The sequence below is a fragment of the Herbiconiux sp. VKM Ac-2851 genome (genome assembly GCF_013205105.1).
Classification (GTDB): Bacteria; Actinomycetota; Actinomycetes; order Actinomycetales; family Microbacteriaceae; genus Herbiconiux; species Herbiconiux flava.
Genome location: NZ_JABMLJ010000002.1, coordinates 337936 through 394126 on the forward strand (window position 1 = coordinate 337936; position 56191 = coordinate 394126).

Genomic DNA, 56191 nt, shown 5'->3' on the forward strand with positions numbered 1-56191 from the left:
CCTTGTCGGCTCCCGCCTTGATCTGCTCGTAGCGCTCGCGGCCGGCTTTGGTGCCGAGCACGTAGCCCGTGCCCAGCCCGACGACGAAGATGATCTTTCCGCGCATGTGTGAACTCCGATGGGTCGGGGACAGGGTGCTCCAAAGCGTAGTCCCCCCGTCCCGCACCCGCATGGGCACGGTCGGCGGCGGCTCCGGCGGCTCTAGCGGGGCAGGCGGGCGTGGCCGCGCAGCTCGGCGGCGATCCCGGATGCGGTGGTCTTCGCCTGCTCGACGGTCGCCGCGAGCCCCGTGCCCGACACCCAGGCGCCCACGACGTCCAGGCCCGGCACGGCCGCCACGGCCTCCGACAGCTGCGCGACCCGCGCCTTGTGGCCCACGGTGGCGAAGGCGAGCGAGTCGTCCCAGCGCACGAGGTCGGAGTCCACGACGTCGGCCACGGACAGCGGCACACCGAGCAGCGTCGACGCGTCGGCGACCACGGTGGCGAGCTCCGGCTCCACCAGGGTCTCGCCGCCGCGGCCGTAGCTCAGGCGCAGCACGTGGCGGTGCGGGGGAAGCTGGGCGGCGAGCCAGGCCCACTTCGCGGTGGCGTGCGTGAGGGCCTTGGCGGTGACGCCGGTGGTGCCGGGTGCCACGAGAACGCCCGTGCCGCGAGGATGGGCGTCGAGCCGGGCGTCGTCGACCACGAGGGTGGCGATGGCGACCGAGGCGGGCTCGGGCCAGGCCGTCGCGGCGGGGAGTGCGGCGACTCCGGCGTCGGCCAGCAGGGTGAGCGCGGGGCGGAAGCCCGCTGCCACGACGAGGGCCCGGGCAGTGACGCGGCGGGGTACGGGCGAGGCCGGTGCGGCGGAGGTCGGCGGCGGGGTTGCGGAGGGTGTTGAGGGTGCCGTCGCCCGGGCGAGCTCGACGCTCCAGAGCGGCCGCGCATCCGGCCGGTCGTCGAGCCCGGCCTCGCCCGACCGCTGCAGCGACACCACCCGCGTGCCCGTCTCGAGCGTGCCGCCGTAGAAGGCGAGCTGCTCCTCGAGCGCGGAGATCAGCCGGTGCATGCCGCCGACGATGCCCTGCACCTGGCTGCCGGCCGGGGCCTGCTCGCGCAGCGCCATCACGGCGCCCGAGAGCGAGCCCTGGGTCGTCATCGCCTGGGTGAGGCCTGGTGCGACCGTGCGCACGTCGACGTCGGAGGGGTCGGCCGAGTGCACGCCCGCGACCACCGGGGTGACGAGCCGGTCGAGCACGCGGCGGCCCATCCGGCGGCGCACGATGTCGCCGAGGTCGTGCTCGGGACGGACCCGCAGGAGCGGCATCAGACGGTCGAGGTAGGCGCGCAGGCTGCCGCCCCAGCCGATCACCCGGCGCACGTCGTCGGCCAGCGGAACGCCCGGGATGCCCAGGATGCCCGCTGCCGGCAGTGGCGCGGTGCCGCCGTTCCAGCGCACCCACGCGCCGGCGCGGTTCGGCGCGACGACGTCGTCGCCGAGCCCCACCTCGGCGGCCAGCGCCGCCACCGTGCCCTTGCGGGTGGCGAAGCTCTCGGCCCCCGAGTCGAGGCGGATGCCCGCCAGCTCGTGCTCGGAGACGAAGCCGCCCGGCCGCTCGCGCGCCTCGACGACGTGCACCGAGTGGCCGAGCTTCGCGAGCTGCAGCGCGGTCACCAGCCCGGCGGCCCCGCCCCCGATGACGAGCACGTCGACGTCCGGTCCGCCGGCCGCGGCGGGCGTGCCGCCTCCGACGTCGGTCATCGCGACTCCTCGGCCGCCGCCCCGCCCCGCTCGTGCACGAGCTCGACGATCCGCGTCAGCACGTCGGGGTCGGTCTCGGGAGGCACGCCGTGCCCGAGGTTCAGCACGTGGGCCGGAGCGCTCCGGCCGCGGCGCAGCACGTCGAGCACGTGCGCCTCGAGCACCGGCCAGGGTGCGGCGAGCAGCGCCGGGTCGACGTTGCCCTGCAGGGTGACGCCGCCGCCGAGCCTGCGCGAGGCCTCGTCGAGCGGCAGCCGCCAGTCGACGCCCACCACGTCGGCTCCGACCTCGTGCATCGGAGCGAGCACCTCGCCGCTGCCGACGCCGAAGTGCACGACGGGCACGTCGAGGTCGCGGATCGGCTCGAGGGCCAGCTTCGAGAACGGGGCGACCCGCTCGACGTAGTCGGCCTTCGAGAGCGAGCCGACCCAGGAGTCGAACAGCTGCGCCGCGCTCGCACCGGCGAGCAGCTGGGCCCGCAGGAAGCGGCCGGTCACCGCGGCGGCCCAGGCGAGCAGGCCCTCCCAGGCCTCGGGGTCGGCGTGCATCAGCGTGCGGGCGCGGATGTGGTCCTTCGACGGTCCGCCCTCGACCAGGTAGGCCGCCAGGGTGAAGGGAGCGCCGGCGAAGCCGATCAGCGGGGTGCTGCCGAGCGCGGCGACCGTGAGCGCGACGCCCTGCTCGATGGCCGTGAAGTCGGCGCCATCCGGATCGGGGAGGGCCGAGACGTCGGCGAGCGTGCGCACGGGCTTGCCCAGCACGGGGCCGCGACCGGGCTCGATCTCGACGTCGACGCCCGCGAGCTTCAGCGGGATGACGATGTCGCTGAAGAAGATGCCCGCGTCGACACCGTGCCGCCGCACCGGCTGCAGCGTGATCTCGCTGGCCATGGCCGGGTCGAGGCAGGCGTCGAGCATCCGTGTGCCCACCCGCAGCTCGCGGTACTCGGGCAGTGAGCGGCCGGCCTGGCGCATGAACCAGACGGGGGTGCGGTCGCCGCGCAGGCCTTGGTAGGTCGTCACGAGTGCGGATGCGGCGGTGCGGCCGTCGAGGAGGGGATGCGTCGCGGGCAGGGTCACCCCCCGATGATACGGACTCGCTCCGAGGGCCGGCGGGGAGAACTACCCATGGGCCGATCGCGGGCGCGATGGTAGACAGGTGTCGTGAGTCAGACCCCGCCTACGCCCCCGTCCGGACCGAGCGACAGCGGCCTGCCGCCGCTTCCTCCGCAGCAGTGGCAAGACCCCAGCTTCCAGGGCCAGCAGCCCCACCCGGGTTACCCGAACCAGCCGGGTCAGCCGGGCCAGCCGCCCAAGAAGGGGCTCGGCACGGGCGCCATCCTCGGCATCGTGGGCGGCGGCCTGCTGCTCGTCATCATCGTGATCGTCGTGATCGCCGTCGTGGTCTCGCGCCTGCTGGTCGGCGGCGGAGGCGGGGGCACCTCCTCCGGCGGCGGGGGCGGCAGCGAGGGCGGCACCGCCACCGAAGCCGTCGAGACCTTCTTCTCCGCTCTCTCCGACGGCGACGCCGAGACGGCCCTCGGCCTGATCAGCCAGGCCCCCGACGACGACACCCTGCTCACCGACGAGGTGCTCGCCGCCTCGAACGAGCTCGCCCCCATCACCGGCGTCGAGATCGTCGACGACACCACCGAGAACGGCTACGGCGACGTGACCGTCAGCTACCTGCTCGGCGACACCCCGGTGACCGCGGAGTACAGCGTCGACGACTACGACGAAGACGGCTGGAAGATCACCGGCGGCCTGAGCTACCTCAACGTCGACCGCTTCGACGGCCTCGGCCTCACCGTGAACGGCCAGGAGGTGACCGGGAGCGAGCTGCAGCTCTTCCCCGGCACCTACGAGCTCGCCACGAGCCTGCCGAACTTCACCCTCTCGGGCACCACGACCGTCACCGCCACCGAGCCCTTCGGCACGGTCGACGTCGGCGACATCGAGCCCGGGCTGAGCGAGGCCGCGCTCGGCCAGTTCCGCTCGCTCGTGCAGTCCGCGGTCGACGCCTGCATCGCCTCGACCACCCTGGCCGCCGGCTGCGGGCTCGACCTGCCGGCCACCCTCGACGACGGCACGCAGCTCACCGAGGGCACCATCACCCGGAGCATCTCGGCCGACGCCACCGTCACCATCCAGGGCATGGTGCCGACGCTGAGCTACGACAACCCGACCCTGGCGCAGGGCGAGTACATCGGCTCGGTCTCCACCTCCGGCCAGTGCACGCAGAACGGCGCGACCGGCACCTGCGACGTGCTCTTCGGTCCGTCGCTCGGCAGCCCGTCGATCGACATGGCGTCCGAGAACCCCACCGTGCTCTGGGACTGACGCCGGGGCGCCCCCGGCCGGGGGTGAGCGGATGCGCATCCGCTCGCTCCCGGCAAGGGGCGGTCGTTGCAGGAGTACAATCATCTGGTGCTCATCTGCCTGACCGCGAACCATCGCAACGCGAGCTTCGACCTCCTCGAGAAGCTCTCGCTCGGCACCTCTGACGTCGCCAAGGGCCTCGTCGAGCACAGTGACTTCGTTCAGGGCGCCGTCGTGCTCGCGACGTGCAACCGCTTCGAGGCCTACCTCGACATCGACGAGCCGCTCACCGCCGGCATCTCGCTCGCGGTCGAGGAGGCGGCCGAGACGTTCGGCAGCGCATCCGGAACCGACGTCGCCGAACTGCGGGACAGCCTCACCGTGCTCTCGGGCGACAGCGTCGCCGACCACCTCTTCGCCGTGTCGTCCGGTCTCGAGTCGGTCGTCGTGGGCGAGGACGAGATCGCCGGCCAGGTCAAGCGCGCGCTCACCACCGCGCGTCTGTCGGGCACCACCTCGAGCGACCTGGAGCGTCTGTTCCAGCGCGCCTCGCACACCTCGCGGGACGTCAAGACGAAGACGGGCCTCGGCGGTGCCGGGCGCTCGCTCGTGCGGCTCGCGCTCGACCTCACCGAGAGCCGGGTCACCGACTGGGCCCAGACCCGCGTGCTGCTCGTCGGCACCGGTCAGTACGCCCGGGTCACCCTGGCGAACCTGCGCGAGCGCGGGGTCACCGACATCCGCGTCTACTCGCCCTCGGGGCGGGCCGTCGCGTTCGCGGCCAAGCAGCAGATCGCCCCCGTCGCGGCCGGCGACTACCTCGGCGCCATCGCGACCGCCGACGTCGTGATCACCTGCTCGACCGCCGAGACCTACGTGCTCGACGCCACCCACCTCCAGGCCGCGTCCTCGGTTCCCGGGGCCTTCACCCGGCGCCTCGTGATCGACCTCGGCCTGCCCCGCAACGTCGACCCGCTCGTGTCGGGCGTCGGCGGGGCCGAGCTGCTCGACCTCGAGACCATCAGCCTGCACGCCCCCCTCGACGAGCTGAACGCCGAGTCGGATGCACGGGCCCTCGTCGACCGCGCCGCCGCCGAGTACCGGGCGGGCAAGGCCGAGGCCGAGGTCACCCCGGCGGTCGTCGCCCTGCGCTCGCACCTGTTCGACCTGCTCGACGACGAGCTGGGCCGCTCGCGCGAGCGCGGCGACTCGGAGGAGACGCAGAAGGCGCTGCGGCACCTCGTCGGCGTCATCCTGCACTCGCCGTCGGTGCGCGCCCGCGAGCTCGCTCGCGAGGGCCGCTCGGCCGAGGTCTTCGCGGCCGTCGAGACGCTCTTCGGCCTCGGAGCCGCCGCCGCGACCCGCGCGGCCGCCGCTGCTCCCGCGCTCGACGCGGCCCCCGTCTCGCTCGAGTCCTACCGCCGCGCCGACGGCTGACCCGGCCCCGATGGCGTCCGAGGGCGGGGCGCTGCCGACGATCCGGGTGGCGGCGCTCGTGCTGATCCGCGAGCGGCGGCTGCTCATGGTGACCGCGCGGGCGCGCGACGTGCTCTACCTGCCGGGCGGCAAGATCGACCCGGGCGAGAGCGCCGCCGAGGCCGCCGCGCGCGAGGCCCACGAGGAGGTCGACGTCACGGTCGACCCGGCCGCCCTCGAGCCGCTCTTCACCGTCACGGTGCAGGCCCACGGCGAGCCCGACGGACGCCTCGTCGAGATGCAGCTCTTCGCGGGATCGACGCCCGACGAGCCGAAGCCCTCGGCCGAGGTCGACGCGGTGCACTGGGTCACCACCGCCGACTCCCCGCGCTGTCCCCCGGCCGGTGCCGAGACCCTCGCGCGCCTCGCCGCCCTCGGCCTGATCGACTGACCCGGCCGGCACCGGCCGATCGGCGGGCACCCGCTCCGCCCGGCGAGCAGCGCTCAGGCGCCGAGCGCCGCCGCGACCCGCTCCACATCGCCGGCCGTGTTCCACACGTGGAACGCCACCCGGCAGCGACCCGAGCGCGCCGACGCCGCCACGTCGGCCGCCGTGAGCGCCGCGATCGCGGTGCCGTCGGCGTCGGGCCAGGTCACGATCGCCGAGCCGGCACTGCCGACCGCCTGCACCCCGGCCGCCCGCAGTCGCTCCCGCAGCGCATCCGCGAGGCCCACGCAGTGTTCGCGCACCGCGGAGAGGTCGGCCGACGCGAAGAGCTCGAGCGACGCGGCCGCGCCGACCCACACGGGCCAGGCGGGCGAGAGGTCGAGTCGCCGCGCATCCGGAGCCAGCTGCATCGCGGGGCCGTAGCACGAGCCCCAGACGTCGTCGCCCGAGTACCAGCCGGCGAGCAGCGGCTGAACCCGACCGAGGTACGAGGGCCGCACGGTGGTGAGCGACGCCCCGCGCGGTGCGCAGAGCCACTTGTAGCTGTGGCAGACGGTCACGTCGAAGCGCGAGGCGTCCACGGGCATCCACCCGCAGGCCTGCGTCGTGTCGCAGAACGTGGCGGCCCCGTGCCGCTCGGCCGCCACGACGATCGCCTCGGCGTCGGCCACCTCCCCCGTCGCCGACTGCACCAGCGAGAACGCCACCAGTGTCGTCGACGAGCGGATGCCCTCGGCCAGCCCCTCGACCGGAACGCACCTCACCGTGATGCGCCCGAGCTGCTGCTGCACGAGGAAGGGGAACACCATCGAGCTGAAGTCGCCCTCGACCAGCAGCACCTCGGAGCCCTCGGGAAGCGACGCGGCCAGCACCCCCGCCGTCGCGGAGACCTGGGAGCCGATGGCCACCCACTCGACGGGCACACCCACCAGCTGCGCGTAGGCGGCGCGCGCCCGCTCGACGGCCAGACCGTAGGCGCCGGGCGCGCGGTGCCCCTCGGCCCAGGCGTCGAGGTCGGCGCGGAGGGCGGCCACCGTCTCCCGCGGCGGCACGCCGACCATGCAGGCCGAGAGGTAGCCCGGGCGGGCGTCGAAGTGCTGCTGCAGCTCGGTGACCGAGAGGGCGGGGGCGGCGTCGAGGAGGGTCATGCCTCCAGCATCGCGGCCGCGCATCCATTGGTCTACGGTCGGTTGCTCATGGCAGTCATCACGCCAGGTTATGGATGCGCTACGCTCCCGAGCATGACCCTCGCGCCCCTGCCCGGCAGCTTCGACCTCGACTCGCAGACCCTGCGGGTGGTCGCCGCCGTGGCCGAGTACGGCTCGATCACGCGGGCCGCCGCCGTGCTCGGCTACAGTCAGCCGGCCGTGAGCCAGCAGCTGAAGCGGGTCGAGGCGCGCATCGGCATGCCGCTGGTGACGCGGTCGGGGCGGGGCATCCGGCTGACGGATGCGGGTGAGGTGCTCGCCCGTCATGCCGACGCCGTGCTGACCGCCCTCGACGCGGCCGCGGGCGAGCTGTCCGACCTGTCGGGACTGCGGTCGGGGCGCGTGCGCCTGGCGGCGTTCCCCTCGGCGTCGTCGACGATCGTGCCGCGGCTGATCGGTGCGATGGCGGCCGACCACGCCGGCGTGCAGGTCACCTACCTCGAGGCCGAGCCGCCCGAGGCGGTCGCTGGAGTGCGCGACGGGGTCAGCGACCTGGCGATCGCGTTCCGCCACCCGGCCGACCGGCACGACCCCTTCGACGCCAGCGCGGAGGGTCTCGTGGTGCACGAGCTCGCCCGCGACGACGTGCTGCTGCTCGCCCCGACGGGCCACCCCGGAACCCGTGGCGGCGGCGCCGTCGACCTCGCGGCGCTGCGGGGTGAGAACTGGATCGCGGGGTGCCCGCGGTGCCGGGGGCACCTGCTCGACTCCTGCGCGCGGGCGGGGTTCGCGCCGAGCATCTCGTTCGAGACCGACAACTTCGTCGCCGTGATGAGCATGGTCGCAGCCGGCCTCGGCGTCGCGCTTCTTCCCGAGCTCGCCATCTCGGCGTCGTCGCTGCCGCCCGGCGTCGAGGCCCATCGCACCCTGGCCGGCGACCACCGGATGCTCGTCGCCGTCACCCGCCCGGGCGCCGACCACATCCCGGCCGTCGCCGAGACCCTGCGCCTGCTGACGACGCTGACCCGGCCCTGACCCGGCGCTCGTCCTAGTACACGTACTCCAGGAAGTCGGTGCCCAGCACCCGCATCGCCTCGAGCACCGCGAGCCGCCCCGACAGCTCGGCATCGTTGAACCGCATCGTCACCGCGTACGAGACCCCGCCCCGCGGCCCGGTGATCACGCCGGCCTCCGAACGGATGCCCGCATCCGTCCCCGTTTTGTTGAACAGCCGCAGCCCGTGGTCGGCCCCGACGTGCGCCAGCGGATCGAGCCCGAACGCCCCGGCCACCATCGACAGGTCGGTGCCGAGACTGAGCCAGCCGCGGACGAGCTGCGAGGTCGTCTCGTCGACGACCGTGCCCGCGTGCAGCCGCCCGAACAGGATGGCGAGCTCCCGCGCCGACCCCACCGAGAGCTGCGGGGCATCGTCGGGCCCCCGCTCCTCGCGCACGATGTCGAGCAGCAGGGTGCGGCGGAGGCCGAGCGACTCGGCCCGCGCCCGCACGGTGTCGAGCCCGATCCGCCGCAGCAGCACGTTGGTGGCGAGATTGTCGCTCGTCGCCCCGATCAGCGCCGCGAGGTCGCTCACGGGCAGCGCCGGCACCTGCAGGTGCTGCCAGAGGCCCGAGTCGCCGATCTCGTCGTTCGCGGTGCGGTTCAGGATGCTCAGCGCCTCCGCCCCGGGCCCGGGCCGCACGGGTCGCGGTCGCGACGCCGGCCGCGAGGCGTCGAACGACGAGCCGGACGAGCCGGTGCCCGCCCCGTCCCGCGCCGAGATGCGCGCCGCCACCTCGATCAGCAGCAGCACCTTGCCGATCGACGCCGTCGGCACCGAGAGGTGGTCGTCGACCGAGAACAGCACCTTGCCCGACCCCAGGTCGACCGCGCACGCGGTCACCTGCACGCCCGAGAGCGCGAGCTCGGTGAGCGACGCGAAGCCCTTGCGGAAGATGCCGCCGTCGTTCTCGATCGCGTCGGAGCGGCGCCCGCGGGGCGCGGCCTCGTCGCGGTCCTCCCGCGCCCGACGGCGGATCGACTCCGGCATGCTCAGCTGCTCCTCACCGCTTCATTCACCAGATGGTGACACGGTCGGCTGGGTCCAACCAGAGTCCGTCGGAGGACGCCACGTCGAAGGCGGCGTAGAACTCGTCGATGTTGCGCACGATCTGGTTGCAGCGGAACTCGTTCGGCGAGTGCGGGTCGATCGACAGCAGCCGGATGACCTCCTCGTCCCGCGACTTCTGCTGCCAGGCCTGCGCCCAGGACAGGAAGAAGCGCTGCGCCCCGGTCAGCCCGTCGATCACCGGCGGTTCGGCGCCGTCGAGCGAGATGAGGTAGGCCTTCCAGGCGATGCCGAGCCCGCCGAGGTCGCCGATGTTCTCGCCGATCGTCAGCGCGCCGTTGACGTGGTGGTCGGGCACCTGGGCCGGGGCGAGGGCGTCGTACTGCGCGATCAGCGACGAGGTCAGCTTCTCGAACGCCTCCCGGTCAGCCTCGGTCCACCAGTCGGTGAGCCGCCCGTCGCCGTCGAAGCGCGAGCCCTGGTCGTCGAAGCCGTGCCCGATCTCGTGCCCGATCACCGCGCCGATGGCGCCGTAGTTGGCCGCCGCATCCCGGGCCTCGTCGAAGAACGGGTGCTGCAGGATGGCCGCCGGGAACACGATCTCGTTGAAGCCCGGGTTGTAGTAGGCGTTGATCGTCTGCGGCGTCATGAACCACTCGTCGCGGTCGAGCGGCTTGCCGATCTTCCCCAGCTCGCGCTGGAACTCGAACTCGCTGGTGGCGCGCACGTTCGCGATCAGGTCGGTGGGGTCGATCGAGAGCGCCGAGTAGTCGCGCCAGCGCGCCGGGAAGCCGATCTTGGGGGTGAACTTGGCCAGCTTCTCGAGGGCGCGCTCGCGCGTGGCCGGGCTCATCCACTCGAGGGTCGAGATCGACTGGCGGTAGGCCTCGATCAGGTTGGCGACCAGCACGTCCATCGCCGCCTTCGCCGTCGGCGGGAAGTGCTTCTCGACGTAGATGCGGCCAACGGCCTCGCCCATCGAGCCCTCGACCAGCGAGACCCCGCGCTTCCAGCGATCCCGGATGCTCGGGGTGCCGGTGAGCGTGCGGGCGTAGAAGTCGAAGTTCTCCTCCACGAAGTCGCCCGAGAGGTAGGGCGCCCAGCCGTGCACGACGTTCCAGGCGAGCCAGTCCTTCCAGCTCTCCAGCGGCGCCTCGACGAAAGCGGCCGCGAGGCCGGTGACGAAGCTCGGCTCGCGCACGACGAGCTCGTCGAACACGCCCTCCGGGGCCTCGAGCGCATCGCGCCAGAGACCGATCAGCTCCGCGCCCGAGGTCGCGGACGAGGACGCGGACGCGGACGACGAGGCAGCCGGCAGCGACAGCAGCTCGCTCCAGCTGAGCAGGTTGTAGGTTGCCTGGGCGTCGCGGGTGCGCACGTTGTCCCAGTGCGAGGCGGCGAGCAGCGTCTCGAGCTCGAACACGCGCTGGGCGCGGCGGGGGGCCTCGTCGAGACCGGCGAGCCCGAGCATCCGCTCGATGTGGCCGACGTACGCCTCGCGCACCGAGGCGAACTTCTCGTCGCGGAAGTAGCTCTCGTCGGGCAGCGAGATGCCGCCCTGCTCGGCGAACACGAGGTAGCGCTCGGGGTTCCCCGGGTCGTTGTCGACGAAGAGCCTCAGGATGCCCGGCACGCCCTGCCGCTCGAGACGCCCCAGCGTGCGCGCGAGCGAGGCGCGGTCGTCGATGGCGTCGACCAGCGCGAGCTGCGGCTCGAGCGGTGCGGCGCCGAGGGCCTCGATGCGCTCCACGTCCATGAAGCTCGTGTAGAGGTCGCCGAACTTCCGCGCCTCGGTGCCCTCCGGGGCGTCGGTGGACTCCTCGATGATCGTGCGCACGGCCTTCTCGGCCTCTTCGGCGAGCACGTAGAACGAGCCGTAGCGGGCCTTGTCGTCGGGGATCGCGGTGCGGGCGATCCACCTGCCGTTGACATGGCGGAACAGGTCGTCCTGCGCGCGCACGGTGGGGTCGAGTTCGGTGAGGTCGATTCCGGATGCAGTCACGAGGCAACTCTACGCACCCACCCCTGACACCCATCCAGGGTCGGTGCGCGACGCGGGCCCGAGCCCATCCGGGGTGGCCGGCCGACGCGGGCCCGAACCCGTCCGGCGTCGGTGGCCCGATCTAGGCTGAGGGGATGCCGAGCCTCGATCGCGACATCCTGCGCCTCGCGGTGCCCGCGCTCGGCGCGCTCGTGGCCGAACCCCTCTTCCTGCTCACCGACACCGCCCTCGTCGGGCACCTCGGCGAGACCGAGCTCGCGGGCCTCGGCGTGGCGAGCACCCTGCTGCAGACCGCGGTGGGGCTGCTGATCTTCCTCGCCTACGCCACGACCCCCGCGGTGGCCCGGCGGCTCGGGGCGGGCGATCGGCCGGGCGCCGTGAAGGCCGGCATCGACGGCATGTGGCTCGCGCTCGGCATCGGCGTGCTGCTGGCGCTGGTGGCCTGGCCGCTCGCCGGCCCGCTGGTGGAGCTGTTCGGCTCGACCGCCGCGGTCTCGGCCGAGGCGACCACCTATCTGACGGTCTCGCTGATCGGCCTCCCCGGAATGCTCGTCGTGATCGCCGCCACCGGACTGCTCCGCGGCCTGCAGGACACCCGCACCCCGCTCGTCGTCGCCGTCTCGGGCTTCGCCGCCAACGCCGCCCTGAACGCGCTGCTGATCTACGGCGCCGGCTGGGGCATCGCGGGGTCGGCCGCCGGCACCGTGCTGGCGCAGTGGGGGATGGCCGCCGTCTACGTCGTGATGGCGGTGCGGGCGGCCCGCGCATCCGGTCTGTCGCTGCGACCGGGCCTCGACGGGGTGTCGGGCGCCGCCCTCGCGGGTGGCTGGCTGCTGCTGCGCACGGCCAGCCTGCGCACGGCGCTCGTGGCCTCGGTGGTCGTGGCCACGTCGCTCGGGGTGACCGAGCTCGCGGCGTTCCAGATCGCGCTGACGGTGTTCTCGACGCTGGCGTTCATCCTCGATGCGCTGGCGATCGCCGGGCAGGCACTGGTGGGGCACTCGCTCGGAGCCGACGAGGTCGACCGGGTGCACGCGGTCACACGGCGCCTGATCCGGTGGGGCGTCGGCTCGGGCGTGGTGCTCGGCGTGCTCGTTGCGGCGGCGGCGCCGTTCGCCGGGCCGGTGTTCAGCTCGTCGCCCGAGGTGCAGCAGGCAGTCTCGGCGACGCTGCTGACGATGGCCGCCGGCATCCCGCTGGCCGGCTTCGTGTTCGTGCTCGACGGGGTGCTGATCGGGGCGGGGGATGCGCGCTACCTCGCCCTGGCCGGCTTGCTCACCCTGGTGGCCTACCTGCCGCTGCTGGTCGTGGTCGACGTCGTGCGGCCGCCAGGCGTCGCGGGGCTGGTCTGGCTGTGGGTCGCGTTCGGCTTCGGCTACATCGGGGCGCGGGCGCTGACGCTCGGGCTCCGGGCGCGCGGATCACGGTGGATCGTGACGGGAGCGCCGGCGTAGACGCGCCACAGCTGCGCCACGCACGGCGCCGGGCTCGTGCGGCCCCGGCGGCCTAGACCTGCAGCGCGAGCCCCGGCACCGCCACGTCGATGTCCCCGTCGAAGTGAGCGGATGCGCGGGCCCGCGCCTCGTCGCCCGTGAGCGTCTCGGCGCGATGCGTCAGCACGAGCCGCGCCGCGCCCGCCGTCGTGGCGGTGCGACCGGCGTCCTCGGGGGTGTGGTGCGCCGGCACGCCGTCGGGCACCCGGTCGTAGCCGGCCTCCACGAGGAAGAGGTCGGCCCGCTCGCCGATCTCCTCGAGCGAGAGGCAGGGTGCCGAGTCGCCCGAGTAGGCGAAGCGCCGGCCGCCCTCCTCCACCGTGAGCCCGAACGCCGGTACCCCGTGCTGCACCGGACCCCACGAGAGCGAGAGGCTGCCGATCGTCGCGTCGGCGAAGCCGCTCATCGGCCGGTGCTCGAACACCCGCGGCAGCTCGTCGACCGAGTTCGGGCCGAGGTAGGCGGCGAGGCGCTCGAGCATCCCCTCGGGGGCGATCAAAGGGATCGGGCCGCCCGGCCGGTGCTCGGAGAAGCGCAGGGCGTAGTACGCCACCAGCAGGTCGGCCGAGTGGTCGGCGTGCCGGTGCGAGATGACGACGGCATCGAGCTGATCGAGCGTGATGTGGCGCTGCAGTTCGGCGAAGGTGCCGGTGCCGGCGTCGATCCAGACTGTCGTGCGCCCGCCGTCCACCGCGGGCTCACCCTGCAGGAGGTAGCCCGAGCAGGGGTCGTCCGGTCGCGGGTAGGGGGTCGCGGTGCCGAGCACGGTGAGGAGCATGCCCCTATCCTCCCGTGCGCGGCTCCGGGTTCCCGCCGACGGGTGGCTCGGCGGGCGGCTCGGCGGCCGGCTCCGCGGCCCGTTCGGCCGCTGCACCGCCCGCGTACTCGCGGAACAGCTCGTGCTCGCGCTCGCGCCGCGGATAGTAGAGGAACACCAGCACCGCCCCGACCAGCATGGTGAGCATCCCGGTCGCGTAGGCCCAGTCGGCCCCGTCGAGGAACGACTGCCGCGCGGCCGCGACGATGCCGTCGGCGTACTCGGGGTACTGCTTCGCGATCGACACCGCCCCGTCGAACGACTTCTGCAGCTGGGCGGCGACGCTCGAGGTCACCTCGCCCTGCACGTCGGCGGGAGCATCCGCTATCGACTTCGCGATGGCCGCCGCGTACCCGGCCGTGAGGATCGCCCCCAGTACCGACTGCATGATCGAGCCGCCGAGGTCGCGCTGCAGGTCGGAGGTGCCCGAGGCCATGCCCGCGCGCTCGACGGGCACCGAGTCGGTGAGCGAGCGCGACGACGGCGGGCCCGCGAGCCCCACGCCTATGCCGATCAGGCCGTAGCCGACGCCGACGGGCAGGTAGCTGATCCCGACGTCCCAGAACAGCAGCATCGTGAGGAACCCGAGCAGGCAGAACGCGAAGCCCAGCAGGAACACCATCCGCGCCCCGAACCGCAGCACCAGCCGGCTCGACAGCGGCGCCGCGAGCACCATCAGCAGGGCCGCGGGCAGGATGCTCGCCCCCGCCTCGAGCGCCGAGTACTGCAGCACGTTCTGCAGGAACAGCTGCCCCACGTACATCGCGCCCATCAGCGAGCCGAACACGATGATGCCCCCGACGGCCGCCACCCAGAAGGTGCGGCGGGCGGCAATGCGCAGGTCGTAGAGCGGATGCGCGGCCCGCCGCTGCCGCAGCACGAAGCCGGTGCCCGCCACCACCGCGACGGCACCGAGCCCGAGGGCGAACAGCTGCGCCCCGGGCACCGCGGCGAAGTTGATCGCCAGCACCAGCGCGGCCACCAGCACGATCGACAGCACTCCCCCGAGGTTGTCGACCGGATCGGTGCCCTCGTTCACCTTCGCGGGCACCACCAGCAGCACGATCACGAGCGTCACCGCGGCGAGCGGGATGGTCATCAGGAAGACCGCGCTCCAGTCGAAGACGCCGATCAGGTAGCCGGAGGCGAGCGGACCGAGCGCCGAGATGGCGCCGCCGAGACCCGACCAGAGGGCGATCGCGGCGATGCGCTTGGGCCCCGTCCAGAGCGCGGCGATCAGGGCGAGGGTGGTCGGGTAGGCCATGCCGGCCGCGACCCCGCCGAACACCCGGGCCAGGAAGAGCACCTCGATGCCGGGCGCGTAGGCGGCGATCAGTGCCGCGGGGATGCTCAGCGCGAGGCCGAGCACGAGCATCCGCTTGCGCCCGTAGCGGTCGCCGAGGGCGCCGAGGTAGAGCACGGAGCCCGCGAGGCCGAGCGAGAAGCCCACCGCCACGAGGTTGAGCGCGGTCTGCGAGGCGTCGAAGGCCTGGCCGATCGAGGGCAGGGCGACGTTGGCGACCGAGAGGTTGAGGTTGGCGACGCCCGAGGCGAGGATGAGCGCGAGCAGCACGAGGCCGCCGCGCGCGGGCGCGGTGCCGGCCGTGACGTTCCCGGCTGCCGTGGCGCCGGCTCGGCTCGCCGTGTCCCGTGCCGCTTCAGCCCCCATGCGCCGCCCCTCCCCGCGGATGCCCGGCGGCACCTGGCACGACAGTAGCGCCCCACCGCCCCGCCGTGCCAGAGCCCCGGTCAGGCGGGGACGGGCCCGGTCGTGTCGCCGAGACGCAGCTCGCACGCGAACTGGAGGGAGTGGGCCTCCTCGCCGGCGATCAGCGCCGCGACCGCCTCGCCCGCCGCGCGGCCCTTGTCGGCGGCCGGCTGGCGCATCGTGGTGAGCTCGTGGCCGGTCAGGCCGTCGATCCGCACGCCGTCGAAGCCGGTGACCGAGAGGTCGTCGGGCACCCGGAGCCCGCGCTCCTCGGCGGCCCGCAGCACGCCGACCGCGAGCAGGTCGCTCTGCGCCAGGATCGCGGTGGGCCGCTCGCCGGCGGGCACGTCGAGCAGTGCACCGGCCGCCGCGGCGCCGTTCTCGACCAGGTTGTAGCCTGCCGTGTAGGCCGTCAGCCCGGGGAAGACCCGGGCCGCACCCCGCAGCCGGTCGGCCGTCACCGGCGCCGTGATCGCCGGCAGCTCGTCGAGCGCCACCGGCCGCGAGACGCGCTCGGGGTCGACGCCGAGCAGCACGCTGCCCACCCGTCGGTGCCCGAGCGCGTGCAGGTGCCGGGCGAGCTCCTCGGAGGCGTTCACGTTGTCGAGACCGATGTCGACCACGCCCTCCCGCTCCCCGCCCTCGATCGAGACGAGCGGGATGCCCCGCCGCCCCAGCGCGGCGATGACGTCGTCGAGCACGGTGCTGCAGCCCATCAGAACGGCGGCGTCGACCGCGGCCGAGCGGATGCCCTCCCCCACCGCCCCCGTCTCGGTGAGCAGCAGCAGGCCGTTGCTGTCCACGCCGAGACCGTCGGCGATGCCGTCGAGCGTCTGCACGTTGACCGGGTCGCGGAACGCGTGCAGCAGCTTCTCGTCGAACACGATGCCCACCACCCCCGACCTCCCCTGCCGGAGCGACCGGGCCCGCGGGTCGGGGCCGCCGTAGCCCAGCTCGGCCGCCGCGGCGAGCACCCGTTCCTTCGTCGCCGGTGAGACCGGACCGGCACCGCTGAAGGCGAGCGAGGCCGTGGAGCGGGACACGCCGGCCCGTTGCGCCACGTGCGACAGGGTCGCCCGGTGCGCGCCTTGCGATCCGCCGGTCATGCTGGATACTGTAGTCGAATCGATTCGATCGAAACGATTCGATTTCACGACGATTGCCCGGCCCCACCCCGAGTCACCGAGGATTCCCATGACGACCACGACGCTCACGCTCCGTCAGCTGCACGCCTGGCGCAATGCGATCTTCGTCATCTTCGCCCTGAGCGGGGTCTCCATCGCGAGCTGGGTCGCCCGGCTGCCGGCCGTGCGCGACCAGCTCGGCATCGACACCGCGCAGGTGGGCCTGCTCATCTTCGCGATGTCGGCGGGCTCGGTGATCGGGCTCATCGCGGCGCCGCCGATCATGGCGCGCATCGGCGCCCGAGCCGGCATGGTGATCGTGCTGGGTCTCGTCTCCGTGGGCCTCGTCGGCATCGGTCTCGGCACCGACACCCTCGTCAGCCCCGCCGTCGTGGCGATCGGCCTCGCGTTCTTCGGCTTCGGCAACGGAGCGGTCGACGTGATGATGAACGTCGAGGGCGCTGCCGCCGAGCGCGCGATCGGCAAGACGCTGATGCCCCTCATGCACGCCTTCTTCAGCTTCGGAACCGTGGCCGGCGCCGGCATCGGGGCCCTCGCCTCCGCTCTCTCGGTGCCCGTGATCGCCCACCTCGCGGTGATGGCCGTCGTGGTGCTCGTGGCGGTGGTCGTCGCCATCCGCTTCGTGCCGAAGGGGGTCGAGGCCGCCGAGCTCGACGACTCCCCGAAGAAGCCGCTGCGCGAGCGCGTCGTCGAGTCGCTCGGCGTGTGGCGCGACGTGCGGCTGCTCGCCATCGGCCTGATCATGCTCGGCATGGCCTTCGCCGAGGGCTCGGCGAACGACTGGCTCGCCATCGCCATGGTCGACGGCTACGACCAGTCCAACACCACGGGCGCGATCGCGTTCGGCGTCTTCACCGTCTCGATGACGGTCGGCCGCGTCGCGGGCGGTCCGGTGCTCGACCGCTTCGGGCGGGTGCCCGTGCTGCGGGTGAGCGCCGCGCTGGCCGTGCTCGGCCTGCTGCTGTTCATCTTCGCCCCCGCGCCCTGGCTCGCCTTCGTCGGCGCCGCGTTCTGGGCGCTCGGCTCGTCGCTCGGCTTCCCGGTCGGCATGTCGGCGGCTGCCGACACCCCCGACCCCCAGCGTTCGGCCGCCCGCGTCAGCGCGGTCGCGATCATCGGTTACACCGCGTTCCTCGTGGGCCCGCCGGTGATCGGCCTGCTCGGCCACGAGTTCGGCATCCTGAACGGCCTGCTGCTCGTGCTGGTGCTCGTCGTGCTCGCGGGCCTCGCCTCGCCCGCCGCGCGTGAGCGCGCACCTCTCGAGGCCGCTCCCCGCCCCTGACCGCGGGCGGCGGGTGCCGGGCGGGCGGTTACGCTCTACTGGTGCGTCTCGTCATTGCCACCTGTTCCGTCGACTACGCCGGCCGCCTCAGCGCCCACCTCCCGCTCGCGAAGCGGCTGCTGATGCTGAAGAGCGACGGCAGCATCCTGGTGCACTCCGACGGCGGCAGTTACAAGCCGCTGAACTGGATGAGCCCGCCCTGCAGCATCACCGTGCAGGAGCCCGACGCCGACCAGGCCGAGGCGGGCATCACCGAGCTCTGGAAGGTGACGCAGAAGAAGACCGACGATGTGCTCGTCGTCTCGCTCTACGACATCGAGCACGACTCGGCGCACGAGCTCGGTATCGACCCGGGTCTCGTCAAGGACGGCGTCGAGGCGCACCTGCAGAAGCTCCTCGCCGAGCAGATCGACCTCCTCGGCGACGGCCACACGCTGGTGCGACGCGAGTACATGACCGCGATCGGCCCCGTCGACATCCTGGCGCGCGACTCGGCCGGGGCATCCGTCGCCGTCGAGATCAAGCGCCGCGGCGACATCGACGGCGTCGAGCAGCTCACCCGCTACCTCGAGCTGATGAACCGCGACCCGCACCTCGCGCCCGTGCAGGGCGTCTTCGCCGCGCAGGAGATCAAGCCGCAGGCGCGCACGCTCGCGCTCGACCGCGGCATCCGCTGCGTCACGCTCGACTACGACGCCATGCGCGGCCTCGACGACGCCGACTCCCGCCTCTTCTGAGTCAGCGGCCTGGATAGGGTTGGGGGGTGGCTTCCCGCAGACCGGCCTTCCCCAAGTCGTACTCGAACCGGCCGCTGCGCAAGGCGCTCGAGACCTTCGCGGCGCTGCCGAACCGCACCACGCTCGACGCCCTCCTGAAAGCGATGCGCACGGGCGGCCTCGTGGTCGACATCACCGGCACGACGGATGCGGCCGACCCTCAGCTGCGCACGGTCCTGTCCACGACGGGTGAGCTGGTGCTGCCGCTGTTCACCTCCATCTCCGAGCTGCGACTCGCCGTCCCCGAGGAGCAGCGGGCCGCCGCCCAGGCGATGATCCTGCCGGCTCAGGATGCGCTGGCCCTCGTCTCGACCGCCGACTTCGTCGCCGTGCAGTTCGACGCCGGAACCCTGGGCCAGGTCGTCAAGCGCGAGTTCGTCGAGGCCTGAAGGTCGGGCTCGGGCATCCGCTCGCTGCACCCGACTGACGAGCGACTTCTCAGGCGGTGAAAGCGAGCGCCAGGGTGGCCAGCGGCACGATGATCACGACCGCGATCAGGCCGAGACCCATGAAGCGCGGCCACGAGATCGTGACGCCGAGGGCCGTGAGGCGCTGGTGCCAGAGCAGGGTCGCGAGCGATGCCCACGGCGTGACGAGCGGCCCGAGGTTGACGCCGATCAGCAGGGCGACCAGGCGCAGCTGGCTGCCGGCCTGCGGTTCGAGCACGAGGTAGGCCGGCAGGTTGTTGATGCCGTTGGCACTGACCGCCGCGACCGCGGCGAGGTGAAGCAGGCTCAGCGGGTCGTCGCCCGAGCCGCTGACGGAGGCGAGCAGGTCCTCGAGGCCGTGCGCGTGCGCGGCCTCGACCAGCACGAACAGCCCGAACGCGATGCCGAGCGCCTGCCAGGGCACGAGCGAGACCGAGATCGCCTCGCGCCGGCGCAGCAGGAACGCGCCGAGCAGCAGCACCGCCGCCACGCCCGCGACCCAGGCGACCTCGAGGCCCGAGACGAGCATCGGCAGCAGCAGCACGACGATGACCGCCGAGTAGACGAGTAGGCCGCGATCCCGGATGGGCGTGCGCTCAGGGGCGAGGTAGCGCCCGACGAGCCGCGAGCGGTAGACCACGGAGAGGATGACGACGCTCACGACCACGCCGACCAGCGCCGGCGCCCACACGATGCCGAGGAACTGCACCGGCCCGCCCTCGAAGGAGCGCGCCGCCAGCAGGTTGGTCAGGTTCGAGACCGGGAGGAAGAGGGAGGCGGTGTTCGCCAGCCACACGGTCGCCAGCGCGAACGGGATCGGCGAGACCCCCACGTGCAGCGCCAGCACCACGACCACGGGGGTCACCAGCACGGCGGTCGTGTCGAGCGAGAGGAAGGCCGTGCTGACCACGGCGAGCGCGATCACGAGCAGCCAGAGCGCCCAGATCCGGCCGCGGCCCCAGCCCGCGATGCGTTCGGCAAGCGCGGTGAACACGCCGGCGTCGCTGGCCAGCTCGGCGACGATCGTGATGGCGATGACGAAGGCGAGCACGGGGGCGACGCGCTCGACCAGCGCGGTGAAGTCGGGCCACGGCAGCACGCCGGTGGCGACCACGACGACCGCCCCGGCGAGCAGGAGCAGCGTGATGACCACGGGGGCGCGGCGGGCGAGGGAAGCGACCATTTCAGGGGGAGTCTAGGGCGGCGAAGCTGCGGGCCCGCTCCGATCGTCCGCGGGGCGACTCTAGGATTGGGCGGGTGACTCAGCAGAACCCGTCCAAGCCGTGGTCGTGCATCCTCTTCGACCTCGACGGAACCATCACCGACTCCGCCCCGGGGATCATCGGCCGGCTCTCGCGCACCCTTCAGGCGATGGGGCGCCCGGTGCCGCTGCCGGCGGAGCTCGTGGCGTTCGTGGGGCCGCCGATCCTCGACGGGTTCCGTGACGTGGCGTCGATGACCGAGGCCGAGGCGCGCGAGGCGCTCGTGGTGTACCGCGGCCTCGCCGCCTCGGAGGGCCCGCAGGACGACGCCCGCGTGTACCCGGGGATGATCGGCCTCGTCCGTTCGCTGCATGCCGCGGGCATCCCGCTCGCCATCGCCACCTCGAAGTCGGAGACGCAGGCGCTGCGCATCCTCGAGCACCTCGACGTGGCCGACTGCTTCGAGGTGATCTGCGGCTCGTCGGAGGACGAGACCCGCAGCGCCAAGGCCGACGTCGTGGAGGAGGCGCTCCGCCGCCTGCGCGAGCAGTCGATCGACCTGACGAACCTCGTGATGGTCGGCGACCGCGAGCACGACATCATCGGCGCCGCGGCCCACGGCGTGCCGGTCATCATGGTCGAGTGGGGCTACGGCTCCCCGGCCGAGTCGGTCGGCGCGATCGGCGTCGTGCACTCGGTCGACCAGCTCCGCACGGCCCTCCTCTAGCCCGTCCGCACGCCGGCGACCCGCCCCTCGTCGTGAGCCGGGGCGGGTCGCGGCGTGCGCGCAGCGTGTCGTCAGCCGTGCAGACGACGGCGACGGATGCCCAGCACCACCGCCGCGGCCCCACCGACGAGCATCACGAGGCCGAAGCCCGACGCGACCATCGGGTCCGCACCGGTGCTCGCGAGCGACACCCCCGGGCCCGTGTTGCCGCCCCGACCGCTGCCGGATCCGATGCCGGCCGACCCCGACCCACCGGCACCCGGCGCGCCCGATGCGGACGGCGTGGCGGTCGACGTGGAGGTCGGGGTCGGCGTCGCGGTCGAGGTCGGAGTCGCGGTGGCGGTCGGCGTGGGCGTCGGAGTCGGCGTCGGCACCGCGGTCGCCGCCGCCGTGAACGGAAGTGCCACGACGACGCTCGGCGCCTCCGGGTTGCCGTTCATCGTGCGCCCGGTGATGGTGACGGCGCCCGAGAACGTGCCCGCCGCCGTCGGGGTGAAGGTCAGGTCGACGGTCGCACTCTCCATCGGCCGGTACGTGGTGCCCGCACCGAACGACGACCCCGTCACCCGCACCGTGCCCACGGTCGCCCCGCTGCTGTCGGTGACCTTCACTTCGCCCTCGCCGAACGACAGCGGATCGATGCCACCGACCATCAGTGTCAGTCGCCGGGTCACGGCCATGCCGACCTTCACCGACCCGAACCCGAGCGTCGCCGACCCGTCCGGAGTCGCGATGTCGAAGTGCGCCCGGGCGGTCGTCAGCGACTCCGAGTGGAAGTTCAGGGTGAGCGGCATCGATCCGACCCGATCGTTCGACACGAGCATCAGCGTCACCGCCTGATTCGCGACCGTCGGGGCCGGCGGCGCCGTGAGGGTGACCGAGATCGTACGCCGCTGGCCGGGGGCGATCACGTTCCCGCCCACGATCGTGGTCGAGGTGAGGGCGAACGGCGAGGTGAGCGCCGAGAGCGGCGCCGGATCGATGGTGATCGAGTCGATGCCGTCGTTGAGGAGCTCGATCGTGCGCGGGATGACGCTCCCCTGCTTCACGTACCCGAAGTCGGGAGTCAGGACGGGCAGCGAGACCGAGATCTGATCCCCCGGCGCCGCCGAGGCGGGAGCGACCGCCCCGCCGAGCATCGCCGCGGCGAGAAGGGCACCCGCGAAGACGGCGGCGGTACGAGATCGGTGCAGGGAGAACATGGCCCCAAACTGCCGCAGAAAGCGCGAAGGGCGTTATGAGCAATCACTACTCACGGCGCAGCGGGCCCGCACCCATGAACCCTCCGTAGGCTGGACCCATGGACGGATTCGACCTGCTCCCGAGCGCGATCATCCTCGGCGCCGTCCTCGTCACGCTGGCCGCCGCCTCCACGGTGCTCCGCCGCCGCGGCACGCGGCAGCGCACGGCCGAGGCCCAGCGCCGCACCGTCGCCCCCACCCGCCTCCCGGTCGACGAACTGATCAAGCGCGCGAACATCCAGCTCGTGCAGATGGACGACGCCGTCCGCGACGCCGCCGACGAGCTCGAGTTCGCCCGCGCCGAGTTCGGCGACTCCGCCGTGCACGACTTCGCCGAGGCGCTCGACACCGCGAAGAAGCGCGCCTCCGAGGCCTTCGCCCTCAAGCAGCGCCTCGACGACTCCGTGCTCGACACCGAGCAGGAGCAGCGCGACTGGAGCAAGCGCATCCTCTCCCTCAGCGACGCGGCCCTCGCCCTCGTCACCACGCAGACCCGCGCGATCACCGACCGGCGCCGCACCGAGACCGCCGCCCCCGACACGCTGGCCCGCCTCGGCGACCGCACCGCCGAGGCCCGCGCGCGCGTGCCGCTGGCCACCGCCACCCTCGCCGAACTCCACGACGCCTACGACCCGGCAGCCCTCGAGTCGGTCGAAGGCGCCGATGACCGCGCGCGGCAGGCGCTCGACGCAGCCGACGCCGCCCGAGCGGAGGCCCACGACAGCCTCGAGACCGCCGCCGTCGCCCCCGTGGGTAAAGAGGTGCAGCGCGCCGAGGCGCTCCTCCGCGAGGCCGTCGCCCTCCTCGATTCCGTCGACCGCACGCGTGACGCCCTCCGCCAGGCCCGCCTCGACCGGGCCTCCGCCCTCGACGCCGCAGCGTCCCGGCTGCGCGACGCCGACGAGCTGCGACAGAAGGTCGCCGCCCCCGACGCCGCCCAGCGCATCCTCGACGCCGAGAAGCGGATGCGCGACACCGTCGCCCTGGCCGAGACCCGCCGCCCCGCGCATCCGGCCGCCGACATCGATGCCCTCGACGCCGCGGCCGCCGAGCTCGACCACGCCCTCGCGACCGCGCGCACCGCCCAGCAGCGCCTGGACTCGGCGCGCGAGGCCCTCGTCGGCGCCCTCGCCATCGCCGAGAGCCACATCCGCACGGCGAGCGAGCTCATCTCCTCCCGCCGGGGCGGCGTCGGCACGGATGCCCGCACCCGCCTCGCGGCCGCCGAGCGCGAGCTGCAGCTCGCCCGCCTCGAGGCCGACCCCGTCGCCGCCCTCGACGGAGCCCGGCGCGCCGCCACCCTCGCGACCGACGCCGACGCCCTCGCCCGCTACGACACGATGCACGCCCGCTGATGACACGCCCGCTGATGACACGCTCTGATGCACGCACGCTGACGGGAACCCGCTGATGGCGACCCGACCCAGACGCCCGATCGGCCGCATCCTGAAACCCGTCGCCCTCGCGATCGCGACCCTCCTCGTCGCCGTCGTCGTCGGCTTCCTCGTCGACGCCCACACCACCTACGCCGCCGAACTCGAACCCGTGCAGGCGGTCGCCGCCGACCCCGCCGTCGACATCGCCTGGACCCACGGCGACGTCGTGATGACCCCGACCGGCCCCGCGAACGGCACCGGCCTCGTCTTCCTCGCGGGCGCGAAGGTCGACCCGCTCGCCTACGCGGACAAGCTCAGCGGCATCGTCGACGCCGGCACGACCGTGGTGATCGTGCGCCCGATCCTCAACTTCGCGATCTTCGAGTTCCGCCCGTTCAGCACCTTCACCGACCTCGCGCCGGGCGTCGACGACTGGTACGTCGGCGGCCACTCCCTCGGCGGCGTCAAGGCCTGCCAGTACGCCACCGACGCCGACGTCCGGGGCCTCGTGCTCCTCGGCTCCTACTGCGCCGGCGACCTCAGCGACAGCGGCATCCCCGTCCTCTCCGTCTCGGGCAGCGAAGACGGACTCAGCACCCCCGCGAAGATCGACGCCTCCCGCGCCGACCTCCCCGCCGACGCCCGCTTCGTCGTGATCGAGGGCGCGAACCACGCCTCCTTCGGCGACTACGGCCCCCAGCCGGGCGACGGCACGGCCTCGATCGACGACGAGCGGATGCGCGCCCGGCTCACCACGGCCCTCGACGACTTCCTCGCCGCCCCCTGAGCGGCGCGGCGCCCCGCGACACCGCGAAGCCCACGAAGAACGCCGAAACCACCACCGGAAACGACGAATGCCGGCCCCCGGAGGTACTCCTCCAGCCGACCGGCATCCCATTCGTCCGTGCGCGAGGGGGGACTTGAACCCCCACGCCCTTGCGGGCACTGGCACCTGAAGCCAGCGCGTCTGCCAATTCCGCCACTCGCGCGAACTAGGAGAGATTAGCACGCGCGCGAGGCAGGTGCGAAACCGGGCGGGAAGGGCCCCGCCACGGGTCCGCGAAGCGCTGAGAGTGCATTAACACCCAAGACAAGTAACATCGACGTAGCATTCACGCCTTAAAGAGCCCGCGCCGCCTGCGCGGAGCATCGAACGACACCCCGACGCCTCCCTCCCGAGGCCGAGCGATGCCGGGAGAACAGGAAACGGAGAGACGTGGGAATACTGGACAACTTCGAGAAGGGTCTCGAGCGCGCCGTCAACGGCGCCTTCGCGAAGACCTTCCGCTCGGGGCTCCAGCCGGTCGAGATCTCCTCCGCGCTGAAGCGCGAGCTCGACACCAAGGCGGCCGTCGTCTCGCGCGACCGCATCCTCGCGCCCAACAGCTTCCGCGTGCTCCTCGCCACCAGCGACTACGAGCGCATGACGGGCATCGGACCGACCCTCCTCGACGACCTGAACCAGATCGTCCAGCAGCACGCCTCCCAGCAGGGCTTCCAGTTCGCGGGCGGCGTCTCGATCGAGCTGGTCGACGACCCCAAGCTAACGACGGGTGTCATCCAGATCGACTCGGCCAACGTGCAGAGCGAGGTCAGGTGGATGCCCGTGCTCGACGTCGCGGGCCGCCGCCACCCGATCACCAAGGCGCGCACCGTGGTGGGGCGCGGGAGCGACGCCGACATCACGATCGACGACACCGGCACCTCCCGCAAGCACGTCGAGATCCTGTGGGACGGGCAGCACGCCCAGGCACGCGACCTCGGCTCGACCAACGGCTCGCAGCTGAACGGCCGGCCGTTCCAGCGCGCCAACCTCGATCCCGACTCGGTCATCCAGATCGGCCGCACGACCATCGTCTTCCGCATCGTCCCGCAGACCGGGCCGGCGGGCGCAGCCGCCCCCCGGAGCACGCCGGGAAGCGCTCCGGGCGGCGCTCCGGGAAACGGCTCCCCCGACGCCGGCGGATTCTGGCGGTAGGCGGGCCATGAGCGAACTCACACTCCTCATCCTGCAGCTGGCCTTCCTGGCCCTGCTCTGGGTGTTCATCTTCATCGTCGTCTACGCGATGCGCTCCGACCTGTTCGGCCAGCGCGTGCGCAAGCTGCGCGGCGACGCGGCGCCCGCCTCGGCCGGAGCCGGTGCAGCCGGCGCCGCCGCCGGGGCCAGGTCCTCGAACGCCCAGCAGGCCCCCGCCCCGCAGACGCCCGCGACACCGGCTCCCCCCGCACCGAAGGTCCCCACCTTCGTCCCGGCCCCCGGCACCGAGCTCTCCGGCCCGCCCCGCGCCAGCACGGCCAACGCGCGCCGCCTCGTCATCACCTCCGGCCCGAAGAACGGCAGCGAGATCCCGCTCGGCACCGAGCCGCTCACCATCGGCCGCTCGAGCGACTCGAGCGTGGTCATCCGCGACGACTACACCTCCACCCATCACGCCCGCCTGATGGTCTGGGGCGAGGAGTGGGTCATCCAGGACCTCGACTCCACCAACGGCACCTTCCTCGACGGCCAGCGCGTCACCTCCCCCGTCCACGTTCCCCTGAACACGCCGATCCGCATCGGCGCCACGAGCTTCGAACTGCGGCGGTAGCCGGTGGCGATCGTGACCGTGAGCGCGGCCGTGTCCCACGTGGGCAAGATCCGCTCCAACAACCAGGACTCCGGGTTCGCGGGCGAGACGCTCTTCGCGGTGGCCGACGGCATGGGCGGGCACGCGGGGGGCGACGTCGCGAGCGCCCTGGCCCTCCAGCGTCTGGCCGAGATCGACGGCGAGTACGGCTCGGCGGTCGATGCCGAGTTCGCGCTGCAGGAGGCGATCGTCGCCGCGAACGCCGTGCTCACCGAGACGGTGTACGAGCATCCTGAGCTCACCGGCATGGGCACCACCCTCAGTGCCCTCGTGCGGGTGGGCCACAGCGTCGCACTCGCCCACATCGGCGACTCGCGGGTGTACCGCCTGCGCGACGACGTGCTGACCCAGATCACCGTCGACCACACCTTCGTGCAGCGCCTCGTCGACTCGGGCCGCATCACGCCCGAGGAGGCCAAGACCCACCCGCGCCGCTCGGTGCTGATGCGGGTGCTCGGTGACGTCGACGCCGCCCCCGAGGTCGACCTGCAGGTCATGGACACCCGGCCCGGCGACCGGTGGATGCTCTGCTCCGACGGCCTCTCGGGCGTGGTCGAGCACGACGACATCGAGAAGATCCTGAAGAACCAGATCTCGCCGAGCGACGCCGCGAACGCCCTGGTGAAGGAGAGCCTCGACCACGGCGCGCCCGACAACGTCACCGTCGTGGTGGTCGACGTGCACCAGTCGCTCGAGACCCCCGAGGTCGAGCCGGTCATCGTCGGCTCGGCGGCCTCGCCCATCGCCTTCGAGCAGCGCACCGGTCGCCGCACCACCCGCTCCACCAACCTGGCCGGCATCCCGGGCCTCCGGCTGCATCCGCGGGGCCCCGCGAGCACCGAGCCGAGCCACTTCGAGCCCGGCTCCGAAGACTACCTCGACGAGCTGATCGAGGAAGACCGGCGCCGCGGCCGCCGCCGCAAGATCACCTGGCTGGTGGGCGCCATCCTCGTGATCGCGCTGGTCGCGGCCGGTCTCTGGGCCGGCTACCGCTGGACGCAGACGCGCTACTACGTCGGCGAGTCCGACGGCTACGTCTCGATCTACCAGGGCATCCAGCAGGGCGTCGGGCCGATCTCGCTCTCGCACGTCTACCAGCAGACCGAGATCCAGTCCGACGCGCTCACGCCCTACGCGCAGAACCAGGTCGAGAAGACCATCACCGCCGACTCGGTGCAGGATGCCCGTGAGATCGTCGAGCGCCTGAACTCCTCGACCCCGACCGACGAGGGCGGCGCACCCTCCACGTCGACGCCCACGCCGACTCCCGCGCCGGGCGGCTCCCCCGCACCCACCCCGACCGGGACATCGACCCCCTGATGTCCGCCGCCCCCACCGCTCCCGTCTCCCCGACCCCGGCCGCCACGCCGGGCAAGGGCATCCGGCGCATCCGTGTGCCGCAGAAGCTGCGCAACCTCGAGCTGTTCCTGCTGCTGTTCGTCTGCGCGGTCAACGCCTTCGCGGTCGTGATCGTGCAGTTCGGTGCGCTGGGCTCGGCCGATCTCACCGTCGTGACCCTGGGCGCCGGGCTCGCCGTGCTGGTGTTCGCCATGCACATCGCGCTGCGCCTGGTGGCCACGAACGCCGACCCCTTCATCCTGCCGATCGCGTCGCTCCTGAACGGCATCGGCATCGCGATGATCTACCGCATCGACATCGCCGAGAAGCTCACCGGCTGGGAGTCGACCGCGCTCCGGCAGGTGGTCTGGACGGCCGTGGCGGTGGCCCTCGCGATCGCCGTGATCGTCGTCATCCGCAACCACCGGGTGCTGCAGCGCTACACCTACGTCGCCGGGCTCGTCGCCGGTGTGCTGCTGCTCCTGCCGATGCTGCCGGTGCTCGGCCAGGAGATCAACGGCGCCCGCGTCTGGATCCACGTCGGCTCGTTCTCGTTCCAGCCCGGCGAGGTGGCGAAGATCGCCCTGGCCGTCTTCTTCGCGGGCTACCTGGTCTCGCGTCGCGACAGCCTCTCGATGGTGGGGCGACGGATGCTCGGCCTCCGCTTCCCGCGCGGCCGCGACCTCGGCCCCATCCTGGTGCTCTGGGCCCTCTCGATGGCGATCATCATCTTCCAGCGCGACCTCGGAACGGCGCTGCTCTACTTCGGACTGTTCGTCGTGATGATCTACGTCGCCACGGGCCGCGCGAGCTGGGTCGTGCTGGGCGTCGGGCTCTTCCTCGCGGGCGGCGTCATCGCCAGCCAGGTGCTCGTCTACGTCAACGACCGCTTCACGAACTGGCTCGACGCCTTCAACCCCGCCAGCTACGACGCCCAGGGCGGCAGCTACCAGCTGGTGCAGGGCCTGTTCGGTCTCGCGAACGGCGGGTTGATCGGCACGGGTCTCGGCGAGGGCCGGCCCGACATCACCCCGCTGGCGCAGAGCGACTACATCATCGCCTCGCTCGGCGAGGAGCTGGGGCTCGCCGGCCTGTTCGCGATCTTCGGCCTCTACCTGCTGTTCATCTCGCGCGGCCTCCGCATCAGCTTCGCGGGGCAGGACGACTTCGGCCGGCTGCTCGGCGTCGGCCTCTCGTTCACGCTGGCGCTGCAGTGCTTCATCGTGATCGGCGGCGTCACCCGGGTGATCCCGCTGACCGGTCTGACGACCCCGTTCCTCGCGGCCGGCGGATCGTCGCTGGTGGCCAACTGGATCATCGTCGCGCTGCTGCTCCGCCTGTCGGACACAGTGCGCAATCAGCCGAGGCTGGTGATCTAGACCCGTGACCCGAGAACTCAAGCGCGTGAGCATCGTCGTGTTCGTGATGTTCCTGGCCCTGCTCGTCTCGACGACACTGATCCAGTTCTTCCAGGCCGACAACCTCGCGAGCGACGCCCGGAACGCCCGCACCATCTACGCCAGCTACGACGTCGAGCGCGGTCCGATCCTGGTCGACGGCCAGCCGATCGCGGTCTCGGTGCCGACGGGCGACGAGTTCAAGTACCAGCGGAGCTACCCGCAGGGCCCGCTCTACAGCGCGGTCACCGGCTACTACACGCTCGGCCAGGGCTCCAGCCAGATCGAGCAGTCGATGAACGACTACCTCAGCGGCACGAGCGACTCGCAGTTCCTGGAGTACCTCGACCGCCTGGTCACCGGCAAGAACCCGCAGGGTGCCTCGGTCGAGCTCACCATCGACCCGGTGGTGCAGCAGGCCGCGTACGACGCGCTCGGCAGCTACCAGGGCGCCGTCGTGGCGATCGAGCCGTCGACCGGGCGCATCCTGGCCATGGTCTCCAAGCCCGACTACGACCCGAACGCCCTCGCCGCGCACGACACCCAGCAGGTGCTCGACAGCTACGACCAGCTGCTGGCCGCTCCCGGCGACCCGCTGATCAACAAGACCATCAACGACCTGAACCCCCCGGGCTCGACGTTCAAGATCGTCACCACCTCGGCGGCGCTGCAGAACACCGGGCTGCCGGTCGACCACACCGAGCCGAACCTCGCGCGCCTGCCGCTGCCCGGCAGCGACGCGACCGTGGCGAATGCCGGCGGCGGCACCTGCGGGGGCGGCGACACGGTCACCATCGCGACCGCCTTCATCCTCTCCTGCAACATCCCGATGGCCGAGCTCGGCATGGAGATGGGCGAGTCCTCGCTCGGCGACATGGCCAGCGCGTTCGGCTTCGGCAGCGAGCTGTCCATCCCGATGGACGTCTCGACCAGCGAGTACCCGCGCGGCCTCGACGACGCCCAGCTCGCCCTCTCGGCCTTCGGCCAGGGCAGCGACGTGGCGACGCCGCTGCAGATCGCGATGCTCTCGGCGGCCGTCGCGAACGGCGGAACGATCATGACGCCCGATCTCATCGACGAGATCCGGGCCCCCGATCTGAGCGTGCTACAGAGCTTCGAGGCGAAGGAATTCTCGACCCCGCTGACCGATGTAACAGCTTCGGAACTTTCGACGCTGATGGTGCAGGCGGTCGATAACGGCGCGGCTACTAATGCAAGAATAGACGGCGTCAGTGTGGCTGGTAAGACCGGCACCGCAGAGAACGGGGAAGACGATCCCTACACCCTGTGGTTCACCGGTTTCGCCCCGGCTGACAACCCTCGGGTCGCCGTCGCTGTGGTCGTGGAAGACGGCGGTGGGCTGGGCCAATCGGGCACAGGCAACGAATTGGCCGCGCCGATCGCGAAACGAGTACTAGAGGCGGTGCTGAGTAAATGAGACCCACAGCAGGGGTGACCTTCGGGGGCCGGTACGAGCTGTCGAATCGCATCGCGATCGGCGGCATGGGCGAGGTCTGGCAGGCGACCGACCTCGTGATCGGCCGCACCGTCGCGATCAAGATCCTGAAAGACGAGTACCTGGGCGACCCGGGCTTCCTCGAGCGCTTCCGCGCCGAGGCCCGGCACGCCGCGCTCGTCAACCACGAGGGCATCGCGAACGTCTTCGACTACGGCGAGGAGGAGGGCAGCGCCTACCTCGTGATGGAGCTGGTGCCCGGCGAGGCGCTCTCCACCATCCTCGAGCGCGAGCACGTGCTCTCCACCGACCGGGTGCTCGACATCGTCGCGCAGACCGCGCTCGCCCTGCAGGCCGCGCACGCCGCGGGCCTCGTGCACCGCGACATCAAGCCGGGCAACCTGCTGATCACGCCCGACGGACGCGTGAAGATCACCGACTTCGGCATCGCTCGCATCGCAGACCAAGTGCCGCTCACCGCGACCGGCCAGGTGATGGGCACGGTGCAGTACCTCTCGCCCGAGCAGGCCAGCGGTCAGCCGGCCTCCCCCACCACCGACATCTACTCGCTCGGCATCGTGGCCTACGAGTGCCTGGCGGGCAAGCGCCCGTTCACGGGCGAGTCGCAGGTCGCGATCGCGATGGCGCAGATCAACGAGACGCCGCCCGACCTGCCGACCACGATCGCCACCCCGGTGCGCAACCTCGTGCTCTCCTGCATCGCCAAGAAGCCCGAAGACCGGCCGACCTCCACCGGCGCCCTCGCGCGTGCCGCCATGGCGCTGCGTCGGGGCGACATCGCCTCGGCGGCGGCGGCCGTGCCCGCGGTGCTCGGCGACGAGCCGCTGCCCCCGACCTCGGCCACCACCGTCATGCCGACGAGCAACGACGCCACCCAGGCCACCACCGTGCTCGCCGCGGCGGGAGCCGGTGCCGCCGGTGCAGCGGTGGCGAACCCGCTGCTGTTCCCCACCGACCCCGAGACCGACGCGGTCGAGGAGGCGCCGAAGAAGCGCAGCCCGTGGACCTGGCCGCTCATCGTGCTGATCATCATCCTGCTCGTCATCGGCGTCGGAACGCTCGTCACCGTGCTGTTCCAGAACAACGGCGGCGGCAACGCGGTGCCCGCGACCACCTCCACGAGCGCCCCGCCCACCTCCGCGGCGCCCACCACCACCGCACCCACACCGACGCCGACGAACTCGCGCATCCCCGTCTCCGAGGCCGAGCTGAAGGGCAAGTCGTTCGCCGACGCCTCGGGCATCCTCGAGGGCATGGGCCTCTCGGCCAGCCGCGTGGTCGGCAACGCCGCCCCCTCGGCCGACCAGGTCGACGTCGTCTACCAGGCAACGCCGGTCGGCAACGTCGATCCCGGCACCACGATCCAGCTCACCGTCTACGGCGACGTGATCGTGCCCGACGCCCCGGCGACGGCTCCGACCACCGACTCCGGCAGCGTGGAGCCCGGTGAGAACTTCACGGTCTCCTGGTCGTCGTACAGCTGCCCCTCGGGTACGACGCTCGACGGCTACACGCTGCAGGCGACGAACGCCACGCTGCAGGCCGAGCCGGGAACGGCGACGAGCGCCGAGTTCACGGCCACCGGTCCCGCGACCTCGACGATCGAGATCAAGTACCAGGTGACCTGCTCCGGCTCGGCATCCGGGTTCTCGCCGGCACTCACCCTCTCCATCTCCGACGACGACGGCCCCACGCCGAAGCCCAGCGAGACGCCTGAAGGTTGAGCACGACCGGTAGCCTGACTTCGACACCTGTCCGACCGAGAACCGTGGAGCACCAGCCGTGACCGACGACACCCGCCTCCTCGCCGGGAGGTATCGCATCGGCGAGCTCATCGGGCGCGGCGGCATGTCGAACGTCTACTCGGGGCGCGACGAGCGGCTCGGCCGGCAGGTCGCCATCAAGCTGCTGAAGTCCTCGCTCGCCGGCGACCCGGTGTTCCGCACCCGGTTCCGCCAGGAGGCGCAGGCCGCGTCGCGCATGGCGCACCCCACGATCGTGCGCGTCTTCGACGCCGGCGAGGAGCGGGTGGCCGAGGCCGGCGGCTTCGAGGGCATCGTGCCGTTCATCGTGATGGAGTTCGTCGAGGGCAAGCTGCTCAAGGACGTGATCAAGGAGGGGCCGGTCGACTCGGCCGAGGCCATCCGCATCACCGAGGGCATCCTCACCGCCCTGGAGTACTCGCATCGCGCCGGCGTCGTGCACCGCGACATCAAGCCGGGCAACGTGATGATCACCCATGGCGGCCAGGTCAAGGTGATGGACTTCGGCATCGCCCGCGCCATCTCCGACTCCTCGGCCACGGTCGCGCAGACCACGGCGATCCTCGGCACGGCGCAGTACTTCTCGCCCGAGCAGGCCCGGGGCGAGTCCGTCGACGCCCGCACCGACCTCTACTCGACCGGCGTCGTGCTGTTCGAGATGCTCACCGGTCAGCCGCCGTTCAAGGGCGAGACCCCGGTCGCCGTCGCCTACCAGCACGTCAGCGAGATGCCGGTCGCCCCGTCGACGATCAACCCGCAGGTGTCGCCGGCCATCGACCAGGTCACCCTGCACGCCCTCGCGAAGGACCGCTTCGCCCGCTTCCAGAACGCGGTCGAGTTCCGAACCGACCTGCAGATCGCCGGCGCGGGCAAGATCCCGTCGAAGCGCGTGCCGGCCGACGACTTCCAGTCCTCTCTTTTCGGAGCGCCGCCGAGCCTCACCCAGGGCACCGACTCCGCGCTCACCCAGCTCGCCGGAGACGACGAGTACTCGGTGCGCACGCAGTCCCGGCCCCCCGTGGTCTGGATCTGGGCGGGTGTCGTCTCGGTCGCGGTCATCCTCGTGGCGATCGTGTTCTGGGTGCTGACCCTGACGCCCACCGACACGCTGCCCTCCACCTCGCGCGAGATCCCCACCATGACGGGGCAGAGCTACGAGGCGGCCGACGCCACCCTGCAGCAGCTCGACCTGGTGACCGCGCGCTACGACGTCTACAGCGACACGGTGCCCGCGGGCCAGGTCGTCGACACCGATCCGCCGGCCGGCACCATCGTCGGCCCCGGCACGGTCATCGACGTGCGGGTCTCGCAGGGGCGCCAGTCGGTCACGGTGCCGACGGTCAGCGGCCAGTCGGCGACGGATGCGAGCACGGCGCTCACCACGGCGGGCTTCTCGGTCGGCCAGACGGTCAAGGAGAACTCGCCCGACGTGGCATCGGACATCGTCATCCGCACCGATCCCGACGGCGGCACCGGCGCCTTCGCCGGCGACACCATCGAGCTGGTCGTCTCCACCGGGCTGGTCTCTGTGCCCGATGTGACGGGTGAGCCCTACACCGACGCGCAGACCACCCTCGCTGGCCTGCAGCTCGAGGTCACGGTGCAGCCCGACCCGGGATGCGCGGCGATCCCGCAGAGCGCCGGCGTCAGCCAGCCGGTGTCGAGCCAGTCGATCCGCGAGGGCGACGCCGCTCAGAAGTCGGCGATCACGATCTTCTACTGCAGCGGCGCCTGAGCACCCCTCCGAGCTGCGCCGGGATCAGACCGCGCGCAGCAGCGGGTTGAGCGTGGCGGCACGCTCGGGAGCCTCGGCGAGACCCGCGGTCGCGAGCCAGTTGCCGAGCATCCGGTAGCCGCCCTCGGTCAGCACCGACTCGGGGTGGAACTGCACCCCGTAGACCGGCGCGGTGACGTGACGGACGCCCATGATGACGCCGCCGTCGGTGCGCGAGGTCACGACGAGCGAGTCGGGCACCGTGCCGTCGACGACGGCGAGCGAGTGATAGCGGGTGGCCGTGAAGCCGTCGGGCACTCCGTCGTAAAAGGGGTCGTCGTCGTGCCGGATGACCGAGGTCTTGCCGTGCATCAGCTCCTCGGCGTTGGTGACCGTCGCCCCGAGGGCCTCGGCGATCGCCTGGTGGCCGAGGCACACCCCGAGGAGCGGCGTGCCGGAGTCGAGGGCAGCGAGCACGACCGGGATCGAGACACCGGCCTCGGACGGCTTGCCGGGGCCGGGCGAGACCAGCACGGCGTCATAGCCGGCGATCGTCTCGGCGGCGTCGGCCGCGTCGAAGGAGTCGTTGCGCACGACCTCGGTCTCGGCGCCGAGCTGCTGCAGGTAGCCGTTGAGCGTGTAGACGAAGCTGTCGTAGTTGTCGATCACGAGAACACGGGTCATCGATCCACCGTCACATCCTGAGCGGGGGCCGTCATCTGATCGACCCAGGGGAACACGAAGAAGGCGAGCAGGTAGAGCACCGCCGCGACCAGCACGAGCACGATCAGGATGCGCAGCCAGACCGGCCCGGGGATGAGTCGCCAGAGCGTCGCGTACATCAGGCCCCCACCAATCCCGAGATCTCGGCCGGAGCCCCGACGGAGCGCGGCGTCCAGTCGGTCAGCACCGAGTATGCGATGATGCGCTCGCTCGCCACGTAGAGCGGGTTGCAGCTCGTCATGGTGAGGATGCGATCGGTGGGCGCGGCGTTCGGCACCTGCGGCACGGGGTCGATCACGCCGACGCCGTAGGGCGTGACGTACTCGAGCCCGCGGAAGGTGTACGTATACCAGCCGGCCTGGGTCTCGACGTAGACCTTGTCACCCAGCTGCAGCTCGTTGATCTTCAGGAACGGGCTGCCCCAGCCGTCGCGGTGCGCGGCGATGGCGAAGTTGCCGACCTCGCCCGGCATCTGGGTGGAGGCGTAGTGGCCGGCGCCGCCCTTGTTCAGCACCGAGCGCGGATCGACCCCCTCGGCGATGGTCTTCTTGAAGTCGGACCCGAAACGCGGCACGTAGACGACCGCGAACTCCTCGGCGTCGCCCGGGGCCGCGTCGGCGGCGGGCGGCTCGCCGTAGGCGAAGGCGGGTGTCGCGGTGGTGCCGTCGGCGGCGGGCGCGACCGGGGCCGGGGAGGCACCGTCGTCACCGCTCTGCCAGCCGTCGATCAGCTGGTCGGCGTCGGAGGCCTGCTGGTTGCTCAGCATCACCCCGTTCAGCGTGAACTGCCAGCCGAGGAAGAGCAGCACCAGCACGCCGGCCGTGATCAGCAGTTCGCCGAACACCCCGACGACGCGGGAGACCAGGCCGCGCTTGCGCCGCCTGGGGCGCCGGATCTCGCCCTGCACGCTGTCGGTCATGCCCACAATCCTAGGAGTTGTGGCTGAGCACCGGCCACGAAGGCGACAGCCTGTGGAGAACCGGTGGAGAACGGGGGGTGAATCCCCGTTAGAATCATCGGCATGGCCCGAGACAAAGCATCCACGAAGGACCTCGCCCGTCGCAACCGCGACGTCCAGCGCACCAGTTCCGACGATTCGGCCCAGAACCCCAACCCGGTCTGGTTCAAGCCCGTCATGTTCGGGTTCATGATCGTCGGCCTGCTGTGGATCATCGTGTTCTACGTGAGCCAGGGCCTGTTCCCCGTGCCCGACCTGGGCAGCTGGAACATCCTGGTCGGTTTCGGCATCGCCTTCATCGGCTTCATCATGACCACCAGGTGGCGCTGAACTACACCGGTGTGATTATCCCCAATGTGGAAACTCCTGTGGAGAATTCCACAGTGTGGATAAGTCTGTTAGTCGTTCTAGCAATCAGACGAGTGCGCGAATCACGGTGAGGGCCACGAGGGCCACCGCGATCCCCGCGACACCGACGATCTGAGCGGTGCGCTGGCGCCGGTTGCGCGTGCGCACGAGCACCAGCGCGACGAGCCCGCCGGCGACGATGCCGCCCACGTGCGCCTGCCACGAGATGCCCGGCACGAAGAAGCCCCAGGCGAGGTTCAGCACCACCAGCACCACGAACTGGATGCTGTTGCCCCCGAGATGCCGGTTGATGATGAAGAAGGCGCCCATCAGGCCGAAGATCGCTCCGGATGCGCCGACGGTACCCTGCATCGGATCGCCCAGGAGGTCGACGGCCACCGACCCTCCGAGACCTGCGATGAGGTAGAGGGCGAGGAAACGGCCTCGCCCGAGCATCCGTTCGAGCACCCCGCCGAAGATGAACAGCGAGTACATGTTCAGCAGGATGTGCAGCGGCAGGAGCGAAGCGGTCGAGTGCGTGAAGATCGAGGTGATCATGCGCCACGGCTCGAGCGGTGCCCCGGTGGCGGGCTGCACGTACGCCGGAGCGAAGAGCAGGGCGTTGGTGACTCCGAGCCCGGGGATGAGCTGCAGGCCGAAGACGACGACGCAGAGCGCGATCAGCGAATAGGTGACGACGGGCGCGTCGGCCCCGGTCAGCCGGCGGGCGACCGCTCGGCCGCGCTTCGGGCGGGGGATGCTCGCCCGGTCTCGGCGCGCGCACTCGACGCAGTGCACTCCCACCGCCGCCTGCACCTGGCACTCGGGGCAGATGGTGCGGCCGCAGCGCTGGCAGAGCACGAAGCTCTGCCGGCCGGGGTGGCGGTAGCAGTAGTTGTCGGCCGAGACCGGGGCGCTCGTCATCGGGGGTGTCGCGTCGACGGAGGGGTCAGACCTCGGTGACGGTGACGTTCTCGAGCACGACCTCGTCCAGCGGACGGTCGTAGGCGTCGGTGGCGACACCGGCCAGCTTGTCGACGATGCGGCGCGAGGCGTCATCGGCGACCTCGCCGAAGATGGTGTGCTTGCCCTGCAGCCAGGTGGTGGGGCCGACAGTGATGAAGAACTGCGAGCCGTTGGTGCCCTTGCCGCCCTGCAGCCCGGCGTTGGCCATGGCGAGGATGTAGGGCTCGGTGAAGTCGAGCTCGGGGTTGATCTCGTCGTCGAAGCGGAAGCCGGGGCCGCCGGTGCCGTTGCCGAGCGGGTCGCCGCCCTGGATCATGAAGCCGGGGATGATGCGGTGGAAGACGATGTTCTCGTAGAGGGGCGCCGTGGTCGGCTTGCCGGTCTTCGGGTCGGTCCACTCGAGCCCGCCGGTGGCGAGGCCGATGAAGTTCTTGACGGTCTTGGGGGCGTGGTGACCGTACAGATTCACGACGATGGGGCCGTGGTTGGTGGTGATGGTGGCGACATGAGTGTGTGCGGGCATGGTCCGATTCTGTCACATCGGCACGTCGCATCCAGTGAAGGCCCAGGCTATGAGGAGTGGATGATCAGGGCCGCGAACTACTGCGTCAGGGCAGAGCGTGCCAAGATGAGGATGTCCGTGCTTTCGCCGATGGAGGTTTCCCATGAGTCTTTCCCGCAAGCGTCGCAAGGCGCTCAAGCGCCTGAAGGGTTCGGCAGAAGAACTGTGGCTCGACCAGCAGGACGTGCTCGACCGTGCCAACACGATCATCCGTGAGGCCGGCAAGCAGGCGTCCTTCCTCACCGAGGAGCAGGTCAAGCCCCGCGTCAAGAGCGCCGTCGACTCCGTCGCCCCCACGGTGAGCCGCAAGGTCGCCGAGGTCAAGGTGGCGGGCTCGACCGTGAAGAAGCAGTTCTCCTCCGAGGTCATCCCCGCCCTCGCCTCGACGCTCGGCTCAGCCGCAGCGGTGCTGCAGTCCTCGAAGAACCCCGAGTTCCTGAAGGACGCCGGCAAGAAGGTCAAGGAGGCCAGCAAGGCCGTCAAGAAGTCGGCCCCGAAGTCGGGTGGCTCGAAGGTCGGCACGGCGTTCGTCGTCAGCCTCGGCGTCGTCACCCTCGTGGGTGTCGGCTACGCCCTCTGGCAGACCTTCCGCGCCGACGACGAGCTCTGGATCGCCGACGAGGACCCGGAGCCCGAGACCAACCCCGAGAGCTGATCCCCAGCCCCTCGACGACAGAAGCCCCTCACCTCGCGGTGGGGGGCTTCTTCGTTGCCGTGCCTGCTCGACCCGGCCGTTAACGACGAAGAGGATGCGTGTACGCATCCTCTTCCATAAGCGGAGTGGAGCCTGGGAGAATCGAACTCCCGACATCCTGCTTGCAAAGCAGGCGCTCTACCAACTGAGCTAAGGCCCCGTTCGGGGAGTGAATCTATGGGTGGGGCTACAAGGACTTGAACCTTGGACCTCTTCGTTATCAGCGAAGCGCTCTAACCGCCTGAGCTATAGCCCCGTTTTTTTGACCAGAGTAGAGATTACCCTACGCAGTGCCCGATCACACAATCGGGCCGGTCGGGCGTCACTTGTTGGTGAAGCCCAGCATGATGCCGCCGGTGATCCGCACGGCCAAGTTGTACAGCGCGGCCCAGATCGCTCCGAGCGCGGTGATGACGATGACGTTCAGGATGGCCACGACGATCGAGAAGCCCATCACCTGCGGCAGCGAGGCGAAGTCGAACAGGTCGAAGTTGCCGGCGCCCGCGATGTCCTGCAGCAGCGTGTTGATCGAGTCGAACACACCCGTCTGGTTCAGCACCGACCACACCAGGAAGCTGGCGACCACGGTGACGATGCCGAGGATGATGGCGAGCAGGAACGAGATCTTCAGCACCGACCAGAAGTCGATGTAGACCAGCTTCAGCCGGACCTGCTTGGTGTTGGCGACTCTTGCCGTTTTCTTCGCGAATTTGTCGCCAAGATTACTCATCCGTCGTTACGTCCTCTCCAGGCGCAGACCCGGCGTCTGCGCTCTCCCCGAGTGCCTCGGTCAACACGGGTTCTGCACCCGCCTCGAGCTCGGACTCCAGGTTGCGTTCGGTGTTCTTGGCCACCGCGATGATGCGATCATCGTCCGCGAAGCGGGCGAAGACCACGCCCATCGTGTCGCGTCCCTTGGCCGGAACTTCGGCCACGGCAGAGCGTACCACCTTGCCACTGGCAAGAACCACAAGGACCTCGTCGTCCTCCCCGACGATCAGGGAGCCGATCAGATCGCCCCGGGCATCCTGCAGCTTGGCCACCTTGATGCCCAGACCGCCACGGCCCTGCACGCGGTACTCATCGACCGAGGTGCGCTTCGCGTAGCCGCCCTCGGTGACGATGAACACGAATCCCTCGTCGGAGACCACGGAGGCACCCTGCAGCGAGTCCTCCCCGCGGAACTTCATGCCGATGACCCCGGAGGTGGCTCGTCCCATCGGACGCAGCGCCTCGTCGCTCGCGGTGAAGCGGATCGACATGCCCTTCTTGGACACCAGCAGCAGGTCGCTGTCCTCGTCGACCAGCAGCGCCGAGACGAGCTCGTCGTCGTCGCGCAGGTTGATCGCGATGATGCCGCCGGAGCGGTTCGTGTCGTACTCGGTCAGCGACGTCTTCTTCAGCAGGCCACCCTTGGTGGCGAGCACCAGGTACTGAGCGGTCTGGTAGTCGCGGATGTCGAGGATCTGCGTGATCTGCTCGTCGGGGGCGAGCGCCAGCAGGTTCGCGACGTGCTGCCCCTTGGCGTCGCGTCCGGCCTCCTGCAGCTCGTACGCCTTGGCGCGGTAGACGCGGCCGCGGTTCGTGAAGAACAGCAGCCAGTGGTGCGTCGTCGTGACGAAGAAGTGCTCGACCACGTCATCCGCCCGCAACTGGGCGCCCTTGACGCCCTTGCCGCCACGGTGCTGGCTGCGGTAGTTGTCGCTGCGCGTGCGCTTGACGTACCCGCCGCGGGTGACGGTGACGACCATCTCCTCCTCGGGGATGAGGTCTTCGATGTTCATGTCGCCGTCGAAGCCGAACATGATCTCGGTGCGCCGGTCGTCGCCGAACTTCTCGACGATCTCACCGAGCTCCTCGGTGATGATCTCGCGCTGACGCTGCGGGCTGCCGAGGATGACGTTGTACTCGTCGATCTTCAGCTGGAGCGCCTCGGCCTCCTCCTGGATCTTCTGGCGCTCGAGGGCGGCCAGGCGGCGCAGCTGCAGCTCGAGGATGGCGCGGGACTGCAGCTCGTCGATGTCGAGCAGCTCCATCAGGCCGTCGCGGGCCTCCTCGACCGTGGGCGAACGGCGGATGAGTGCGATGACCTCGTCGAGCGCGTCGAGCGCCTTGAGGTAGCCGCGCAGGATGTGCATCCGCGCCTCGGCCTCGCGCAGGCGGAAGCGGGTGCGGCGCACGATGACGTCGATCTGGTGCGCGACCCACTCGGTGATGAAGCCGTCGAGCGGGAGGGTGCGCGGGATGCCGTCGACGATCGCCAGCATGTTGGCGCCGAAGTTCTCCTGCAGCGAGGTGTGCTTGTAGAGGTTGTTCAGCACGACCTTGGCCACCGCGTCGCGCTTCAGCACGATCACGAGGCGCTGACCGGTGCGGCCCGAGGTCTCGTCACGGATGTCGGCGATGCCCGAGAGCCGGCCGTCCTTCACGAGGTCGGCGATCTTGATGGCCAGGTTGTCGGGGTTGACCTGGTAGGGCAGCTCGGTGACGACGAGGCAGGTGCGGCCCTGCAGCTCCTCGACGCTCACGACGGCGCGCATGGTGATGGAGCCGCGGCCGGTGCGGTAGGCGTCGTGGATGCCCTTCACGCCGAGGATCTGCGCGCCGGTGGGGAAGTCGGGGCCCTTGATGCGCTGCATCAGGGCCTCGAGCAGCTCCTCGCGGGAGGCCTCGGGGTTCTCGAGGTACCAGATGGCGCCGGCGGCGACCTCGCGCAGGTTGTGCGGCGGGATGTTCGTGGCCATGCCGACCGCGATGCCGACCGAGCCGTTGACCAGCAGGTTCGGGAAGCGGCTCGGCAGCACGACGGGCTCGAGCGTGCGGCCGTCGTAGTTGTCCTGGAAGTCGACGGTCTCTTCCTGGATGTCGCGCACCATCTCGAGCGCGAGCGGGGCCATCTTCGTCTCGGTGTACCGGGGGGCGGCGGCGCCGTCGTTGCCGGGCGAGCCGAAGTTGCCCTGGCCGAGCGCGAGCGGGTAGCGCAGGCTCCACGGCTGGATCAGGCGTACCAGGGTGTCGTAGATCGACGTGTCGCCGTGCGGGTGGAACTGACCCATCACCTCGCCGACCACGCGGGCCGACTTCGAGAACGCGCGGTCGGGGCGGTAGCCGCCGTCGTACATCGCGTAGATCACGCGGCGGTGCACGGGCTTCAGCCCGTCGCGCACGTCGGGCAGGGCGCGCCCGACGATGACGCTCATCGCGTAGTCGAGGTAGGAGCGCTGCATCTCCAGCTGGAGATCGACCTGCTCGATGCGATCGCCGGCGGGCGGAATGATTTCGTCAGTCATGTGTCAGTCTCGATCGAAGGGTCAGAAGCGGAGCGCGGTCAGGCGCGGTCAGATGTCCAGGAAGCGGACGTCTTTGGCGTTCTTCTGGATGAAGTTGCGGCGCGATTCGACGTCTTCGCCCATCAGGGTGGAGAAGATCTCGTCGGCCGCGGCCGCGTCGTCGAGGGTGATCTGGCGGAGGGTGCGCGTGTCGGGGTCCATCGTGGTGTCCCAGAGCTCGCGGTAGTCCATCTCGCCGAGGCCCTTGTAGCGCTGGATGCCGTTCTCCTTGGGCATCCGCTTGCCTGCGGCCTGCCCGTCGACCAGCAGCGCGTCGCGCTCGGCGTCGGAGTAGACGTACTCGTGCGGCGAGTTCGACCACTTCAGGCGGTAGAGCGGCGGCATGGCGAGGTAGACGTAGCCCAGCTCGATCAGCGGCCGCATGTAGCGGAACACCAGCGTGAGCAGCAGCGTCGTGATGTGCTGGCCGTCGACGTCGGCATCGGCCATCAGCACGATCTTGTGGTAGCGGGCCTTCTCGGGGTTGAAGTCCTCGCCGATGCCGGCGCCGAACGCCGTGATCATGGCCTGCACCTCGTTGTTTCCCAGCGCGCGGTCGAGCCGGGCCTTCTCGACGTTCAGGATCTTGCCGCGGAGAGGCAGGATGGCCTGGGTCTCGGGGTTGCGGCCCTGGATGGCGGAACCGCCGGCCGAGTCGCCCTCGACGATGAAGATCTCGCTCTTGGCGGGGTCGCGGCTCGAGCAGTCCTTCAGCTTGCCGGGCATGCCGCCGCCCTCGAGCAGGCCCTTGCGGCGGGTCTGCTCGCGCGCCTTGCGGGCGGCGAGACGGGCCTGCGAGGCCTGGATGGCCTTGCGGATGATGTCGCGCGCCTGCACGGGGTTGCGGTCGAACCAGTCGGTGAGCTCGGTGCCGACGACCTTCTGCACGAAGGCCTTGGCCTCGGTGTTGCCGAGCTTGGTCTTCGTCTGGCCCTCGAACTGCGGCTCGGCGAGCTTGATCGAGATGACGGCCGTGAGGCCCTCGCGCACGTCGTCGCCGGAGAGGTTGTCGTCCTTCTCCTTGATGATGTTCTTCTCACGCGCGTAGCGGTTCACCAGCGAGGTGAGCGCCGCGCGGAAGCCCTCCTCGTGGGTGCCGCCCTCGTGCGTGTTGATCGTGTTGGCGTAGGTGTGGACGCTCTCCGTGTAGCCCGTCGTCCACTGCATCGCCACCTCGAGTGCGATCTTGCGCTCGGTGTCCTCCTGCTCGAAGGAGATGATCTCCTCGTTGACGAGGTCGGCCTTCTTCGAGCGGTTGAGGTACTCGACGTAGTCCTTCAGGCCGTTCTCGTAGAGGTAGGTGACCGAGGTCTCCTCGTCCTCCCCGGACTCGCCACCCCGCTCATCCGTCAGCTTGATGGCGAGGCCCTTGTTCAGGAACGCCATCTGCTGGAAGCGGGCACGCAGGGTCTCGTAGTCGAACTCGACGGTCTCGAAGATGTCGGCGTTCGGCCAGAAGGTGATGCGCGTGCCGGTCTCGGTCGTGGATTCGCCCTGCTCGAGGGGAGCCTGGGGCACGCCGATCTTGTAGCTCTGCCGGTACACGGCTCCCTGGCGGCGCACCTCGACGTCGAGCTCGCTCGACAGCGCGTTCACGACGGATGAGCCCACGCCGTGCAGACCACCCGAGACCGCGTAGCCGCCACCGCCGAACTTGCCACCGGCGTGCAGGATGGTGAGGACGACCTCGACGGTCGACTTCTTCTGCACGGGGTGGATGTCGACCGGGATGCCACGGCCGTTGTCGGTGACCGTGATGCCGCCGTCTTTGCGCATGACCACTTCGATGTGGGTGGCGTAGCCGGCGAGCGCCTCATCGACCGAGTTGTCGACGATCTCGTATACCAGGTGGTGCAGACCTCGAGGCCCTGTCGAGCCGATGTACATGCCGGGGCGCTTGCGCACCGCTTCGAGGCCTTCGAGAACCTGGATCTGGTCGGCGCCGTACTCGTTGTCGGGGTGGACCTTGTCCGATTCAGACATATGGAAATGGGCTCCTCAGTGCCGCGCCCAACGGCCGGGCAGGCGACCCTTAATTCTATCAAACCCGGGATGGGAAAAAGCGGTCAGACGCCCCGTAGAGGAGATTTCTCCACAGGCGTGACCATATTTGCCCCGTCAGCCGTAGGTATCGCGAGGACCCCGCCCTGGAATCGATCTGGAGCCCCGTTTCCAGGACGGGGCGTGGGGGGCTTCGAAGCGGATCGACTCGATGCCCGCCTCGGGAAAACGCTGAGCAATCGTCGTCATGATCAGCACGCGCATGTGCCGGAGCTGCGTCGCCCAGGCCGTCGAGTCGCACTGCACCGTCAGCACGGAGTCGGTGATGCCGATGGGCCGGCTGTGCTCGGCGGTCTCGGGCCCGGCGATCTCGGTCCAGGCGAGCAGGAGGTCGCTCTTCGCGAGAGAAGAGCCCCAGCCGAGCTCGCTGGAGAGCCCCGACATCACGTCACCGAGGCCCTTCGGATCGCGCCCGACCCCGTAGGGCACGCTCGCCTCGTCGTCGCCGCGGGCCCTCGTCTTCTTCTCGCGCCACCGCGCCGCGCGGGAGGTGGGGTCGCCGAACGCCGTCTTCAGGCGCAGGTAGACGTTCTGCGATTCGGGATTGCGCCGCGTCGGTTCAGGCATCCTGCTCCTCGGGAGCGTTCGGGGCCTCCACGATCGCGCCCGCCTCGATGCGCACCGTGTGGGCGGTAAGCGCCTCGGGCACGTCGTCGTACACCGCGGCCGTGATGAGCACCTGTTCGTAGTCCTTCACCGCATCCGCCAGCCGCCCCCGCCGGCGCTGGTCGAGCTCGGCGAACACGTCGTCGAGAATGACGATCGGGTCGCCCGTCGAGGAGTCGGCCCGCAGCAGCTCGGCGCACGCGAGCTTCAGGGCGAGGGCGAACGACCACGACTCGCCGTGGCTCGCGTAGCCCTTGGCCGGCAGCGTGTTCAGCCGGAACAGCACGTCGTCGCGGTGCGGCCCCACCAGCGTGATCCCGCGGTCGCGCTCGGCGCGGGCGACCCTCTCGAGCGCGGCGCGGAAGGCCTCGGCGAGCTGCTCGCGTGAGAGCGCCGGCGCGCTGCTCGTGCTCGCGTCGCCCACCGCGTCGTCGTCGGTCTCCGGATGCTCGGACAGCACACTCATCACGACCTCGAGTGTCGGCTCCTGATCCGACCCCGCCACCGCCTGGTACGCCTCTCGCACGAAGGGCCCCAGCGCGGCGACGATCGCGATCCGTTCGGCCATGATCTCGGAGCCGAGCTCGACCAGTCGCTCGTTCCAGAGCTCGAGCGTGCTGAGCTTCGCGTCCTTCAGACCGGATGCCCGGGCCGACTTCAGCAGGGCGTTCCGCTGCTTGAGCACCCGCTCGTAGTCGGCGAACACCCCGAGCAGGCGCGGTGCCTTCGCTCCGAGCAGTGCATCGACGAAGCGGCGCCTCGTGGACGGCTCCCCGCGCACGAGCGCCAGATCCTCCGGCGCGAACAGCACGGTGGAGATGTACCGCGGGAGCTCCCGCGGCTTGATCGCAGCCCGGTTGACCTGCGCGCGGTTCGCACCGGAGCGGTTCAGCTGCAGCTCGACGAGCAGTTCGCGCCCCTCGTGCTCGAGCCGGGCCCGGACGATCGCGGCGTCCTCACCCGCGCGGATGAGGGCCTGATCGTTCGAGACCCGGTGCGAGCCGAGCGTGCTGAGGTAGCCCAGCGACTCGACGAGGTTCGTCTTGCCCTGACCGTTCCGCCCGACGAACAGGTTCGCACCCGGCTCCAGCGCCACATCCGCGGTGCGGTAGTTGCGGAAGTCGGTGAGGCTCAGATGACGGACGATCACGACCAGGGGGCGTCAGCTCAGTCGAGCTCTTTGACCGCGTGCCCGCCGAACTGGTTGCGCAGCGCGGCGACGGCCTTCATCGAGGGCGAGTCGTCCTGGCGCGACACGAAGCGGGCGAAGATCGCGGCGCTGATCGCGGGCATCGGGACAGCGTTCTCGATGGCCTCCTCGAGGGTCCAGCGACCCTCTCCGGAGTCCTCGACGTAGCCCTCGATCTGGTCGAACTCGGGGTCGGCCTCGAGGGCGCGCACCAGGAGCTCGAGCAGCCAGGAGCGCACGACGGTGCCGCGCTGCCAGGCCTTGAAGGTGCCCGTGACGTCCTTGATGATGTCCTTCTTGGCGTCGAGGAGCTCGTAGCCCTCGGCGTAGGCCTGCATCATGCCGTACTCGATGCCGTTGTGCACCATCTTGGCGTAGTGGCCCGCGCCGACCTCGCCCACGTGCACGAAGCCCTCGTCGCGGGGGCCCTCGGGGCGCAGCGCGTCGAAGACGGGCATGGCGCGCTCGACCATTTCCGTGGTGCCGCCGACCATCAGGCCGTAGCCGTTCTCGAGACCCCAGACGCCGCCCGAGACACCGGCATCCATGAACTGGATGCCCTTGGGGCTGAGCAGCTCGGAGTGCTTGAAGTCCTCGGTCCACTTCGAGTTGCCGCCGTCGATGATGAGGTCTCCCTCGTCGAGGACGTTCGACAGGTCGTCGATCACGCTGTCGGTGATCTTGCCGGCCGGAACCATCACCCAGACGATGCGGGGAGCCGGCAGGGCTGCGGCCAGGGCGGCCAGGTCGGCGACGTCGCTCACAGCCGGGTTGGTGTCGTAGCCCACGACGCCGATGCCGGCCTTCTTGAGGCGGGCACGCATGTTGTTGCCCATCTTGCCGAGTCCGATGAGGCCGATCTCCATGGCCGTCTCCTTCTGTAGTCGTGTCGGGGTGTGGTGGATGCCCGCGGGTCTGTGCTGTTGGTCGGGTCGGTGCTGTTGGTGGATCAGCGCAGCAGCAGGTTGGGCTGCAGCAGGTACTTGTAGTCGTCGGAACCGGGCTGGTCCTTCGACGACTGGCTCGTGATGAGCACCGGGCCCGGCTTGTTGGGGTTGTCGGTCTTCGTGAACGAGATGCGCACGAACTCCGAGTGCACCGCGCTCAGCCCGTCGAGCAGGAACTGGGGCTTCAGCGAGACCACCGTGTCCTGGCCCGTGAGCAGCGCGTCGATCGACTCGGAGGCCTGGGCCTGCTCGGAGCCGATCGCCTCGAGCGTCACACCGTCGATCGTGAAGGTGAACCGGAGCGCGGCCTCGCGCTCGAGCACCAACGACACGCGCTTGGTCGCCTCGATCAGATCGGCGGTGTTGATCACCGCGTAGTTGTCGACGCTCTCGGGGAACAGACGCTTCACGGGCGGGAAGTTGCCCTTGATCAGCAGGGTGGTGACCGTCTTCTTGTCGCTCTTGAAGGCGATCAGCTCGCGGTCGTCGGAGTTCGTGATCGCGACCGAGATGGTGCCGGCGTTGCCGAAGGTCTTGCCGACCTCCTGCAGGGTGCGGGCGGGCACCAGCGCGGTGGCGGTCGTGGTGCCGGAGTCGTTGGAGTCCCAGTCGATGTTGCGCACGGCCACGCGGTACCGGTCGGTGGCCACGAGCGAGATGCTGTTCTCGCTCACCTCGAGCTGCACACCGGTGATGACGGGGGTCACGTCGTCCCGCGAAGCGGCGACCGCGACCTGCGCCACGGCGGCGGCGAACTGCTCGGCCGGCAGCAGGCCGGACTCGGCACCGACCTGCGGCAGCGTCGGGTACTCCTCGACCGGCATGCTCAGCAGGGTGAACCGCGCGGTGCCGCAGCTGACGACGATGCGGGAGTCTTCGGTGTTGAAGCGCACGGGTGCGTTCGGCAGCCGATTGGCGATGTCGGAGAGCAGCCGGCCCGAGACCAGGATGACGCCCGGCTCCTCGATGTCGGCGGCGATCTGCGTCTGCGCCGAGACCTCGTAGTCGAAGGACGACAGCTTCAGCCCGTCGTCGGTGGCCTCGATCAGCACTCCGCTCAGGATGGGCAGCGTGGTGCGCTGAGGGAGCAGCTTCACGGCGAAGGACACTGCTTCGCTGAAGACGTCTCGGTTTACTTGGAACTTCACGCAGTCACCTCTGTCGGCATTTGAGACCTGGGGTCGGATTCATGTTATCCGCATGCGGAGACGACGGCTGTGACGCATCGTGACCGGCTCGAATCACAAGGTTGTGGGATGTGATTTTCATTAATGATTAATTCTTAATAGTCTTAACCGCTGTGGATATGTGGATAACTCTGTTTAAAGCTCGACATCCGGCGGAACTACATCGGTGTGACTTGTTGGCGCCGTGTGAATGACATGGTGACAGCGGGTGAAGTCGATTGAACGGCCGGAGAACGATTCCACACGATCGGGGTGGTGTTCAACATCCTGGAGCCGTTTCTCCACACCCTTTTCACAATCTGTGGAAAACCCGGTCAGTCGGCTCTCAGGCGCTCTTGTAGCGCTGGTTGTGCTTGATGCGGTTCGAGATCTCGGTGACCTGGTTGTAGATAGACCGCTTCTCGGTCATCAGCTTGCCGATCTTGTTGTTGGCGTACATCACCGTGGTGTGGTCGCGACCGCCGAAGAGCTGGCCGATTTTCGGCAGCGACAGGCTGGTCATCTCGCGGCAGAGGTACATGGCGATCTGGCGGGCCGTGGCGATGGCCTGCGAGCGGCTCGAGCCGTAGAGGTCGTCGACCGAGAGTTTGAAGTACTCGGCGGTGTGATTGATGATGTCGACGGGCGCGATGACGTTGTCGTCGTCGAGCGTGATCAGGTCTTTCAGCACGGTCTGCACCAGCTGCATGTCGACCGGCGTGCGGTTGAGACTGGCGAAGGCCGTGACGCGGATGAGCGTGCCCTCCAACTCGCGCACGTTGCTGGACACCTTCGACGCCATGAACTCGAGGATGTCGTCGGGCACCCGGAGGCGCTCGCTCTGCGCCTTCTTGCGGAGGATCGCGATGCGGGTCTCGAGGTCGGGGGTCTGCACGTCGGTGATCAGGCCCCACTCGAAGCGGGTGCGCATCCGGTCTTCGAAGCCGGTGAGGTGCTTCGGCGGCAGGTCGGAGGTGATGACCACCTGCTTGTTGTGGTCGTGCAGGGTGTTGAAGGTGTGGAAGAAGGCCTCCTGCGTCTCGGCCTTGCCCTGCAGGAACTGGATGTCGTCGATCAGCAGCAGATCGATGTCGCGGTAGCGGCTGTGGAACGCGGCACCGCGGTTGTTGGCGATCGAGTTGATGAAGTCGTTCGTGAACTCCTCGGAGCTGACGTACCGCACCCGCACCCCGGGATAGAGGGAGATGGCGTAGTGGCCGATCGCGTGCAGGAGGTGCGTCTTGCCGAGCCCGGAGTCACCGTAGATGAAGAGGGGGTTGTAGGCCTTGGCCGGCGCCTCGGCCACGGCCACCGCCGCCGCATGGGCGAAGCGGTTCGAGCCGCCGATGACGAAGTTGTCGAAGCTGTACTTGGGGTTGAGTCGCGTGTCGTTGTTGCGGGCCGGGCCGACGGTCTCCTGCGCGTGCGGGATCGACTCGGCGTAGCTCGAGGTGACGACCGGCTTCGTGAGCTCGTCGTGAGCTGCGGGCGCCACGGCCGGGGCGCTGCTGTCGGTGCTGCTGTCGTAGTCGTCGATGTCGGGATTCACGACCACCGAGAAGTTCGAGACGGCGAGGGAGTCGTCGAGGGTGCCGAGCGCCGAGAGGAGAGAGGGGCGCACCCGCTGCTCGAGCATGTCGCGGGTGAAGTCGTTCGGCACCTCGAGATAGAAGGAACCGCCCAGGATGCCCTTCGGAACCACCAGCCCGAGGAAGCCCTTCAGCTGCGGGGTGATCCGTTCATCCGACGACAGCACCTGGAGGACCGTTCGCCAGTTGTCCTCCGTCGAAGCGGCACCGTCTGCCAATGGAACTCCTGTCGAACGCGCTCGTCTTCGCCGAACCGTTCCGTTCGACCCGCCGTCAGCCCTGCCCCCGGGACGGCTGTTAGTAACTGTAGGCATCTAAGCTAATGACTGCCATGACGCAGGGCAAGTTCGCTGTATTGACGGGCTGCGTGTCATGCACAGATTTTGTCCACAGCATGTGGATAATTGATCCTTTGGCCGCCTGGGTTTGACCCCGGGCTCTTCAGGCCATAGGTTTAATCAGTTGACTTGTGTGGTTTCTAGCCACACCTCTTACTTAAGCCGGGCGTTCACCCTGAAGGCCTGCCCCACCGGAGATCAAAATGAGCAAGCGAACCTTCCAGCCGAACAACCGTCGCCGCGCCAAGGTGCACGGCTTCCGTCTGCGCATGCGCACCCGTGCCGGTCGCTCGATCCTCTCGGCTCGTCGCCGCAAGGGTCGCACCGAACTCTCCGCGTAGGCCTCTGATCCGCGGTGCTGGCCAAACCCAACCGCATCACGCAGGGCGCCGACTATCGCGGCACCGTGCGTCGCGGCAAGAAGTACGTCGGTCCCAGCACCGTCACCTACATTCGCGCATCCGATGATTCGTCGTCGGATGCGCGTTTCGGGTTCATCGTGGCGAAATCCGTCGGCGTGGCCGTGGTTCGCAACCGCGTCCGTCGCCGTCTGAAGGCGGCGAGCTACGCGTTGCTCCCGTCTCTGGCACCCGGCACCGACGTGGTGGTGCGCGCTCTGCCCGAAGCTGCGTCACAGCCTTACGGCGTACTCTTCGAAGAACTGTCGCGTTCTCTCACCAAAGGATCAGTACTCGCATGATGTCAGTGGTGACGGCGATCGTACTGCTCCCCCGCAATCTGGCGGTGCTGCTGCTCCGCGGCTACCGCGCGGTGATCTCTCCGCTGTACGGAGACGTCTGCCGCTACTACCCCTCGTGCTCCTCCTACACTCTCCAGGCCATCCAGCAGCGGGGTGTCATCGTCGGTTCGGCGATGGGCGTCTACCGCATCGCTCGCTGTCACCCCTGGGCGAAGGGCGGCGTCGACGACGTGCCGCCCGTGCGCCGGCAGAGATACCGGCTCACGTCGTTCGGTTTCGTCATACCAGCTAGCCACGGAAAGGGCTGACCCCACCCCATGGAAATCCCGTTCATCGATACGATCCTCTGGCCCATCAAATGGGTCGTGGAGCTGATCCTGGTCGCATGGCACTACGTCTGGACGTTCTTCGGCCTCGACCCCGCAGCCGGCCTGACCTGGGTGCTGTCGATCGTCGGCCTGGTGCTGGTCGTGCGAGCCGCCCTCATCCCCATCTTCGTGCGCCAGATCAAGAGTCAGCGCAAGATGCTCGAGGTCGCGCCGCAGCTGAAGAAGATCCAGGACAAGTACCGCGGCAAGAAGGATCAGTTCTCGCGGGAGGCGATGTCGCGCGAGACCATGGAGCTCTACCGCAAGACGGGCACCAACCCGCTCGCATCCTGTCTGCCGCTGCTGCTCCAGATGCCCATCTTCTTCAGCCTGTTCTCGGTGCTGAACAACGCCCAGAAGGGCCAGGCGGGCGTCGGCCCGCTCGACGCGGGGCTCGGCAAGCAGTTCGGTGACGCCACCCTGTTCGGGGTCGCTCCCCTGCACGACACCTTCATCGGCTCGTTCAACGCCGGCGGCCCGTGGCAGGTCATGCTGATCGCCGGCCTGATGGTCGTGCTGATGACCGCCTCGCAGTTCTACACGCAGCTGCAGATCATGGCGAAGAACCAGTCCCCCGAGGCCAAGGCCAGCCCGATGTACCGCCAGCAGCGCATCCTGCTCTACATCCTCCCGCTGGTGTTCGTCTTCTCGGGTGTCGCCTTCCCCCTCGGCGTCATGTTCTACTGGCTCACCTCGAACTTCTGGACCATGGGTCAGCAGTTCCTGGTGATCCGCAACATGCCGACGCCTGGCTCGGAGGCCGCCAAGGCCCGTGAGGCCCGTCTGGCCAAGAAGGGCAAGCTGGAGCCCACCAAGGGCGCTCCGGCGATCGAGACCATCCCCGAGGCCCCCAAGACCACGCAACGACAGCAGCCCGTCAACAAGAACCGGGCCAAGAAGCAGGGTGACAAGAAATGAGCGATGTGACCGAGACCACGACCGCGGCCGCGCCGGCCGCGCCGCTCGCCGAGGATGCCGCAGCCGATTCGGCTGTCATGGCGCATCCGACTGCTTCGGCCGATTCGACCGCTTCGAGCACATCGGCTGTTGGCTCCCGCACGTCGGATTCCTCGATTCCGTCGGATGACGCGCCTGCCGAGGCTGGTGCGGCGTCCACTGTGGCCGCCCCGACGGCCCCCTCCCCCGCCGCTGCGGCAGCGTTCGCTGCCATGCCCTCGGCGCCCGCTCCCACCGGTCACGACTCGGCTGAGCAGTCGGACACGACTTCCCCGGCCGGTGCCCCCGTACCCTCGGCGTCGTCCCTGGACGACGAAGGCGACGTGGCAGCCGACTACATCGAGGAGCTCCTCGACATCTGCGACCTCGACGGCGACATCGACATCGAGGTCACCGACGGCCGCGCCTACATCTCCGTGAACGCCTCGGGCGACAGCAACCTCCGCATCCTGTCCCGGCCTGACACCGTTGCCGCGCTGCAGGAGCTCACCCGCCTCGCCGTCCAGACCAAGACGGGCGAGTTCTCGCGACTGATCCTCGACGTCGGTGGCAGCCGCGAGCAGCGTCAGCGCGAGCTCGAGAAGCTCGTCGACGACGCCGTTGCCCAGCTGGACGCGGGCTCCGACGCCGCGCACCTCGAGCCCATGTCGTCCTACGAGCGCAAGCTCGTCCATGACATCGTGGCTGCGCGTGGTCTCACCTCGGAGTCCGAGGGCGAAGGCCGCGACCGGCACACGGTCGTCTCTCGGGGCTGATGTTTCACGTGAAACGTGGATCGCGTGGTTGAGCCAGTGGGTTCATCCGCATCGCCCTCTGCCTCGTCGGCGGGTGAGCCCGACCTCGACGACTCCTCGGCGCCCTTCGCGCAACCGGAGCCTGAACCGGCTGCTGCATCCCTCGTGTTCGGCGACCGCGTCGAGCTCGCTCGCGCCTACGCCGCCGATCTCGTCGCCCGCGGCGAGGAACTCGGCCTCATCGGCCCGCAGGAACTCCCCCGCCTGTGGAGCCGCCACATCATCAACTGCGGTGTGATCGCTCCCCTCCTCCGCCCTGGCGTCGTGGGCGACATCGGAAGCGGCGCCGGCCTCCCGGGTATCGTCCTCGCAATCGCCCGTCCCGACGTGGACTTCGTGCTGATCGAGCCCATGGAGCGCCGCATCGCCTGGCTGAACGAGCAGAAGCAGAACCTCGCCCTCTTGAACGTGACCGTCGTGCGCGAGCGGGCACAGGAGTACCCGAAGGGCCAACTCGACCAGCTCACCGCCCGCGCAGTCAGCGCCTTCAGCAAGCTGATCCCCATGGCCGCTCCCCTGGTCCGCTCGGGCGGCGAACTCGTCCTCATGAAGGGCGCCTCGGCTGCTGCCGAGATCGCCGCAGCCGAAAAGGCGATCCGCAAGTACAAGCTTTCGGATGTCGAGGTCGTGGAGCTCGGTGCCGACGTCGGTGTGGAGACCACCCGCGTCATCCGCGCCCGCGTCCCCTGACGCAGCCCGCCCCCCATCCCAGCGGCGATCAGACTCTCATCTGCGGTCGGCAGGTGGGTTTGGTCAGGTGGGCACGTATCTTCAGATGATCTTGCGGCGTGGTGTTGACAGGTCCTCGCGGCTTCAAGTCGCGGTGACTGCGCCCCTCGTCCGAACTGAACTACGCGGATTCGTCGGGGACCAAGCTGCTGATTGCGTCTCGATTGCCGCGCAAAGCGTCTCCCGCTTCGCAGGGCTGCTGAGTCGCGCCGAAGTGCAGCACTTTCCCGCGACTCGAGACGATTCGCGACCTTTTGCCGCGACTCAGCTGCTCCTACCTAGGAGTACGGCCGCGTTCATCAGAACACGCCGCCCATCGGGCCCGGGGTGCCGCTGTGGCGAGCTGATTGGCGGGCCCAGGGCGGACGGGGGCCATAGCTGGAGATGCTGCTAATCAGCCAGCGCGAGCGCACGTCGGCCACGACGAGTGTTTCACGTGAAACATTGCGGGGTAGTCGCGCTTGCTACAGACGTCGGATGAGTGAGGGTCCAGTCAATGGCGAATTTCGCCTCTGCGCTATTCGTGGCTGCGTGGATTCAGACCATCACCTGATCTTCTGCAGTGTCCGTTTTCCGACCCCACCGCGTCCAGCGGCCGGTATGGGCGGAATTAGCACCAACAGCCAACACCCGTTCCGATCGGTGGTCTGCTCGATCGGACGAACCCCCCACTCGACCGCATTCTCGAGGTCGCGGACGTCAGCGGGATCAGCTGACAACTCGGTCCCAACTTCTACGACCCTCCCCGCAACCGCCCGGCAGAGGCGGTCACACGTTCGTGGACTGAACCAGCGCGGTCTCGATGCCGGCACAAGCCCGGGTCGAAGACAGGTAGTCAAACGCCACCGGTGGTCCCGCCTGGTCTCCACTGTCAGTGATGTTCGGTACGATCGAAGTCGTCCGTTCGGGCTTCTCGCTCGCCCATGTTTCACGTGAAACATACCGACAGGATTTGTTTGCATGACCAGTGACCCCACCGCCTTCGATGCGTCGACTCCACTGGCTCGAGAACTCGCGAACCTGTCGCAGCGAAAGCGGGCGCTAGCCGTGCGCGAGTTCCCGCTCCCGTCCCAGACGCGCATCCTGACGGTCGCGAACCAGAAGGGCGGCGTCGGCAAGACCACAACCACGGTGAACCTCGCGGCAGCTCTGGCCAGCGAAGGCGCGCGGGTTCTCGTGGTCGATCTCGATCCCCAAGGGAACGCGTCTACCGCCCTGGGCGTCGATCACCGGGGTGACCAGCCGAGCGTGTACGACGTCCTCATCCGCGATGGCTCGATGTCCGAGATCATCCAGCAGAGCCCAGAATCGCCGAACCTCTTCTGCCTTCCCGCGACGATCCACCTCGCGGGGGCCGAGATCGAGCTGGTCCCGATGGTCGCGCGCGAGCAGCGGCTCAGAGGCGCGCTCGACCGGTTCCTCGCCGAGACGTCCGAGGCCGGCGAGATGTTCCACTACGTCCTCATCGACTGCCCGCCGTCGCTGGGTCTCCTCACGATCAACGCCTTCGTCGCTGCGCGCGAGGTTCTCATCCCCATCCAGTGCGAGTACTACGCACTCGAGGGCCTGAGTCAGCTGCTCAACAACATCAGCCTCATCGAGCGTCACCTCAACCCCACGCTCGCGGTGTCGACTATCCTCCTCACCATGTACGACGGACGCACTCGCCTCGCCTTCCAGGTGGCCGAAGACGTCCGCACCCACTTCCCCGAGCAGACGCTCGCGGCGGTCATCCCGCGCTCCGTCCGCATCTCCGAGGCGCCGAGCTACGGTCAGACCGTCATCGGCTTCGATCGGGGATCGCCCGGCTCCATCTCGTACCTCGAGGCAGCCGCAGAAATCGCAGAAAGAGGAGCCCCGAACCGTGGCAACTAAGAAGAGAACCGGCCTCGGACGCGGCATCGGCGCCTTGATCCCAACCGACGAGCCCAGAGTCGAGGGTTCGCGGCCGGTCGACGTGTTCTTCGACGCTCCCCGGCGCGATGAGGCGTCGGATGCTCCGCAGCTCGTCGCCGTTCCGGGCGCGCGTCTGGCGCAGCTCGATCCGGCGTCCATCGTCCCGAACCCCAAGCAGCCTCGCAACGTTTTCGACCCGGTTGATCTCGCGGAACTGGTGCACTCCATCAAGGAGATCGGCGTGCTCCAGCCGATCGTGGTTCGCGAGCTGCCCCGGGAGGGTGACGGAGAGCAGCTCTACGAGCTCGTCATGGGCGAGCGGCGTCTGCGGGCGACGAAGGAAGCTGGTCTCGATGCGATCCCCGCGGTGGTCAAGAACACCGCCGATGAGGACATGCTGCGGGATGCGCTGCTCGAGAACCTGCACCGCTCGCAGCTCAATCCATTGGAAGAGGCCTCGGCCTACCAGCAGATGATCGAGGACTTCGGCATCACGCAGGATCAGCTGGCGGAGCGCATCGGCCGGTCGCGTCCGCAGATCACCAATACGTTGCGGCTGTTGCGTCTTCCTGCCGCGGTGCAGAACCGCGTGGCCTCGGGAGTGCTCAGCGCAGGGCATGCGCGAGCGGTTCTCGCCGTGGGTGATGTCGAGGCGATGAACAAGCTCGCCGACAAGATCGTGAACGAGGATCTTTCGGTGCGGGCGGCGGAGGCGCTGGCGTCCTCTGCGCCGAAGCAGTCGCGCGCGAAGACGACCGCCGGGCAGAAGCGTGGACATCTCGATGAGATCGGTGAGCGGCTGGGCGACCGTTTGAACACGCGTGTTCGCGTGAGTCTGGGGCGATCGAAGGGGCAGATCGTGATCGACTTCGCTACGATCCAAGATCTGAACCGCATCCTCTCCGAGCTGGGTGAAGAGGGTTTCGGCACGGTGAAGCCGAAAGGTCCGCACTTCGTCTGACCTACGCCGCGGGGCACACCCCCCCCGCGGCACACCCCCCGGGTGTGAGGGGTAGCCCAAGGAGGAGCTTGGTTCCTCGGCTGAGCTGAGCTGCACAGCTGGGGTTTCGTCAGTCTATGAAGGTGCCGTCGCCAGAGAAGTGGTGCGCACCGGGGTGCATTGAGCCCGCGAGGTGGCTGCAGGCGCTGCCATTCGCGGCCGAGATGGACGCGATCGTAGGCCTAAACGAAAAACGCCCGCCGCCCGAAGGCGACGAGCGTTTCACGTGAAACATCCGTCAGCGCCCTGCAGTCGCCTCCGCGATCGCGACCTCGCTGAGCCTGCTGTAGACCTCGCCGAGTGACCGCCCCGTCGCCAGGATGCCCTGCGGCACCATCGACGTCTCGGTGAGCCCCGGCAGCACGTTCGCCTCGAGGAACCACGGCACCCCCGCGTCGTCGATGATCAGGTCGATGCGTGAGATGTGGCGCAGCCCGATCGTCTCGTGGATGCTCAGCGCCGTCTCGCCCGCGAGGCGCGAGGTTTCGTCGTCGAGACGGGCCGGCACGAAGAAGCGCGTCTCCCCCGCGTTGTAGCGGGCCTCGAAGCTGTAGACGCCCAAGCGTGGCTCGATCTCGACGCCGGGGAGAGCGAACGGCCCCTCCCCCAGGTCGAGGATG

The 56191-nt window shown here is 69.9% G+C and carries 53 protein-coding genes and 3 tRNA genes (2 of these 56 running past the window's edge); 28 read left to right on the top strand and 28 right to left on the bottom strand.

The window, feature by feature from the left end; all coding sequences use genetic code 11:
- From HQQ85_RS08265 to hemE, 3 genes are all read right to left on the bottom strand, one after another.
- Positions 1–106: the 5' portion of a YtxH domain-containing protein gene (locus tag HQQ85_RS08265; RefSeq protein ID WP_216851590.1), read on the bottom strand. It extends 338 nt beyond the left edge of the window; only the first 106 of its 444 coding nucleotides appear in the window; its start codon is at positions 104–106; its stop codon lies beyond the left edge, outside the window.
- A gap of 95 nt (positions 107–201) precedes the next feature.
- Entirely contained in the window at positions 202–1743 is a 1542-nt protein-coding gene (locus HQQ85_RS08270; protein WP_173182057.1) for an NAD(P)/FAD-dependent oxidoreductase, read from the bottom strand.
- On the bottom strand, positions 1740–2822 hold the full coding sequence (hemE, locus tag HQQ85_RS08275; RefSeq protein ID WP_173182058.1) for a uroporphyrinogen decarboxylase: 1083 nt from the start codon (positions 2820–2822) through the stop codon (positions 1740–1742). The genes HQQ85_RS08270 and hemE overlap by 4 nt, the downstream gene beginning before the upstream one ends.
- 84 nt (positions 2823–2906) lie before the next feature.
- On the opposite strand from hemE, the gene HQQ85_RS08280 reads away from it, so the two are divergent.
- The 3 genes from HQQ85_RS08280 (at position 2907) to HQQ85_RS08290 (ending at position 5928) form a co-directional block, all read left to right on the top strand.
- Positions 2907–4082, top strand: a complete 1176-nt coding sequence (locus HQQ85_RS08280; RefSeq protein WP_173182059.1) for a hypothetical protein — start codon at positions 2907–2909, stop codon at positions 4080–4082.
- Between the two features lie 87 nt (positions 4083–4169).
- On the top strand, positions 4170–5498 hold the full coding sequence (locus HQQ85_RS08285; protein WP_173182060.1) for a glutamyl-tRNA reductase: 1329 nt from the start codon (positions 4170–4172) through the stop codon (positions 5496–5498).
- Positions 5499–5508: 10 nt separating this feature from the next.
- A complete protein-coding gene (locus HQQ85_RS08290) occupies positions 5509–5928 on the top strand; it encodes an NUDIX domain-containing protein (protein WP_173182061.1) in 420 nt (139 codons plus the stop codon).
- 53 nt (positions 5929–5981) lie between these two features.
- Here the strand turns inward: HQQ85_RS08290 and HQQ85_RS08295 are convergent, their stop codons facing one another.
- Positions 5982–7073 (bottom strand): aminotransferase class V-fold PLP-dependent enzyme, encoded by a 1092-nt coding sequence (locus tag HQQ85_RS08295; RefSeq protein ID WP_173182062.1) that lies wholly within the window; start codon positions 7071–7073, stop codon positions 5982–5984.
- A 93-nt stretch (positions 7074–7166) separates the two neighbouring features.
- On the opposite strand from HQQ85_RS08295, the gene HQQ85_RS08300 reads away from it, so the two are divergent.
- The gene (locus HQQ85_RS08300) at positions 7167–8108 is read left to right on the top strand and encodes a LysR family transcriptional regulator (protein ID WP_173182063.1); all 942 of its coding nucleotides are present in this window, start codon (positions 7167–7169) and stop codon (positions 8106–8108) included.
- A gap of 13 nt (positions 8109–8121) precedes the next feature.
- Here the strand turns inward: HQQ85_RS08300 and HQQ85_RS08305 are convergent, their stop codons facing one another.
- Positions 8122–9120: a serine hydrolase gene (locus HQQ85_RS08305; RefSeq protein ID WP_173182064.1), complete on the bottom strand. Its 999-nt coding sequence runs from the start codon at positions 9118–9120 to the stop codon at positions 8122–8124.
- Between the two features lie 25 nt (positions 9121–9145).
- Positions 9146–11140 carry a M13-type metalloendopeptidase gene (locus HQQ85_RS08310; protein ID WP_173182065.1) on the bottom strand — a complete coding sequence of 665 codons (1995 nt, stop codon included), beginning with the start codon at positions 11138–11140 and terminating at the stop codon, positions 9146–9148.
- Positions 11141–11274: 134 nt separating this feature from the next.
- On the opposite strand from HQQ85_RS08310, the gene HQQ85_RS08315 reads away from it, so the two are divergent.
- Positions 11275–12594, top strand: coding sequence for an MATE family efflux transporter (locus tag HQQ85_RS08315; protein ID WP_173182066.1), 1320 nt, complete (start codon positions 11275–11277; stop codon positions 12592–12594).
- Between the two features lie 52 nt (positions 12595–12646).
- Here HQQ85_RS08315 and HQQ85_RS08320 read toward each other — a convergent pair whose 3' ends face one another.
- From HQQ85_RS08320 to HQQ85_RS08330, 3 genes are all read right to left on the bottom strand, one after another.
- Positions 12647–13411, bottom strand: coding sequence for an MBL fold metallo-hydrolase (locus tag HQQ85_RS08320; RefSeq protein ID WP_173182067.1), 765 nt, complete (start codon positions 13409–13411; stop codon positions 12647–12649).
- A 4-nt stretch (positions 13412–13415) separates the two neighbouring features.
- Positions 13416–15119 carry an MFS transporter gene (locus HQQ85_RS08325; RefSeq protein ID WP_173182068.1) on the bottom strand — a complete coding sequence of 568 codons (1704 nt, stop codon included), beginning with the start codon at positions 15117–15119 and terminating at the stop codon, positions 13416–13418.
- A gap of 80 nt (positions 15120–15199) precedes the next feature.
- A complete protein-coding gene (locus tag HQQ85_RS08330; protein ID WP_173182069.1) occupies positions 15200–16264 on the bottom strand; it encodes a LacI family DNA-binding transcriptional regulator in 1065 nt (354 codons plus the stop codon).
- Positions 16265–16316: 52 nt separating this feature from the next.
- Between HQQ85_RS08330 and HQQ85_RS08335 the strand changes: the two genes are divergently transcribed.
- The 3 genes from HQQ85_RS08335 to HQQ85_RS08345 are packed head-to-tail and all read left to right on the top strand — an operon-like array spanning position 16317 to position 18750.
- A complete protein-coding gene (locus HQQ85_RS08335; protein WP_371741883.1) occupies positions 16317–17585 on the top strand; it encodes an MFS transporter in 1269 nt (422 codons plus the stop codon).
- A 41-nt stretch (positions 17586–17626) separates the two neighbouring features.
- Positions 17627–18322: an endonuclease NucS gene (gene nucS / locus HQQ85_RS08340; RefSeq protein ID WP_173182071.1), complete on the top strand. Its 696-nt coding sequence runs from the start codon at positions 17627–17629 to the stop codon at positions 18320–18322.
- A gap of 26 nt (positions 18323–18348) precedes the next feature.
- Positions 18349–18750: an SseB family protein gene (locus HQQ85_RS08345; protein WP_173182072.1), complete on the top strand. Its 402-nt coding sequence runs from the start codon at positions 18349–18351 to the stop codon at positions 18748–18750.
- 49 nt (positions 18751–18799) lie between these two features.
- Here the strand turns inward: HQQ85_RS08345 and HQQ85_RS08350 are convergent, their stop codons facing one another.
- On the bottom strand, positions 18800–19972 hold the full coding sequence (locus tag HQQ85_RS08350; RefSeq protein WP_173182073.1) for an SLC13 family permease: 1173 nt from the start codon (positions 19970–19972) through the stop codon (positions 18800–18802).
- Positions 19973–20046: 74 nt separating this feature from the next.
- On the opposite strand from HQQ85_RS08350, the gene HQQ85_RS08355 reads away from it, so the two are divergent.
- Positions 20047–20718 carry an HAD hydrolase-like protein gene (locus HQQ85_RS08355; protein WP_173182074.1) on the top strand — a complete coding sequence of 224 codons (672 nt, stop codon included), beginning with the start codon at positions 20047–20049 and terminating at the stop codon, positions 20716–20718.
- 71 nt (positions 20719–20789) lie between these two features.
- On the opposite strand, the gene HQQ85_RS08360 is transcribed toward HQQ85_RS08355, so the two are convergent.
- Positions 20790–21920, bottom strand: coding sequence for a hypothetical protein (locus HQQ85_RS08360; RefSeq protein ID WP_173181765.1), 1131 nt, complete (start codon positions 21918–21920; stop codon positions 20790–20792).
- Between the two features lie 98 nt (positions 21921–22018).
- Between HQQ85_RS08360 and HQQ85_RS08365 the strand changes: the two genes are divergently transcribed.
- Together HQQ85_RS08365 and HQQ85_RS08370 are read left to right on the top strand one after the other, a co-directional pair.
- Entirely contained in the window at positions 22019–23314 is a 1296-nt protein-coding gene (locus tag HQQ85_RS08365; RefSeq protein WP_173182075.1) for a hypothetical protein, read from the top strand.
- A 55-nt stretch (positions 23315–23369) separates the two neighbouring features.
- On the top strand, positions 23370–24122 hold the full coding sequence (locus tag HQQ85_RS08370) for an alpha/beta hydrolase (protein ID WP_173182076.1): 753 nt from the start codon (positions 23370–23372) through the stop codon (positions 24120–24122).
- 118 nt (positions 24123–24240) lie between these two features.
- Here the strand turns inward: HQQ85_RS08370 and HQQ85_RS08375 are convergent.
- Positions 24241–24324: transfer RNA gene (locus HQQ85_RS08375), tRNA-Leu, on the bottom strand.
- Positions 24325–24551: 227 nt separating this feature from the next.
- Between HQQ85_RS08375 and HQQ85_RS08380 the strand changes: the two genes are divergently transcribed.
- The 7 genes from HQQ85_RS08380 to pknB are packed head-to-tail and all read left to right on the top strand — an operon-like array spanning position 24552 to position 33672.
- Positions 24552–25313, top strand: a complete 762-nt coding sequence (locus HQQ85_RS08380) for an FhaA domain-containing protein (protein ID WP_173182077.1) — start codon at positions 24552–24554, stop codon at positions 25311–25313.
- 7 nt (positions 25314–25320) lie between these two features.
- On the top strand, positions 25321–25923 hold the full coding sequence (locus HQQ85_RS08385; RefSeq protein WP_173182078.1) for an FHA domain-containing protein: 603 nt from the start codon (positions 25321–25323) through the stop codon (positions 25921–25923).
- 3 nt (positions 25924–25926) lie between these two features.
- Positions 25927–27282 (top strand): protein phosphatase 2C domain-containing protein, encoded by a 1356-nt coding sequence (locus tag HQQ85_RS08390; protein ID WP_173182079.1) that lies wholly within the window; start codon positions 25927–25929, stop codon positions 27280–27282.
- The gene (locus tag HQQ85_RS08395) at positions 27282–28679 is read left to right on the top strand and encodes an FtsW/RodA/SpoVE family cell cycle protein (protein ID WP_173182080.1); all 1398 of its coding nucleotides are present in this window, start codon (positions 27282–27284) and stop codon (positions 28677–28679) included. The genes HQQ85_RS08390 and HQQ85_RS08395 overlap by 1 nt, the downstream gene beginning before the upstream one ends.
- A 4-nt stretch (positions 28680–28683) precedes the next feature.
- Positions 28684–30135, top strand: a complete 1452-nt coding sequence (locus HQQ85_RS08400; RefSeq protein WP_173182081.1) for a penicillin-binding protein 2 — start codon at positions 28684–28686, stop codon at positions 30133–30135.
- Positions 30132–31898, top strand: coding sequence for a serine/threonine-protein kinase (locus tag HQQ85_RS08405; protein WP_173182082.1), 1767 nt, complete (start codon positions 30132–30134; stop codon positions 31896–31898). The genes HQQ85_RS08400 and HQQ85_RS08405 overlap by 4 nt, the downstream gene beginning before the upstream one ends.
- A 58-nt stretch (positions 31899–31956) precedes the next feature.
- Positions 31957–33672 carry a Stk1 family PASTA domain-containing Ser/Thr kinase gene (gene pknB / locus HQQ85_RS08410; RefSeq protein ID WP_173182083.1) on the top strand — a complete coding sequence of 572 codons (1716 nt, stop codon included), beginning with the start codon at positions 31957–31959 and terminating at the stop codon, positions 33670–33672.
- 24 nt (positions 33673–33696) lie between these two features.
- Here the strand turns inward: pknB and HQQ85_RS08415 are convergent, their stop codons facing one another.
- The 3 genes from HQQ85_RS08415 to HQQ85_RS08425 are packed head-to-tail and all read right to left on the bottom strand — an operon-like array spanning position 33697 to position 35293.
- Positions 33697–34335 carry an aminodeoxychorismate/anthranilate synthase component II gene (locus HQQ85_RS08415; RefSeq protein ID WP_173182084.1) on the bottom strand — a complete coding sequence of 213 codons (639 nt, stop codon included), beginning with the start codon at positions 34333–34335 and terminating at the stop codon, positions 33697–33699.
- Positions 34332–34493: a hypothetical protein gene (locus HQQ85_RS08420; protein WP_173182085.1), complete on the bottom strand. Its 162-nt coding sequence runs from the start codon at positions 34491–34493 to the stop codon at positions 34332–34334. The genes HQQ85_RS08415 and HQQ85_RS08420 overlap by 4 nt, the downstream gene beginning before the upstream one ends.
- Entirely contained in the window at positions 34493–35293 is an 801-nt protein-coding gene (locus tag HQQ85_RS08425) for a class E sortase (protein ID WP_173182086.1), read from the bottom strand. Before HQQ85_RS08425 ends, HQQ85_RS08420 begins: the two co-directional genes overlap by 1 nt.
- Before the next feature lie 102 nt (positions 35294–35395).
- On the opposite strand from HQQ85_RS08425, the gene HQQ85_RS08430 reads away from it, so the two are divergent.
- A complete protein-coding gene (locus HQQ85_RS08430; RefSeq protein WP_173182087.1) occupies positions 35396–35662 on the top strand; it encodes a cell division protein CrgA in 267 nt (88 codons plus the stop codon).
- A gap of 84 nt (positions 35663–35746) precedes the next feature.
- Here HQQ85_RS08430 and HQQ85_RS08435 read toward each other — a convergent pair whose 3' ends face one another.
- Both HQQ85_RS08435 and HQQ85_RS08440 read right to left on the bottom strand, forming a co-directional pair.
- Positions 35747–36604 (bottom strand): rhomboid family intramembrane serine protease, encoded by an 858-nt coding sequence (locus HQQ85_RS08435; protein ID WP_173182088.1) that lies wholly within the window; start codon positions 36602–36604, stop codon positions 35747–35749.
- A gap of 25 nt (positions 36605–36629) precedes the next feature.
- Positions 36630–37169: a peptidylprolyl isomerase gene (locus HQQ85_RS08440; RefSeq protein WP_173182089.1), complete on the bottom strand. Its 540-nt coding sequence runs from the start codon at positions 37167–37169 to the stop codon at positions 36630–36632.
- Positions 37170–37311: 142 nt separating this feature from the next.
- Between HQQ85_RS08440 and HQQ85_RS08445 the strand changes: the two genes are divergently transcribed.
- Positions 37312–37863, top strand: a complete 552-nt coding sequence (locus tag HQQ85_RS08445; RefSeq protein ID WP_173182090.1) for a hypothetical protein — start codon at positions 37312–37314, stop codon at positions 37861–37863.
- Positions 37864–37989: 126 nt separating this feature from the next.
- On the opposite strand, the gene HQQ85_RS08450 is transcribed toward HQQ85_RS08445, so the two are convergent.
- The 10 genes from HQQ85_RS08450 to dnaA all read right to left on the bottom strand — a co-directional run bounded on the left by HQQ85_RS08450 (position 37990) and on the right by dnaA (position 49103).
- Positions 37990–38062 (bottom strand) — tRNA-Ala (locus HQQ85_RS08450).
- Positions 38063–38084: 22 nt separating this feature from the next.
- A tRNA-Ile gene (locus HQQ85_RS08455) sits at positions 38085–38158 on the bottom strand.
- A 66-nt stretch (positions 38159–38224) separates the two neighbouring features.
- Entirely contained in the window at positions 38225–38632 is a 408-nt protein-coding gene (locus tag HQQ85_RS08460; RefSeq protein ID WP_173182091.1) for a DUF3566 domain-containing protein, read from the bottom strand.
- Complete coding sequence (gene gyrA / locus HQQ85_RS08465) at positions 38625–41192, bottom strand: DNA gyrase subunit A (protein ID WP_173182092.1); 2568 nt, start codon at positions 41190–41192, stop codon at positions 38625–38627. Before gyrA ends, HQQ85_RS08460 begins: the two co-directional genes overlap by 8 nt.
- Positions 41193–41240: 48 nt before the next feature.
- Positions 41241–43214 (bottom strand): DNA topoisomerase (ATP-hydrolyzing) subunit B, encoded by a 1974-nt coding sequence (gene gyrB, locus HQQ85_RS08470; protein WP_173182093.1) that lies wholly within the window; start codon positions 43212–43214, stop codon positions 41241–41243.
- A 135-nt stretch (positions 43215–43349) separates the two neighbouring features.
- Positions 43350–43859 (bottom strand): DUF721 domain-containing protein, encoded by a 510-nt coding sequence (locus HQQ85_RS08475; RefSeq protein WP_173182094.1) that lies wholly within the window; start codon positions 43857–43859, stop codon positions 43350–43352.
- Complete coding sequence (gene recF / locus HQQ85_RS08480) at positions 43852–45048, bottom strand: DNA replication/repair protein RecF (RefSeq protein ID WP_173182095.1); 1197 nt, start codon at positions 45046–45048, stop codon at positions 43852–43854. The genes HQQ85_RS08475 and recF overlap by 8 nt, the downstream gene beginning before the upstream one ends.
- Before the next feature lie 17 nt (positions 45049–45065).
- Positions 45066–46040 carry a phosphogluconate dehydrogenase (NAD(+)-dependent, decarboxylating) gene (gene gnd, locus HQQ85_RS08485; RefSeq protein ID WP_216851673.1) on the bottom strand — a complete coding sequence of 325 codons (975 nt, stop codon included), beginning with the start codon at positions 46038–46040 and terminating at the stop codon, positions 45066–45068.
- Positions 46037–47182 carry a DNA polymerase III subunit beta gene (gene dnaN, locus HQQ85_RS08490; RefSeq protein WP_173182096.1) on the bottom strand — a complete coding sequence of 382 codons (1146 nt, stop codon included), beginning with the start codon at positions 47180–47182 and terminating at the stop codon, positions 46037–46039. Before dnaN ends, gnd begins: the two co-directional genes overlap by 4 nt.
- A gap of 364 nt (positions 47183–47546) precedes the next feature.
- Complete coding sequence (gene dnaA / locus HQQ85_RS08495; protein ID WP_173182097.1) at positions 47547–49103, bottom strand: chromosomal replication initiator protein DnaA; 1557 nt, start codon at positions 49101–49103, stop codon at positions 47547–47549.
- A gap of 227 nt (positions 49104–49330) precedes the next feature.
- On the opposite strand from dnaA, the gene rpmH reads away from it, so the two are divergent.
- The 8 genes from rpmH (at position 49331) to HQQ85_RS08535 (ending at position 55532) form a co-directional block, all read left to right on the top strand.
- The gene (gene rpmH, locus HQQ85_RS08500) at positions 49331–49468 is read left to right on the top strand and encodes a 50S ribosomal protein L34 (RefSeq protein ID WP_055810406.1); all 138 of its coding nucleotides are present in this window, start codon (positions 49331–49333) and stop codon (positions 49466–49468) included.
- Between the two features lie 14 nt (positions 49469–49482).
- Positions 49483–49827, top strand: coding sequence for a ribonuclease P protein component (gene rnpA, locus HQQ85_RS08505; protein WP_173182098.1), 345 nt, complete (start codon positions 49483–49485; stop codon positions 49825–49827).
- Entirely contained in the window at positions 49824–50135 is a 312-nt protein-coding gene (gene yidD / locus HQQ85_RS08510; RefSeq protein ID WP_173182099.1) for a membrane protein insertion efficiency factor YidD, read from the top strand. The genes rnpA and yidD overlap by 4 nt, the downstream gene beginning before the upstream one ends.
- Positions 50136–50150: 15 nt before the next feature.
- A complete protein-coding gene (yidC, locus tag HQQ85_RS08515) occupies positions 50151–51113 on the top strand; it encodes a membrane protein insertase YidC (protein ID WP_173182875.1) in 963 nt (320 codons plus the stop codon).
- A 251-nt stretch (positions 51114–51364) separates the two neighbouring features.
- Positions 51365–51907 carry a R3H domain-containing nucleic acid-binding protein gene (locus HQQ85_RS08520; RefSeq protein ID WP_173182876.1) on the top strand — a complete coding sequence of 181 codons (543 nt, stop codon included), beginning with the start codon at positions 51365–51367 and terminating at the stop codon, positions 51905–51907.
- A gap of 144 nt (positions 51908–52051) precedes the next feature.
- Positions 52052–52636, top strand: a complete 585-nt coding sequence (rsmG, locus tag HQQ85_RS08525; RefSeq protein ID WP_371741884.1) for a 16S rRNA (guanine(527)-N(7))-methyltransferase RsmG — start codon at positions 52052–52054, stop codon at positions 52634–52636.
- 999 nt (positions 52637–53635) lie between these two features.
- Complete coding sequence (locus tag HQQ85_RS08530; protein WP_173182101.1) at positions 53636–54550, top strand: ParA family protein; 915 nt, start codon at positions 53636–53638, stop codon at positions 54548–54550.
- Complete coding sequence (locus HQQ85_RS08535; RefSeq protein ID WP_173182102.1) at positions 54540–55532, top strand: ParB/RepB/Spo0J family partition protein; 993 nt, start codon at positions 54540–54542, stop codon at positions 55530–55532. The genes HQQ85_RS08530 and HQQ85_RS08535 overlap by 11 nt, the downstream gene beginning before the upstream one ends.
- 277 nt (positions 55533–55809) lie before the next feature.
- On the opposite strand, the gene HQQ85_RS08540 is transcribed toward HQQ85_RS08535, so the two are convergent.
- Positions 55810–56191, bottom strand: partial view of a D-alanine--D-alanine ligase gene (locus HQQ85_RS08540; protein WP_173182103.1) — the 3' portion only. The gene runs 587 nt beyond the window's last position; only the last 382 of its 969 coding nucleotides appear in the window; its start codon lies off the right edge, out of view; it ends in the stop codon at positions 55810–55812.

What these genes read in the sequence shown, in the direction of transcription:
- HQQ85_RS08395 (WP_173182080.1), top strand. Translation starts at nt 27,282, where the DNA reads ATGTCCGCCGCCCCCACCGCTCCCGTCTCCCCGACCCCGGCCGCCACG.
- HQQ85_RS08520 (WP_173182876.1), top strand. Translation starts at nt 51,365, where the DNA reads ATGCCCTCGGCGCCCGCTCCCACCGGTCACGACTCGGCTGAGCAGTCG.
- HQQ85_RS08370 (WP_173182076.1), top strand. Translation starts at nt 23,370, where the DNA reads ATGGCGACCCGACCCAGACGCCCGATCGGCCGCATCCTGAAACCCGTC.
- HQQ85_RS08475 (WP_173182094.1), bottom strand. Translation starts at nt 43,859, where the DNA reads ATGCCTGAACCGACGCGGCGCAATCCCGAATCGCAGAACGTCTACCTG.
- HQQ85_RS08530 (WP_173182101.1), top strand. Translation starts at nt 53,636, where the DNA reads ATGACCAGTGACCCCACCGCCTTCGATGCGTCGACTCCACTGGCTCGA.
- HQQ85_RS08460 (WP_173182091.1), bottom strand. Translation starts at nt 38,632, where the DNA reads ATGAGTAATCTTGGCGACAAATTCGCGAAGAAAACGGCAAGAGTCGCC.
- dnaA (WP_173182097.1), bottom strand. Translation starts at nt 49,103, where the DNA reads ATGCCTACAGTTACTAACAGCCGTCCCGGGGGCAGGGCTGACGGCGGG.
- HQQ85_RS08420 (WP_173182085.1), bottom strand. Translation starts at nt 34,493, where the DNA reads ATGTACGCGACGCTCTGGCGACTCATCCCCGGGCCGGTCTGGCTGCGC.
- HQQ85_RS08430 (WP_173182087.1), top strand. Translation starts at nt 35,396, where the DNA reads ATGGCCCGAGACAAAGCATCCACGAAGGACCTCGCCCGTCGCAACCGC.
- HQQ85_RS08330 (WP_173182069.1), bottom strand. Translation starts at nt 16,264, where the DNA reads ATGACCGGCGGATCGCAAGGCGCGCACCGGGCGACCCTGTCGCACGTG.
- HQQ85_RS08385 (WP_173182078.1), top strand. Translation starts at nt 25,321, where the DNA reads ATGAGCGAACTCACACTCCTCATCCTGCAGCTGGCCTTCCTGGCCCTG.
- HQQ85_RS08290 (WP_173182061.1), top strand. Translation starts at nt 5,509, where the DNA reads ATGGCGTCCGAGGGCGGGGCGCTGCCGACGATCCGGGTGGCGGCGCTC.
- HQQ85_RS08300 (WP_173182063.1), top strand. Translation starts at nt 7,167, where the DNA reads ATGACCCTCGCGCCCCTGCCCGGCAGCTTCGACCTCGACTCGCAGACC.
- gyrA (WP_173182092.1), bottom strand. Translation starts at nt 41,192, where the DNA reads ATGACTGACGAAATCATTCCGCCCGCCGGCGATCGCATCGAGCAGGTC.
- HQQ85_RS08425 (WP_173182086.1), bottom strand. Translation starts at nt 35,293, where the DNA reads ATGACCGACAGCGTGCAGGGCGAGATCCGGCGCCCCAGGCGGCGCAAG.
- HQQ85_RS08360 (WP_173181765.1), bottom strand. Translation starts at nt 21,920, where the DNA reads ATGTTCTCCCTGCACCGATCTCGTACCGCCGCCGTCTTCGCGGGTGCC.
- gyrB (WP_173182093.1), bottom strand. Translation starts at nt 43,214, where the DNA reads ATGTCTGAATCGGACAAGGTCCACCCCGACAACGAGTACGGCGCCGAC.
- HQQ85_RS08440 (WP_173182089.1), bottom strand. Translation starts at nt 37,169, where the DNA reads ATGCCCGCACACACTCATGTCGCCACCATCACCACCAACCACGGCCCC.
- HQQ85_RS08325 (WP_173182068.1), bottom strand. Translation starts at nt 15,119, where the DNA reads ATGGGGGCTGAAGCGGCACGGGACACGGCGAGCCGAGCCGGCGCCACG.
- HQQ85_RS08270 (WP_173182057.1), bottom strand. Translation starts at nt 1,743, where the DNA reads ATGACCGACGTCGGAGGCGGCACGCCCGCCGCGGCCGGCGGACCGGAC.
- HQQ85_RS08315 (WP_173182066.1), top strand. Translation starts at nt 11,275, where the DNA reads ATGCCGAGCCTCGATCGCGACATCCTGCGCCTCGCGGTGCCCGCGCTC.
- HQQ85_RS08365 (WP_173182075.1), top strand. Translation starts at nt 22,019, where the DNA reads ATGGACGGATTCGACCTGCTCCCGAGCGCGATCATCCTCGGCGCCGTC.
- HQQ85_RS08320 (WP_173182067.1), bottom strand. Translation starts at nt 13,411, where the DNA reads ATGCTCCTCACCGTGCTCGGCACCGCGACCCCCTACCCGCGACCGGAC.
- HQQ85_RS08305 (WP_173182064.1), bottom strand. Translation starts at nt 9,120, where the DNA reads ATGCCGGAGTCGATCCGCCGTCGGGCGCGGGAGGACCGCGACGAGGCC.
- yidD (WP_173182099.1), top strand. Translation starts at nt 49,824, where the DNA reads ATGATGTCAGTGGTGACGGCGATCGTACTGCTCCCCCGCAATCTGGCG.
- HQQ85_RS08445 (WP_173182090.1), top strand. Translation starts at nt 37,312, where the DNA reads ATGAGTCTTTCCCGCAAGCGTCGCAAGGCGCTCAAGCGCCTGAAGGGT.
- HQQ85_RS08405 (WP_173182082.1), top strand. Translation starts at nt 30,132, where the DNA reads ATGAGACCCACAGCAGGGGTGACCTTCGGGGGCCGGTACGAGCTGTCG.
- HQQ85_RS08295 (WP_173182062.1), bottom strand. Translation starts at nt 7,073, where the DNA reads ATGACCCTCCTCGACGCCGCCCCCGCCCTCTCGGTCACCGAGCTGCAG.
- HQQ85_RS08350 (WP_173182073.1), bottom strand. Translation starts at nt 19,972, where the DNA reads ATGGTCGCTTCCCTCGCCCGCCGCGCCCCCGTGGTCATCACGCTGCTC.
- HQQ85_RS08415 (WP_173182084.1), bottom strand. Translation starts at nt 34,335, where the DNA reads ATGACCCGTGTTCTCGTGATCGACAACTACGACAGCTTCGTCTACACG.
- rpmH (WP_055810406.1), top strand. Translation starts at nt 49,331, where the DNA reads ATGAGCAAGCGAACCTTCCAGCCGAACAACCGTCGCCGCGCCAAGGTG.
- HQQ85_RS08435 (WP_173182088.1), bottom strand. Translation starts at nt 36,604, where the DNA reads ATGACGAGCGCCCCGGTCTCGGCCGACAACTACTGCTACCGCCACCCC.